The 40,403-nt window shown below is 62.9% G+C and carries 32 protein-coding genes and 1 tRNA gene; 18 read left to right on the top strand and 15 right to left on the bottom strand.

The features are described 5' to 3' along the window. The 3 genes from JSV08_08170 to JSV08_08160 all read right to left on the bottom strand — a co-directional run. Window positions 1-1,734, bottom strand: a 1,734-nt coding sequence (locus JSV08_08170) for a tetratricopeptide repeat protein (protein ID UCF80473.1), incomplete at its 3' end; no start/stop codon positions are given. A 117-nt stretch (window positions 1,735-1,851) separates the two neighbouring features. Then, the gene (locus JSV08_08165; protein ID UCF80472.1) at window positions 1,852-4,047 is read right to left on the bottom strand and encodes a tetratricopeptide repeat protein; all 2,196 of its coding nucleotides are present in this window, start codon (window positions 4,045-4,047) and stop codon (window positions 1,852-1,854) included. A 198-nt stretch (window positions 4,048-4,245) separates the two neighbouring features. Then, a complete protein-coding gene (locus JSV08_08160; GenBank protein ID UCF80471.1) occupies window positions 4,246-6,378 on the bottom strand; it encodes a tetratricopeptide repeat protein in 2,133 nt (710 codons plus the stop codon). A gap of 487 nt (window positions 6,379-6,865) precedes the next feature. On the opposite strand from JSV08_08160, the gene cysK reads away from it, so the two are divergent. Further along, complete coding sequence (cysK, locus tag JSV08_08155; GenBank protein UCF80470.1) at window positions 6,866-7,819, top strand: cysteine synthase A; 954 nt, start codon at window positions 6,866-6,868, stop codon at window positions 7,817-7,819. 27 nt (window positions 7,820-7,846) lie between these two features. After that, on the top strand, window positions 7,847-8,839 hold the full coding sequence (locus JSV08_08150) for a serine acetyltransferase (GenBank protein ID UCF80469.1): 993 nt from the start codon (window positions 7,847-7,849) through the stop codon (window positions 8,837-8,839). 265 nt (window positions 8,840-9,104) lie between these two features. Here JSV08_08150 and JSV08_08145 read toward each other — a convergent pair whose 3' ends face one another. After that, the gene (locus JSV08_08145; protein UCF80468.1) at window positions 9,105-10,631 is read right to left on the bottom strand and encodes an IPT/TIG domain-containing protein; all 1,527 of its coding nucleotides are present in this window, start codon (window positions 10,629-10,631) and stop codon (window positions 9,105-9,107) included. A gap of 192 nt (window positions 10,632-10,823) precedes the next feature. Next, a complete protein-coding gene (gene smc, locus JSV08_08140; GenBank protein UCF80467.1) occupies window positions 10,824-14,348 on the bottom strand; it encodes a chromosome segregation protein SMC in 3,525 nt (1,174 codons plus the stop codon). Window positions 14,349-14,489: 141 nt separating this feature from the next. Here smc and JSV08_08135 point away from each other — a divergent pair, with 141 nt between their 5' ends. From JSV08_08135 to JSV08_08090, 10 genes are all read left to right on the top strand, one after another. Then, entirely contained in the window at window positions 14,490-14,792 is a 303-nt protein-coding gene (locus JSV08_08135) for a hypothetical protein (protein ID UCF80466.1), read from the top strand. Continuing rightward, window positions 14,789-15,337, top strand: a complete 549-nt coding sequence (locus tag JSV08_08130; protein ID UCF80465.1) for an FHA domain-containing protein — start codon at window positions 14,789-14,791, stop codon at window positions 15,335-15,337. The genes JSV08_08135 and JSV08_08130 overlap by 4 nt, the downstream gene beginning before the upstream one ends. A 95-nt stretch (window positions 15,338-15,432) precedes the next feature. Further along, complete coding sequence (locus JSV08_08125) at window positions 15,433-15,840, top strand: FxsA family protein (GenBank protein UCF80464.1); 408 nt, start codon at window positions 15,433-15,435, stop codon at window positions 15,838-15,840. Then, window positions 15,830-16,588 carry an NUDIX hydrolase gene (locus JSV08_08120; protein UCF80463.1) on the top strand — a complete coding sequence of 253 codons (759 nt, stop codon included), beginning with the start codon at window positions 15,830-15,832 and terminating at the stop codon, window positions 16,586-16,588. Before JSV08_08125 ends, JSV08_08120 begins: the two co-directional genes overlap by 11 nt. 20 nt (window positions 16,589-16,608) lie before the next feature. Next, entirely contained in the window at window positions 16,609-17,595 is a 987-nt protein-coding gene (locus JSV08_08115) for a HEAT repeat domain-containing protein (GenBank protein ID UCF80462.1), read from the top strand. Window positions 17,596-17,682: 87 nt separating this feature from the next. Continuing rightward, window positions 17,683-18,354 carry an FHA domain-containing protein gene (locus JSV08_08110; GenBank protein UCF80461.1) on the top strand — a complete coding sequence of 224 codons (672 nt, stop codon included), beginning with the start codon at window positions 17,683-17,685 and terminating at the stop codon, window positions 18,352-18,354. A gap of 50 nt (window positions 18,355-18,404) precedes the next feature. Continuing rightward, window positions 18,405-20,354, top strand: a complete 1,950-nt coding sequence (gene selB / locus JSV08_08105) for a selenocysteine-specific translation elongation factor (GenBank protein UCF80460.1) — start codon at window positions 18,405-18,407, stop codon at window positions 20,352-20,354. 469 nt (window positions 20,355-20,823) lie between these two features. After that, entirely contained in the window at window positions 20,824-23,010 is a 2,187-nt protein-coding gene (katG, locus tag JSV08_08100; GenBank protein ID UCF80459.1) for a catalase/peroxidase HPI, read from the top strand. A gap of 88 nt (window positions 23,011-23,098) precedes the next feature. Then, complete coding sequence (locus tag JSV08_08095; protein ID UCF81866.1) at window positions 23,099-23,230, top strand: SelB C-terminal domain-containing protein; 132 nt, start codon at window positions 23,099-23,101, stop codon at window positions 23,228-23,230. A 170-nt stretch (window positions 23,231-23,400) separates the two neighbouring features. Then, entirely contained in the window at window positions 23,401-23,589 is a 189-nt protein-coding gene (locus JSV08_08090; GenBank protein UCF80458.1) for a hypothetical protein, read from the top strand. A gap of 661 nt (window positions 23,590-24,250) precedes the next feature. On the opposite strand, the gene JSV08_08085 is transcribed toward JSV08_08090, so the two are convergent. The 9 genes from JSV08_08085 to rpsA form a co-directional block, all read right to left on the bottom strand. Continuing rightward, window positions 24,251-24,326, bottom strand: a tRNA-Asn gene (locus JSV08_08085). Window positions 24,327-24,423: 97 nt separating this feature from the next. After that, window positions 24,424-25,536 carry a molecular chaperone DnaJ gene (gene dnaJ / locus JSV08_08080; GenBank protein ID UCF80457.1) on the bottom strand — a complete coding sequence of 371 codons (1,113 nt, stop codon included), beginning with the start codon at window positions 25,534-25,536 and terminating at the stop codon, window positions 24,424-24,426. Window positions 25,537-25,618: 82 nt separating this feature from the next. Beyond that, the gene (locus tag JSV08_08075) at window positions 25,619-26,440 is read right to left on the bottom strand and encodes an ABC transporter permease (protein UCF81865.1); all 822 of its coding nucleotides are present in this window, start codon (window positions 26,438-26,440) and stop codon (window positions 25,619-25,621) included. A gap of 22 nt (window positions 26,441-26,462) precedes the next feature. Continuing rightward, window positions 26,463-27,386, bottom strand: coding sequence for an ABC transporter permease (locus JSV08_08070; protein ID UCF80456.1), 924 nt, complete (start codon window positions 27,384-27,386; stop codon window positions 26,463-26,465). Continuing rightward, window positions 27,386-28,066, bottom strand: coding sequence for a septal ring lytic transglycosylase RlpA family protein (locus JSV08_08065; GenBank protein ID UCF80455.1), 681 nt, complete (start codon window positions 28,064-28,066; stop codon window positions 27,386-27,388). Before JSV08_08065 ends, JSV08_08070 begins: the two co-directional genes overlap by 1 nt. Then, window positions 28,066-28,305, bottom strand: a complete 240-nt coding sequence (locus JSV08_08060; GenBank protein UCF81864.1) for a sulfurtransferase TusA family protein — start codon at window positions 28,303-28,305, stop codon at window positions 28,066-28,068. Before JSV08_08060 ends, JSV08_08065 begins: the two co-directional genes overlap by 1 nt. Before the next feature lie 55 nt (window positions 28,306-28,360). Next, complete coding sequence (locus JSV08_08055) at window positions 28,361-29,248, bottom strand: purine-nucleoside phosphorylase (GenBank protein ID UCF80454.1); 888 nt, start codon at window positions 29,246-29,248, stop codon at window positions 28,361-28,363. Then, window positions 29,226-29,534, bottom strand: coding sequence for an integration host factor subunit beta (locus JSV08_08050; GenBank protein UCF80453.1), 309 nt, complete (start codon window positions 29,532-29,534; stop codon window positions 29,226-29,228). Before JSV08_08050 ends, JSV08_08055 begins: the two co-directional genes overlap by 23 nt. A gap of 12 nt (window positions 29,535-29,546) precedes the next feature. Beyond that, on the bottom strand, window positions 29,547-31,349 hold the full coding sequence (rpsA, locus tag JSV08_08045) for a 30S ribosomal protein S1 (protein ID UCF80452.1): 1,803 nt from the start codon (window positions 31,347-31,349) through the stop codon (window positions 29,547-29,549). Window positions 31,350-31,505: 156 nt separating this feature from the next. Here rpsA and JSV08_08040 point away from each other — a divergent pair, with 156 nt between their 5' ends. Further along, window positions 31,506-32,930: a DUF4388 domain-containing protein gene (locus JSV08_08040; protein ID UCF80451.1), complete on the top strand. Its 1,425-nt coding sequence runs from the start codon at window positions 31,506-31,508 to the stop codon at window positions 32,928-32,930. Window positions 32,931-32,995: 65 nt separating this feature from the next. Further along, window positions 32,996-34,042, top strand: coding sequence for a deoxyguanosinetriphosphate triphosphohydrolase (locus tag JSV08_08035; GenBank protein UCF80450.1), 1,047 nt, complete (start codon window positions 32,996-32,998; stop codon window positions 34,040-34,042). Between the two features lie 81 nt (window positions 34,043-34,123). On the opposite strand, the gene JSV08_08030 is transcribed toward JSV08_08035, so the two are convergent. Then, window positions 34,124-34,762, bottom strand: coding sequence for a DUF4013 domain-containing protein (locus tag JSV08_08030; GenBank protein ID UCF80449.1), 639 nt, complete (start codon window positions 34,760-34,762; stop codon window positions 34,124-34,126). A 125-nt stretch (window positions 34,763-34,887) separates the two neighbouring features. Here JSV08_08030 and dprA point away from each other — a divergent pair, with 125 nt between their 5' ends. The 4 genes from dprA to JSV08_08010 form a co-directional block, all read left to right on the top strand. Next, window positions 34,888-36,057 (top strand): DNA-processing protein DprA, encoded by a 1,170-nt coding sequence (dprA, locus tag JSV08_08025; GenBank protein UCF80448.1) that lies wholly within the window; start codon window positions 34,888-34,890, stop codon window positions 36,055-36,057. A 6-nt stretch (window positions 36,058-36,063) separates the two neighbouring features. Continuing rightward, a complete protein-coding gene (gene topA / locus JSV08_08020) occupies window positions 36,064-38,424 on the top strand; it encodes a type I DNA topoisomerase (GenBank protein UCF80447.1) in 2,361 nt (786 codons plus the stop codon). Between the two features lie 72 nt (window positions 38,425-38,496). Then, entirely contained in the window at window positions 38,497-39,765 is a 1,269-nt protein-coding gene (locus JSV08_08015) for a CinA family nicotinamide mononucleotide deamidase-related protein (protein ID UCF80446.1), read from the top strand. A gap of 72 nt (window positions 39,766-39,837) precedes the next feature. Further along, window positions 39,838-40,403 (top strand): hypothetical protein (locus tag JSV08_08010; protein ID UCF80445.1); only part of this gene is annotated, 566 nt, incomplete at its 3' end.

Below are 40,403 nucleotides of genomic sequence, written 5' to 3'. Positions count from 1 at the left end.
GAGGTGCGCCTTGGCCAAGTCCGGCTTCAGCAGTATCGCATGCTTGTAGGCTTCAATCGCTTCGGCATGGCGGTCTAACTTAGTGTAGGCAAAGCCCAGGTTGCTGTGCGCCTCGGCCATGTCCGGTTTTAACCGTATCGCTTGCTTGAAAGCTTCAATCGCTTCGGCGTTGCGGCCTAACTTACTGTAGGCGAAGCCCAGGTTGTAGTGCGTATCGGCATTATACGGATCGAACCGTATTGACTGCTTGTAGGCTTCGACCGCTTCGGCGTAGCGGCCTAACTTACCGTAGGCGTTGCCCAGGCCGTAGTGTGCGTGGTGGTTGTAGGGATACGTCTTCACGGCGTCCTCCCATATGGTGGTGGGCATCTTCCAGGTTTGATTCCGCATAAAGGCCGTGACGGAAAAGACTCCTATGACGACCGCAAAGAGCGGCACGACGAGCTTCGAAAGAGCCTGCCCGCCGCTTGCCCCCATGTGTCGTGGGCTGGCCGGAGCCGACCGGAGACGGGCGCTCGCCTCTTGCGACTTCGTCGTGATAAGCCCTAGCAAGAACCCGACGGCCACCACGAACCCCACCGCCGGAAGATAGGTCCGGTGCTCGTTCACTGGGATGTTCAAAGGAAGGACGCTGGAGGTCGGAAGCAGGGTGATGAAATACCACAGGATGGCGAAACTCAGAAGACCCCAGCGCTCGCGCAGCTTCCAGGCCAGGAACAGGATGCCGCCGATGACAGAGAGCGAAACCCAAAACGCCGCGCTCAGCGTCATCTCCATGTCAAAGCCGTGGGAGATGCTCAGGCCCCGCGGAAACACCAAGAGCCGCAAGTAAAATGCCATAGCCTTGGTCTGGATAAGAAGGTTGTAAAAGACGCCGCGCGGTTCGTACATGGGCTTGAGGCCAACCGCGAAAACCAGAAAAATATGAAGCGCCGCAACCATCCAGTACGCCGCGTGGCGGCGAAACAGAGCCTTATAAGCTAAGGGTCTCGCGCCGGGATTAAGAACCAAGATGTCCAAGAGCACCAAGATGGCGGGAAGGGTAATCACTATTTCTTTGGTCAAAAGCCCCAGCACAAAGCAGCCGAGCGAGCCCGCGTAGAGAGCCGTCCGCCGCCGCGCCGGGGCGCTCCCCGAGTACCACACAAACAGCCACACGCCGGCCAGGAAAAACGTCGCCGCCATCGCGTTCGAGCGGCAGCTGATGTAGTTGACGCTCTCGGTGTTCAGGGGATGAACGGCAAACAAAAGCGCCGCAAAGAACGCCGCTGCCGTGTTTCCGAAAAGGCGCCCGTCCTCCGTCCCGCTCGAAGCGGGACTACGGAGGATGGACCGGAACACGGCAAAGACCAACAGGCCGTTAAGGATGTGAAAGACAAGGTTGAACACCCGGAACATCCTGGGGTCGTAGTCGTAGCCGCCGAGGGCGTAGCTGAGCGCGTAGGTGGAAAAGAGCACCGGGCGGTAGTGGCCCTTTTCGGCGCGGAGGCTGGTGGTTCGGGTGCTGGCGAAGAAAGAGGGGATGTTCTTGAGCTCTCGGACGTGGGGATTGTCGACGAGGCTGTGGAAATCGTCGTAGTGGAAGGCGTTATTCAGGGAATTGGCGTAGATGAGGAGAGGCAGTAGCACAAGAACGAGGGGAGCCCACCGCCCGAGCTTGGGCGCTTTGGCCGGAGCGCCCGTCCCGGACGGACGGGCGGCCCGCGCAAGCTTTTTCCGTCTTTTCTTTCCCATAGAAACGTGCTGCCGGTCGCGAAAGCAGGATAATCGCAGCAGGGGCGCCGCGTCAACGAATCAAGCGCTTACCTGTGCGCTGTACGCGAGGTCGCCGCGCGTCCCCGGCGGACGCCCTCACGGACTCTTCATGGCGGCATCGAGGTGTTTCCGCAAATCTTCTGGAAGATTAAAGCCGCGCTTTTTCATTTCCTGAAAGACGCCGCTCGCTTTGTCGGCCTCACGAAGATCGAGATAGATTCGCACAAGATCGTGATAAGGTCGTTCCACATTCGGATTTAGCGCGATGGTTTTCTCATAATAGGGCAGCGCCTTTTCATGCTGGCCCAGTTCGGAGTAAAGCATGCCGAGATTGAGGTATGGCCCAATGGCATCCGCGTCTGCCTTGATGGACAAAGTAAAATGCTTGATGGCGTTTTCATACTCATTCCTCGTCGCGAAGATGATGCCCAGCCCGTTGTGGGACTCGGCAAACGTTTTGCTATCTCCATATCGCGCAGCGAGCCGAAGCTCTTCCTCGGCCCGCTGCAGGTTGCCGATTTTTCCGTATACGTTGCCCAGGGCCGCGTGCGCAATGGCATGGTGCGGGTTCAGCGCGATGACTTTCTCGTAATAGGGCAGCGCCTTTTCATGCTGGCCCTGTTGGGAGTAAAGCATGCCGAGATTGAGGTGCGGCTCAATGGCGCGCGGATCCAGCTCGGCGGAAAGCGTATAGTGCTCGATGGCGCTTTCGTACTCTTTCCTCTTCGCGTAAATTATGCCCAGTTCGTTGTAGGGTTTCGCCAGCGCCTTACTGACCCCGCCGCGCCGAACCGCGAGCAGAAACTCCCGCTCCGCTTTTTCCAAATCTCCGAGCTTGCTGTATTCCAGGCCCAGGGTCTCGTGCGCGTGGGGGTTGTCGGGATACTTCTTAGCGGCATCCTTCCAGAGGGTAATGGCCGTCTTCCAGGTTTGATTCCGCGCAAAGACCGCGACGGAAAAGATTCCTACAACGACCGCAAAGAGCGGCACGGCGAGCTTCGAAAGAGCCTGCCCGAGACGCCCGAGCGTCGGGGCCGGCCGGAGACGGGCGCGCGTCTCTTTCGACTTCGTCGTGATGAGCCCGAACAAGAACGCTACGGCCACCGCGAACCCCACCCCCGGAAGATAGGTCCGGTGCTCGTTCACGGGGATGTGCAAGGCAATGACGCTGGAGGTCGGAAGCAGCGCGATGAAATACCACAGGATGGCGAAGCTGAGGAGGCCGCAGCGCCTGCGCAGCCTCCAGGTCAGGAACAGGCTGCCGCCGATGATAAACAGCGAAATCCAAAATGCCGCGCTCAGCGTACTCTCCATGTCAAAGCCGTGGGCGACGCTCAAGCCCCGGGGAAACACCAAAAGCCGCAAGTAAAATGCCATCGCCTTGGTCTGGACAAGGAGGTTGTAAAGGACGCCGTGCCGTTCGTACATGGGCTTGAGGCCGACCGCAAAAATCAGAAAAAGGTAAAATCCCGCAACCATCCAGAACGCCAGGTGACGGCGAAATAGAGTCTTGACGTCGAAGCTTGCTCCCTGCCCCGACAAGCTTGTCTGGGGCGCAAGCGAGATTTTGGCACCGCCCCCGGCGCCGTCGGGTCGGGGACTGAGAATCAAGATATCCAAGAGCATCAAAATGGCGGGAAGGGTAATCACGATTTCCTTGGTCAAAAGCCCCAGCCCAAAGCAGCCAAGCGAACCCGCATAGAAAGCCGTCCGCCGCCGCGTCGGGGCGCTTCCCGAGTATCCCACAAACAGCCCCACGCCGGCCAAGTAAAACGTCGTGGCCAGAACGTTCGAGCGACAGCTGATGTAGTTGACGCTCTCGGTGTTCAGAGGATGAACGGCAAACAAAAGCGCCGCATAGAACGCCACCGCCGTGTTTCCGGACACCCGCCGAAACACCGCAAAGAGCAAAAGGCCGTTCAGGATGTGAAGGATGAGGTTCGCAAGGCGGAAGACCGTGGGATCGTAATCGTAGCCGCCGAGGGCATAGCTTAGCGCGTAGGTCGAAAAGAGGACGGGGCGGTAGTGGCCCCTCTCGGCGTGGATGCTGGTGGTTCGGGCGCTGGTGAAAAAAGAGGGGATGTTTTCGAGCTTCCGGATGTGGGGATTGTCCACAAGGCTGTGGAAATCGTCGTAGTGGAAAGCGTTATTCAGGGAATTGGCGTAGATGAGGAGAGGCAGGACCACAAGAACGAGGGGGGCCCACCGCCCGAGCTTGGGCGCCTTGGCCGGAGCGCCCGTTCCGGACGGACGGTCGGCCCGCGCAAGCTTTTTCCGTTTTTTCTTTCCCATAGAAACGTGCTGCCGGTCGCGAAAGCAGAATAATCGCAACGGGGGCGCCGCGTCAACGAATCAGGCGCTTCTTTGCGCGCTGCACGCGAGGTCCGCCGCGCCTCCCCGGCGGACGCCCTCACGGAATAGGGGAAGAGGGCGGGGCATGTCAAATGGGGGGTGGCTGCTGGTTCTTTTAGGGTGTTTTTAGTGAAATTATTAGTAAATCAAATCAAACAATTTGTCGGCTCTTTCCTCGTCCAGCTCCTTCAAAATCTTGTATTCTTCGAGGGCGTCATCGCGACGATTTAATTTCGAGTAAGCGATACCCAGGTTGTAGTGCGCTTCGGCATAACCTGGTCTGAGCCGTATCGCCTGCTTGTAGGCTTCAACCTCTTCGGCGTAACGGCCTAACTTGCCGTAGGCGAAGCCCAGGTTGAGGTGCGCCTCGGCGTAACCTGGTCTGAGCCGTAGCGCCTGTTTGCAGGCTTCGATCATTTCGGCCCAACGTCCAAGGTTGCCGTAGGCACTGCCCAGGTTGTAGTACGCCTCGGCCAGGTCTGGTTTCAACCGTACCGTCTGCTTGAAAGCCTCGATCGCTTCGGCGTGACGGCCTAACTTGACGTAAGCGTTACCCAGGTTGTAGTGCGCCTCGGCCAGGTCTGGTTTCAACCGTGTCGCCTGCTTGTAGGCTTCGACCTCTTCGGCGTAACGGTCTATCTTGCCGTAGGCGAAGCCCAGGTTGAGGTGCGCCTCGGCATAGCCAGGTCTGAGCCGTAGCGCCTGTTTGCAGGCTTCGATCACTTCGGCCCAACGTCCCAGGTTGCCGTAGGCACTGCCCAGGTTGTAGTGCGCCTCGGCCAAGTCTGGTTTCAAACGTATCGCCTGCTTGTAGGCTTCGACCTCTTCGGCGTAGCGGCCTAACTTACCGTAGGCGAAGCCCAGGTTGAGGTGCGCCTCGGCGTAACCTGGTCTGAGCCGTATCGCCTGTTTGCAGGCTTCAATCGATTCGGTCCAACGTCCCAGATTGCCGTATACAACGCCCAGGGCCTCGTACGCGTGGGCATTGGACGGATACTTCTTCACGGCGTCCTTCCATATGGTGATGGGCGTCTTCCAGGCTTGATTCCGCGCGAAGACCGCGACGGAAAAAATTCCCACGACGACCGCAAAGAACGGCACGACGAACTTCGAAAGAGCTTGCCAGCGGCGCCCAAGCGTTGGGGCCTGCCCGCTGCTTGCCCCGATGTGTCGTGGGCTGGCCGGAGCCGGCTGGAGACGGGTGTGCGCCTCTTCCGACTTCGTCGTGATGAGTCCGAGCAGGAACGCTACGGTCACCACGAACCCCACCGCCGGAAGATAGGTCCGGTGCTCGTTCACCGGGATGGTCAAAGGAAGGATGCTGGAGGTCGGAAGCAGCGTGACGAAGTACCACAGGATGGCGAAGCTCAGGAGGCCCCAGCGCCCGCGCAGCTTCCAGGCCAGGAACAGGATGCCGCCGATGACAAACAGCGAAGCCCAAAACGCCGCGCTCATCACCCCCTCCATATCAAAGCCGTGGGAGATGCTCAGCCCCCGTGGAAACACCAAAAGCCGCAGGTAAAACACCATCGCCTTGGTCTGGATGATGAGGTTGGAAAGGACGTCGCGTCTTTCGTACACGGGCTTGAGGTCGACCGCGAAAATCAGAAAAAGATGAAGCCCCGCAATCATCCAGTACGCCGCGTGACGGCGAAACAGAGCCTTATAAGCAAAGGGCTTCGCGTCGGGAACAAGAATCAACATATCCAAAAGCATCAGGATGGCGGGAAGGGCAATCACGATTTCTTTGGTCAAAAGCCCCAGCACAAAGCAGCCAAGCGAGCACGCGTAGAGAGCCGTCCGCCGCCGTTCCGTGCCGCTTCCCGAGTATCCCAGGAACAACCACACGCTCGCTAGGTAAAACGTCGTCGCCAGCACGTTCGAGCGGCAGCTGATGTAGTTGATGCTCTCGGTGTTCAGAGGATGAACGGCAAACAAAAGCGCCCCGAAAAACGCCGCCGCCGTGTTTCCGAAAAGACGCCGGAACACGGCAAAGACCAACAGGCCGTTCAGGACGTGAAAGACAAGGTTGAACAACCGGAACATCCTGGGGTCGTATTCTCCCAGGGCATAGCTTAACGCGTAGGTCGAAAAGAGGACGGGGCGGTAGTGGCCCTTGTCGGTGCGGAGGCTGGTGGTTTGGACGCTGGTGAAGAAAGAGGGGATGTCTTCGAGCTTCCGGATGTGGGGATTGTCCACAAGGCTGTGGATGTCGTCATAGTGGAAAGCGTTGGGTAAGGAATTGGCGTAGATGAGGAGAGGCAGTAACACAAGAACGAGGGGAGCCCACCGCCCGAGTCTCTCTTTCGGCGGTGCTTCTCCCGACGGTGTCCGGACCCGTCCGGGCTTGGGTGCCTTGGCCGGAGCGCCCGGGCGGGCGGCCCGCGCAAGCTTTTTCGTGCTTCTCTTTCCCATAGAAACGCGCTGCCAAATTGCAAAAGCAGGATGATAATCGCAACGGGGGCGCCGTGTCAAGAGATCAGGCGCTTCCCTGTGTGCTGCACGCGAGGTCGCCACGCCTCCCCGGCGGACGCCTTCACGGATTCTCCGTGGCGGCTTCGAGGCGTTTCCGCAAATCTTCAGGAACATTAAAGCCGAGTTTCTCTGTGTCCTCGCACACAATCGGGGAATCGCCGGAGCCGCCTCGCTTGACATGCCACTCTGGGGTAAAATATAGTGTCGGCTTAACAATGAGGCGCGGTTAATTTACAAGCTGCATGCATGCAGCCGCGAGCAACACTTGGGAGGTAAGCAAGCAATGGCCAAAATCGCCAAGAATATTACTGAACTCGTGGGGAACACCCCACTGGTCAGGCTCGACCGCCTGGCCAAAGGCCTAGGGGCGGACGTTGTCGCAAAGCTCGAGTCGTTCAATCCTTGCGCCAGCGTCAAGGACCGGATCGGCCTCAGCATGATCGAGGCCGCCGAGCGTGATGGGCGCATCAAGAAGAAGGACACCGTCATCCTGGAGCCGACGAGCGGCAACACGGGAGTCGCGCTCGCGTTCGTCTGCGCGGCGAAGGGATACAAGTGCAAGCTGGTCATGCCGGAGACGATGAGCATGGAGCGGCGGAAGCTGCTGAAAATTTTCGGCGCCGAGCTGGTGCTGACGCCGGGTCCGGAGGGAATGCCGGGGGCCGTGCGCAAGGCCGAGGAGCTCGCGGCCTCCGACTCGAAGTATTTAATGCCGCAGCAGTTCAAGAACCCGGCGAACCCCGAGGTCCACCGCAAGACGACCGCAGAGGAGATCTGGAACGACACCGACGGCAAGGTGGATGTGCTCGTCGCGGGCGTCGGGACGGGCGGCACCATCACCGGCGTGGCGGAGGTCGTCAAGCCGCGCAAGCCGTCGTTTCGGGCCGTCGCGGTCGAGCCTGTTGACTCCCCGGTGCTTTCCGGCGGCAAGCCGGGGCCGCACAAGATTCAGGGAATCGGGGCCGGCTTCGTTCCCGACGTTCTGCGCATGGACCTTGTGGACGAGGTCGTGAAAGTCAGCAACGAGGACGCGGGCACCGTGGCGCGGTCGCTCGCCCTCGAGGAAGGGATTCTCGCGGGCATCTCCGCGGGGGCGAACGTTTGGGCGGCCCTCGAGGTGGCCCAGCGGCCCGAGAGCAAGGGCAAGATGATTGTCGTCATCGTGCCGGACACGGGCGAGCGGTACCTGAGCACATGGTTGTTTGAGAGCGGGGCCGCTCAATCTTCCTCCATCTGACGTACGTTACCGCAGGGAAAGCCCTCGATGGCCAAGCGCGCTCCGTCAAAGACAAAAACCGCCCGTTCCTCGAAGAGCGCTTCCCCCTCGAGCGCGGCGGAGGAAAATGCGTTCGCCTCGGTCGTGGACGCCCTCTGCGGCACGGAAGGCGGTGCGGGATCGGCGGACGTGCTGCTTCCGTCGCGCGACGTCGTCATTCGAATCGTCGAAAACCTCCGCTCGGTTTTTTTCCCCGGCTACTTCCAGGCCGCGCCGGAGCGCCTCGACTCGGAGCTGAAAGAGGGCCTGCGCTTCCACGTGGGCGCCGTCCTGGACAGGGTTCGGCGCGACCTGAAAGAGCAAATCGGCCGCGCCTTGCGCTTCGTGGACAGCAGGAAGGGCGCGCCCGGGAAAAAGCGTGCGTCCGACTACGATGAGCGCGCCTCGTCCCTCAGCAAGGCTTTCCTTTCCAGGCTTCCGGAAGTGCGGCGGGTCCTGGCCACGGACGTGCAGGCGGCCTACGAGGGCGACCCGGCGGCGACCAGCCCGGACGAGGCCATCTTCTGCTACCCGGGCATCGTGGCGATTACCCACCACCGCATCGCGCACGAGCTCTACCTTCTCGAAGTGCCGCTTCTTTCCCGGATCATCGGCGAGCATGCCCACAGCATCACGGGCATCGACATCCATCCCGGGGCCGCGATCGGAGAGAGCTTCTTTATCGACCACGGCACCGGCGTGGTCATCGGAGAAACCAGCGTCATCGGAAACCGCGTGCGAATCTACCAGGGGGTAACCCTGGGGGCCAAGAGCTTTCCCAAGGACGAGAAGGGGAGACTCGTCAAGGGAATTCCGAGGCACCCGGTGGTCGAGGACGACGTTATCATTTACGCCGAGGCGACGATTCTGGGGCGGGTGGTCATCGGCCGCGGCTCGATCATCGGAGGAAACGTCTGGCTGACGCGCAGCGTTCCGCCCGGGAGCCGCGTGACCCAGGCCCAGGCGCAGGAGGAAAGCTTCAAGGGCGGGGCCGGAATATAGGCCGCCATGACGGCGGCGCAGCTTTCTCCGTTCGACGACTCGGAGGTGCAGCGTATCAGCCGTTTCCCGATATTCGCCTCCCTGTCGCGAGGCGAGCGGGTTTTTCGAGGGGAAGGGGAAGCGTCTGCGGATACCGCCCGAGTCGCTCGGTAGCGGCTCCGCCTAGGACGCGGCGGGGGGATGGGGCCCCGGCGGCTGCTTTAGAGGCGGTTTATCCCCTCGTCCTTGCAGTCGGTCGGTGAAAAATCCACGCCGCCCCGGACCGTCATGGACAATTCGATACGCCGAGAACTCGCGCCAGGACCTGATAATACCTTGAAACCCTGCCAGCTTCCGCGTCAGTGAACGTCGTCACCCCGGGGAGTACCGTTCCAATCTCCTGCGATTGCGCCAGACCCGGATTGGGCGACCGCAACACTGCATACTCGTCGGCGTTCACCACCGGATCCCAATCGAGCACTACTTCATTGGAAGCGTTCAGCGAGAGCATTAAGTTCGGGACCTCGGCCTCCGAACCAGTCAGCGTGTCGCAATAAACGTAGTCCGCCACAGCGAACTGCGAGTCCGGATTCGTGACCCGCACTTCAACGCTTTGCTGGACGTCCGGAGGAGCGATTACCCGGATGATGCTCGAGCTGTCATGGGTGAAGGGCTGCGGGGCGCCGCCAAACGTCACCGTGCAGGCCGGATCGAAGCTGTTTCCATAAATGCGGACTTCGTTTCCTCCCGAGGAGGGCCCCATCGGGGGGGTAAGGGCGAGAAGGGAAGGAGGGCACGCCGCCGGGTTGCATACAAGCGGCTCTGTCACCATAACATTGTCCACGGCCCACCACCAGGAGGTGTAGTAGGTTGCCACCTGGTGGAATTCAAACTGGCAATCCGCGGCACCCGCGCACTGGGCGGTGGCGTCGAGCACGAAGGTTCCCGTCCCCGCCGCTGCGCAATCGCCCTCTAAGGAGCAGCCCTCGGAGAAATCACGCAGCGTGACCCAGGCGCCGCCCGTGAGCGAGCTCCGCACGTTCACGTCCGAGGACGTGGGCTCCGCGTAGTTGTAGTAGTCGCTGTCGAATTGGAGCGTGACCGTCGTCGCAGCCGACGTATCGATCACCGGCGAGATGAGCTCCTCGTTGTGGGTCGTCGCCCCGCCCGGGCAGTCGCTGTCGCATATGTAGTAGTTCGTCGGGAAGAGCCCCCTCACGCAATCCGCCGGGCAGCCCGAGCCGGCGCGCGTCCAGCCGATCTTGCTGCCGCCGTTGATGACCAGCCAGTTCCCCAGATTCGACGTTGGCGGGTCCGCGCAGTCATCGAAGGTCGTCAGGAGGAACTGCGTGAACTGGCCGACCTGCACCGGAGAAGGCGGAGAGGTGGAATTGGAGAGGAGATTTCCGAGGCCGTCTGCGTAGGTAAAATCCAGAGTGAAATCGATCGCCGTTCCGCAGGGCACGCTCGAATCCACGAGAAATTGGAATGTCGTGAGCGACGTTCCCGTGAGCCCTACGGAAATGTCCGGGAACGCGACCGTGCTCGTCGTAACCGTGATGCCCGGGGTTGTGGTCGAAAGCACTCCCTGGATATTGAGGGCGTCCGCGTCACCCGTGTTCTGCGCCGTAACGTTCAGCTCAGTCGTCTCGCCTGGGTCCGAAACACCGTCCGCGTTTCCGCAGTCGATGATAACGTCGCTGTCGTAATCCAAGGAGGGCGCGCACAAGGCGGCCGTGCTTGACAAGCTCCATGCCGCCGCCACGATAAGGAACAAGCCGTAAAGAGAGAGCCTTTTCTTGTGACTTTTCATGATGTTGTTTCCTCCTGTCGGAATGTCTCTTAATTTTCCGAAAAGTCTAGTCCCGATGCGTCACGGCAATGCCTCCGGTAGACTACCAGTGTATTCCTTAATTTTCAGTAATGTCAAGAGTTTTGTGAGAATTTTCCGAAAAAGCAAACCCCCTTGGGCCGGATGGCCGGCGGCGGTTTTTCCCCTTTAGGCCTAGGACGCGGCGGCGGGGGCGGCGTAGCGGGGTGCCTCGTCGAGGCGCACGCTAAGCACGTTCGAGACGCCCGGCTCCTCCATCGTGACGCCGTAGAGGGTGTCGGCGACGGCCATCGTGCGCTTGTTGTGCGTGATGCAGACGAACTGGACCTGGCCGGCGTTGTCGCGCAGGAGTTTTCCGAAGCGCTCGATGTTCGCGTCGTCCAGCGCCGCGTCCACCTCGTCGAGGATGCAGAAGGGCGAGGGCTTGTACTCGAAGGCCGCGAAAAGAAACGCGATGGCCGAAAGCGCCTTCTCGCCGCCCGAGAGAAGCTCGATGCTCTGCAGCTTCTTGCCCGGCGGCTGGGCGATGATCTCGAGGCCGCCGTTAAGGAAATCGTCCTCGGGGACGAGGCGCAGGTCTCCCATGCCGCCCTCGAAGAGGCGCGCGAAGACGCGCTGGAAGTTTCCGCGAACGGCCTCGAAGGCTTCTTTGAAGCGCCGGCTCGAGGTGGCGTCCAGGTCGCGAATCGTCTCCTCCAGAGAGGCCACGGATTTGAGGATGTCGTCCCGCTGTGCGGTCAGGAACGTCCAGCGCTCCTCGACTTCCTTGAATTCCTCGATGGCGAGAAGATTGACGGCGCCCAGTCGCCGCAGCTTCCCCTCATCGGCTTCGAGCGTTTCCTCTACTTCCTCGAGCGGCCTGGCGCGCTCTTCGTCGCCGAGTGACGAGTCCAGGGCCTCTCTGCTCTCGTCGGGGAAATCCTCCGCCGCGCGCTCGCTAAGATGCTCCAGGCTGCGCCGGAGCTCCGCGCGGCGCACCTCGGCCTTCGTCAGGGTGTCCTTGAACGCTTCGTACGCATGGTGCTCGGAGTTGAGGTTTTTTTCGATGTCGGCAAGCGAGCCTTCTTCCCGGGTCCGCTTCTCCATGCGGCCGCGGTAGTCGCCCGCGGTCTTGTCCTTCTCGCGAAGCAGGCCCTCGAGGCGCCGCCGCATCTCTTCCGTTTCTTCTTCCGTCTGTGTTTTGCGCTCCGCGAGCGTTTGAAGCTCCTGTTCCAATTTCCGGCGCTGGCGTTCGAGCTCCTCGAGGGCGTCGTGCGCGGCTTTCGCGGACACCTCGAGCGTGTGAAGGCGCTCGCGCTCCCGTGCAAGCGCTTCGCGCGTCCGCGTGTGCTCCTCAAAAACGTCCTCCTGCCTCCCTTCGAGCTCGCGCTCGCGCTCGGACAGGCGCTCGCTTTCGAGGCGAAGCGCCTCTTCTTCCTTTTCGGCTTCCGAGAGCCCGCCGGCCACCTCCTCGCGTCGTCGGCCGCACGCGGCGGCCTCCTCTTCCAGGCGGCGCTTTTCCTGCTCGAGCGCCTCGCACTTGCGCTCCCATGCGGCCAGGCTCTCCCCCACGGCCCCGGCGCGCCCTTCGAGGGTTTTCACATCCTGCGCAAGGCGTTGCGCCTCGCCTTCGCACGCGGTACGCCGGCTCTGCGCTTCGTCGATGCGTTTCTCCAGCTCGGCCAGGGACCGCTCAAGCTGCTCCGCGTCCCCGCGCGCGCCCTCCTCGCGTCCCCGGAGTTCCTCGAGCTCTCTCTGGCGCGAGAGGATTCCTCTGCCGCCGCGCCCGACGCGGACGAATCCCCCGGCGTCGAGCACTTCGCCCGCGGCGGTCACGAACGGCACGCTCGGGTGCGAGGCGCGGAGCGCTCTGGCCTCCTCGAGCGTCTCGACGAGGGCCGCGTCTGGAAGCGCCTCGACGAGCGGCCTCCACCGCCTCTTCTTGGCCGACACTCGGCCGCGCAGGGAGGACAAGCCTTCGGGCACCGGGGGGAGCGGGGCGGAGGCCGCGGGGGTTACGAGGATGGCTGCGGCGCCGAGGGCGCGCGCCTGCTCGACGGACTCTTGAAATTTTTTCTCGTCCGCGAGGACGAGGCCTTCCAGACGCCCGCCCCAAAACGCCTCGGCCGCCCGCTCGAGGTCTTCGGGGATGGTTAAAACGTCGGCAAGCTTGCCCGCGGCGCGCTCCAACAGAGGCTTCAGGGGTTCGAGGACGCGGGCTTCCTCCTCTTCCACGTAGGCGCGGCGGATGGAAATCTCTTGAAGTGACTCGCGCAAAGCACGAAGGCGCTCGTGCATGTCCTCGCGCTCCCGGCGGAGCGAGTCAAGCGCCTCTTGAAATTTTTCCACCTCCTCCTTCCATTTTCGGTGCTCCTTCTCCGTCCGGTCCCGCTCGGCCGCGAGGGCGCCGTGGGATTCGCGCATGCGGTCGCGCTCCGCGAGTGCTTCCCCGGTCTCGCGGCTCAACCGCGCGAGCACATGCGCTACGCGGCGCTCGTCCTCGTCGAGGCGCGCCGTCTCGTTTCTGAGCGACGTGACGCGGTCGAGGAGCGCGAGGCGCTTGGCCTCCGCCTCTTCGATCGCGGCGGCGGTCTCCTGCGCTTCGCGGCGCGCGGCCTCCACCCGCGCGTGGGCCGAGTCGGCGGCGCTCTGGGCGCGGTCGAAAATTTCTCGAAACTCCCCGAGCTGCTTCGCTTCCGCCTCGGAGGCCGCCCGCGCCTCGGCGACCCGCTTTTCAAAAACCGCCTGCTCCGCCCCGGCTTCCTCGCGCCGCTTGGAAAACTCTTCGAGGCGTGCCTCGTTGTGGCGGATGCCCAGGTCCGTGCGCTCGATGTCGAGCGCGACGCGCTCCGCCGCATCGCGGAGCGCCCGCACCTCCTCTTGCTCCTTCGCAAGGGCCGCGCGCCGGGCCTCGAGGTCGGCCTCGAGCGCCGTAATGCGCCGCAGGGTTTCGGCGTCTTTCTGCTTCAGCGCCTCCCACGCGGCGTCGGCTTCCCCGTACTGGGTCTCGATCACGGCGCGCTTCCGGACGTAGAGAACGCGCTTGAGGGCGAGGACGCTCGCGCTCAGCTCCTGGTGGCGGCGGGCGCGACCGGCCTGAATCTTCAGGGTGGTCATGCGCTTTTCCATCTCCTGCCGAATGTCCTCCACGCGGGCGAGGTTGTCGCGGGCGGCCTGGAGCTTGAGCTCCGTTTGGTGGCGCTTGAGCTTGAACTGGCCGATGCGGGCGGCCTGCTCGAGCACGGCGCGCCGCTCCTCGGGCTTCGCGGAAAGAATCTCGTCAACGCGCCCCTGCTCGATGATGGAGTAGGCCTCCTCGCTCACGCCTTCCGAGGCGAGGAAATCGCGGATATCCTGAAGACGCGTGCGGCGGCCGCCCAGGGTATACTCGGCCTCGCCGTCGCGAAAGACCCGGCGTGCGATTCCCACCTCCTCGCGCGCGCCGCCGCTCGCCGACAGGCGCTCCAGCGTCAGGACCGCCTCGGCCATGCCAAGCGGCGGGCGGCGTTCCGTGCCTCCGAAAATAATGTCGCTCATGCGGGCGCTCCGCAGGCTCTTGGCGCTCTGCTTGCCCAGGACCCATGCGATGGCGTCCACGACGTTCGACTTTCCACACCCGTTCGGGCCGACGATCGCGGTCACGCCGGCGTCGAACCGGAACTGTATCACCTCGGGAAAGGACTTGAAGCCGCTGAGGCTGAGCTTGGTCAGTTTAAGCATTTTGCCCTGTGCTGCGAGGCGCTATTATTGCACAACATCTCCCATGCCGCAACCGCCGGGCGGGCCTTCGGAGCCCCTTCGGGTTGCTTGAGAGTTGGGATGGAGCTATACTTTATATCTTACAAACTCGGTAGAGGAAAGATGAAACCCGGATCCTTCGTTGTGGTGTATCTGGTGAATCCCAAGGAGCGTTATTGGGGTGCGCTGCAGGATATCACGCCTGCGGGGACAACCCTGCGCGGCCTGGACATTGCCTCGTTTGACGATTGGTGCCGGCAGGTCGCGGCGCGCGCCGAGGCGGCTATCGGTCTGACCACCGTGTTTTTTCCGATACTGAGAATCGAAAAGATTATTCTTGACGAAGCGAGCGGCGGCGGCCGTTCCATGCAGCAGACATTCGAGCAGATTGTGGGCTCGTCCGTGAAGGAGTTTCTCTCTCTGTGACTATGCTCGCCAAGTGTCCCCAGTGCGACGCGTCCTGGCGCGTGCGCGGCATCGACGACGGCAAGCGGATCGCGTGCCCGTTCTGCACGTTCTCGTTCTCGTTCCACCCGCTGCCGGGCTCCACCGTAAGCATTCCCCGCGAGGATCTTCCCCAGGGCGAAAGCACCCTGGCGGGGGAGGACACGGTCCCCGCCGAAACGGGAGAGGAAAACCTCCTGGGCGTTCTCGAGCTCCCCGCCCATCTGCGAATCACGCTTCATGTGCTGAACGGCACCCGGCAGGGCGAGACGCTGGAAGTTACGAAGAGCCGCATCACGCTCGGCCGCGGGGCGGGGGACATCGATCTTCGGGACCTCCAGATTTCGCGCAAGCACGCCGTGCTCGAAGTCTACGGCGACCGCTACCTCCTTCTGCGGGACCTGGCTTCCACGAACGGCACCTTTGTGAACGACATGCTTGTCTCCCAGGCCAAGGTCGAGCATGGAGACACGCTTCGACTCGGCTACACGGCGATACGCCTCGACATCGAGCGGCGCGGGTCGTAATTGTGAGGAGCCCATCCCCGACGCAAGGGCGTCGGGGCTCTGCGACGAAGCAATCCCGTTTTGCATAGCGCTGAATTCGCACTGCTAAATCCGCGATGCTGTTCCGCCTCTTTCTGCTCTTTACGCTCGTTCCCTTGGCCGAGCTTGCGCTTCTTCTGGAGATCGGCCAACGGCTGGGAGCCTGGCCGACGCTCGGTCTTGTGGTGCTTACGGGAGCCCTAGGGGCTTATCTGGCGCGGCTCACTGGACTGCATACGCTCCAAAAGCTCCGCGACGATTTGGTGCGCGGCGTTCCGCCCGTCGCCCGTCTGTTCGACGCGGCGCTCATCTTCGCCGCAGGACTTCTCCTCATCACGCCGGGCGTCCTGACCGACGGCGCGGGCTTGGCGCTTCTTCTTCCGTCCGTGCGCGACGCGATTCGAAAATACCTCAAGCGCCGCTTTCTGTCCCGCATGGTCGTTCATCCGACCGCCTGGACATGGGAGGTGGACGATGAGGGATAGGCGGGCGAAATCCCGACCCCGCCGCAGAGTCGGGCGCCTTCGTTCCGGCGCATGCACCGGGGCGGGGCGCGTTTCGGACGTTGAAATTCTCCGGCGCCGCGCTCTTTCGGGCACGCGCTTCCTGAGCCTTGAGCGAATCACGGCGCGCAACCGCTACCGCGAGGGTTTTTCCTCGAAGCCCTACACCGTCGAGGTCGTGCACCGCCCGGGCACCGACAGCGTGGCCTGCGTTCTTTACTTCCGCAAGCCCGAGTTGCCCGCACGAGCGGGGGCGAAGAGCATCTTCGTCGGGGTGCGCCGGGCGTTTCGCGCAAGCCTCGTTTCGAGGCGCTTTCGCCCGCTTGCCGCAGCCGAGCGGCCGCGCGCCGGGGTGTATGAAGCCGTGGCCGGGAGCGTCGAGCCGGGCGACCGCGGCTGGCAGGGCCTCAGGCGGCGGATGAGCCGGGAAATTCGAGAAGAAACCGGGCTCACGGTTTCTCCCTCCGCCCTCAAGCGTCTGGGCGCCGGGTTCTTTCCCTCCCACGGCCAGAGCACGGAAAAAATTCACCTCTTCTGTGCGGAAATTCCGCCGCAGCCGCGCATCGTCCGGGCGCCGGCCGCCGAGCGGGGCGAGGAGGGGGCCTCGCTTCACTTCTTCGAGCTTGATCGGGCCATCGCCCTGTGCGCCCGCGGCACCTTCGAAGATCCAAAACTCGAAATAGGGTTTCGGCGGCTTAAGGAAAGACTGTTGCGCTCCAGTTCCAAGTAAGGCAACATGAATACATAACCATGGCAAGCCGAAAGTTGTTTTGTCTTGTTTGTGTCGCAGCGCTGCTCTGGCCCGCGCTTTCCGCGTTTTCGCAGGAGGACAAGCCCAAGAGCGAGCCGAGCTCCGGCGAGACGGGTTCCCAGGTGCAAAGGTATCTTGGCATGCTCAAGAGTGAAGATGCGGAAACGCGCAGGAAGGCGGCACGCGGCCTCGGACAAATGAGGGAAATTTCGGCCATTCCCGCCCTGAGCAAACTCACCGAGGATAAGTCACGCGCTGTGCAAGGAGAGGTGCTTCAGGCGTTGGAAAATATAGCCCACCCTGACTGTGTGCCGGTGTTCATCGAGGTTCTTGAGGACAGCAAAGGGAGAGGCAAGCGCTTGATGGCGGTGAGGGCCTTGGGGAAAATGAAAGCTTCCTCGGCTGTGCCCCTTCTGGTTGAAATCCTGAGGGATGAGGGTGAGCGCGGAGACACGCGCGTAATGGCGGCGAGGTCGCTCGGAGAAATTGGAGATTCCAAAGCGGTGGTTCCTCTCATGGAGGCCCTTGATCATGAGCAGCCGAGGCTGCAGCTTGTGGCGGCCGGGGCGCTTGGGCAGCTTGGGGAGCCGGTGGGACTTAAGCTTGCGCTCGAGAGCATTAAGGATGAGGAGGATAACGTTCGCCGGTTCGCCGCGGAAGCCCTGGGGAAAATTGGAGACACCTCGACTGTTCCATCCTTGATAGAAGCCCTTCGGGACGAGAGAGAGGGTGTTCGAGAAAAAGCCGCGGAGGCCCTGGGAAGAATTGGAGACGCTTCTGTCGTTCCATCCTTAGCGAAGGCCCTCGGTGACAAGAAAGTGATTGTTCGAAAAAGTGCGGTGACGGCCCTGGGAGAAATCGGGGGAGACAAGGCGATGGATGCGCTGTGGAAGGCCCTTGAGGAAGAGGAAAATCCCAGGATGTACAAGTTCATCGAAAGGGTGGTCGGCAGCCTGAAGAACAAGGGCCGCAGCGGAAATTCCTGAACTTCGCCGCGCTTTTCGCGCCGGTCAAATCATGAAAGTGGCGTAGAACGTGAAAGCGTTCTATAATTCTTGCGGAACGTGAGAGCCATGGCTCGAAAACCATCTTGGCGGCGGTTTTTACTTGCTTCGCTCCTGGGGGCGGCGTGCGCGGCCCTCGCCCAGGAACACGAGGAAGGGGCAGCGGCTGCTCCGAGCTTGCCGGGTTCATGGATTCTCTACTGCGCGCTGACCCTCCTGGTCTTCGCCGCTCTCTTCGCCGGAGGGTACTACGCCACGTGGAGGTTGACGACGCGCCGATGCCGCAGCTGCCACCGGCGGTTCAGGGCGTGGTTTGCCGCCTGTCCCTACTGCGGATTCCAGTCCACGGAGCACATAGGCCGCCGCAGCATCCAACGGGCCCTCGAGGCAAGCGCCTCGCCGTCCGACACGACGACCCCGATCCGCCACGCCTTTCTCGTTCTCGACCAGGGCGGCAAAAGCATCCATTACCCCCTGAAGCTTCTGGACAACACCAACATCGGCCGCTCCGAGCGGAACGACATCGTCATCGCCGACGCCGGGATCTCGGGCACGCACTGCCGCGTGGAGCACCGCCAGAGCGGGTTCCGCGCCTTCGACCTCGGCAGCACGAACGGTACGTTCATTAATGGAACGCGCATCGACAAGGCTACCATGGAACACGGCGACCGCATCCGGTTGGGCCACACGACCTTAGTCTTTATGGTGGAGAAGTCCGGCACGCCGTTCGGAAGAATGTGACGGGAAACCCGAAGCAACAGCCTCTCGCTCCGCGCTTCCTTATGTAGCCCATGCGCTACGTCCTCTGGGCCACGTCCGGCCACATCGACCATGGAAAGACGGCGCTCCTCAAGGCGCTCACGGGAATCGACGCCGACCGTCTGCCCGAGGAGAAAGCGCGCGGCATTACCATCGACCTGGGCTTCGCCCACCTCGAGGCGGACGAAACGTCGCTTTCCTTCGTGGACGTGCCGGGCCACGAGGATTTCATAAAAAACATGCTCGCCGGCGTGGGCGGCGTGGACGCGGTCCTTCTGGTCGTGGCCGCCGACGAGTCCGTCAAGCCGCAGACGCGCGAGCATTTCCACATCGCGTCGCTCGCGGGCGTTCGCCACGGCGCCGTCGCGATCACGAAGGCCGGCCTCGTCGACGAGGACATCCTGGCCCTCGCGCGGGAGGAAGTCCGGGACCTCGTGCGCGGAACGTTTCTGGAAAAATCGCCCGTCGTCCCGGTGGACTCGCTCTCCGGGCAGGGCGTGGAGAACTTGCGCCGCGCGCTCCTGGACGTGTCGCAAAAAATTCCCGAGCGCGCGCCGGAGGGATTCTTCCGCCTTCCCGCGGACCGTGTCTTCAGCATCAAGGGCTTCGGTACCGTGGTCACGGGCACGGTCATGGCCGGCGAGGTGCGCGAGGGCGCGACGCTCCGGGTCCTGCCGCAGGGTGTCGAGACGCGCGTGCGTAGCGTCGAGGTGCACGGCCGAAAAGTCCCGTGCGCCCGGGCCGGCCAGCGCGCGGCCCTAAACCTTCACGGCGTCGCCGCGGACGCTCTCGCCCGCGGCGATATGCTCGTGGAAGGGGCGCAGGCCGCGCCCTCGCGCAGCCTGGACGCGCGCGTGGTCTTTCTCGCCGGGACGGAACAGAAAAAAATTCCCCGCCGGGGAATGACCGTTCGCTTCCATCACGCGTCGAGCGAGACGATAGGGCGCCTCTGGTCTTTGACGGAGGAAGAGCCGGAGGAGGAAGTCGTTTCGGGGCGCCCTTTCCTCGCCCGCATCCGCCTCGAGCGCGAGCGGGTTTTTTTCGCGGGCGAGCGCTTCGTCCTTCGCCGCCATTCGCCCATGCTCACCGTGGGGGGCGGCGTGATCCTGGACAACCGCCCCCCCGCGCGCGAGCGCCGCGTGGAGACGAAAAATTATTTACGCGCGCTCCCGGAGGGAAAAACGGAATCACCCTCCTCTGGAGCGGCGCCCGCTCCGCCGCGCGAGTCGCTCGCCTCGTTGTTCGTCCGCCGGGCGAAGGCGCGCGGCCTCGCGCTCGGGGAGCTTGCCTCCCGCCTGGGGCTGAAAGAGGAGGAAGTGCAGGGCTTGCTCCGACGCGCGACGCGCTCGGAGACGGCGCTCGTCGGAAGGCGCGCGTTCGCCGCGGAAGTCTTGGAAGAACTCCGCGGGGCCGCCGAGAAAATTCTTCGCTCGTTCCACGAGGGTAACCCCCTGCGGGGCGGGATGCCGCGGGAGGCGCTCCGCCGCCGGGTCGCCCGCGCCGTGTCTCAGGAAGCCTTCGAGGCGCTTTTGGGGCAATGGGAAAAGGAAGGCCTGCTCGCCCTTTCCCCCGAGGGGGTGCGGCTTTCGTCGTTCTCCGCGGGTTTCTCGAAGGAGCAGCAGGGCACGGCCGCCAAGCTCGAAGCGGCTTTCCTGAAAGCCGGCCTCGCCCCGCCCGCTCCCGAGGCGCTCTACGAGCCTTACGGCAAGGAGGGCAGGGAAATTTTTCATTACCTTCTGCGGAGCGGCGTGCTCGTGCGCATCCAGGAAGGCTACGCCGCGCACCGCGACTCGCTCGAAGACCTAAGCAAGAAGCTGCGCGACCTCGCGGGGCGAAAGCCGCTCTTCAGCGTGGCGGACTTCAAGACGCTGACCGGCCTGAGCCGCAAGCATGCCATCCCCCTTCTGGAGCACCTCGACCGCTCGGGTGTCACCGAGCGCCGCGGCGACTCGCGCCGCCTGGCGGAGAGGAAAAAAGGGTAGGGGAGCGCGGTTTACGGTTCTTACTGGGCCGGGTATTATCCCGCAACTCGAAAAAGAGGATAAGTTGGCTCGACTAATGTCCCCGGTTACTGAACGGGCGTTCAGGCATATCACCATAATCGAAAATCATAAGGAACAACTGACAGCATTCCAGCAGCTTACTGATAACCAATAGGCACTTGACCAAACAATCTGGGATAAATTAGGCCCACATTTCAAATCTCACAATTCTAATGTTACTGCTGTCCCGCCGATCCGCCTCGGTCGTGGGTCAATTTAAAGCGTAGTCTTGCAGGGAAGGTAGGGAGATCAATAGATTGAGCAAGTGGAAAACTAACTAAATGAGGGCAGGTTGCCGCATAATTTCAGTCTAATGTTGACAGGAGTTCAATTTTTAATGTACTTTTTTATTTAGGATAACATTCCAATTTGGGATTTGATATTGAAAGTGTCAAAAAAGGGTTTCGAAATGAATGACAACAGCAAAAAGGGCCCGAGGAACAATCCCATTGCCGGCGGCGGCACGTCTAACCGGGACTGGTGGCCGAATCGGTTGAATCTTAACATTCTGCACCAGCACTCTTCCAAATCCAACCCGATGGGCGAAGATTTCAACTACGCTGAAGAGTTCAAAAAACTCGATCTGGCGGCCGTGAAAAAGGATCTCTATGCGCTGATGACCGACTCGCAAGACTGGTGGCCGGCCGACTACGGTCACTATGGTGGGCTCTTCATTCGTATGGCCTGGCACAGCGCGGGCACTTACCGCATGGGCGACGGCCGTGGCGGAGCCGGGTCTGGCAATCAGCGCTTGGCGCCCTTGAACAGCTGGCCGGACAACGTGAACCTCGACAAGGCGCGTAGGCTTCTCTGGCCAATCAAGCGGAAATACGGCAATAAGATCTCCTGGGCCGACCTCATGATCCTTGCCGGTAATTGCGCGCTTGAGTCGATGGGATTTAAGACCTTCGGCTTCGGCGGTGGCCGGGAGGACATCTACGAGCCAGAAGAGGACATCTACTGGGGCACCGAGACAGAGTGGCTTGGCGACAACCGCTACTCCGGCGACCGGGACCTCGAAAATCCCCTCGCAGCCGTGCAGATGGGCCTGATCTACGTGAACCCGGAAGGGCCGAACGGCAACCCGGATCCGGTCGCTTCGGGTCGCGATGTGCGCGAAACCTTCGCGCGCATGGCCATGAACGACGAAGAGACCGTCGCGCTCGTGGCGGGCGGTCACACTTTCGGCAAGGCTCACGGCTCCGGCCCGGCGTCGCATGTGGGTCCAGAACCTGAAGGTGCACCCATAGAAGAGCAGGGTTTCGGCTGGAAGAGCAATTTCAAGAGCGGCAAAGGCGGTGATACGATCAGCAGCGGCATCGAGGGCGCCTGGAAGCCGAACCCTACTGAATGGGACATGGGCTATTTGAAGGTGCTGTTCAAATACGAGTGGGAACTCACCAAGAGCCCGGCTGGCGCGCATCAGTGGCTGGCCAAGGACGTGGAAGAAGAGGACATGGTGGTTGATGCGCACGACCCGTCAAAGAAACACAGGCCGATGATGACCACGGCGGATCTTTCCCTCCGCTTCGACCCGATCTACGAACCGATCGCGAAGCGCTACCTGAATAACCCCGAAGAATTCGCGGACGCCTTTGCCAGGGCGTGGTTCAAGCTGACCCATCGCGACATGGGACCCCGCTCGCGCTATCTCGGTCCGGAAGTGCCGGAAGAAGAACTCATTTGGCAGGATCCGGTGTCCGCGGTAGATCACGAGCTGATCGACGAGAAGGATATTGTGGACCTCAAAGGCAAGATCCTTGCCTCGGGACTGTCCGTCTCGGAACTTGTATCGACCGCCTGGGCGTCGGCATCCACCTTCCGCGGCTCTGACAAGCGCGGCGGCGCCAACGGGTCTCGCATTCGTCTCGCTCCGCAGAAAGACTGGGAGGTTAACCAGCCCGAACAACTCGCGAAAGTGCTGGGTGTCCTCGAAGGCATCAAGAAGGAGTTCAACGAAGCTCAGTCAGGCGACAAGAAGGTCTCACTCGCAGACCTGATCGTGCTGGGCGGAAGCGCAGGCGTTGAGCAAGCTGCCAAGAACGCGGGTCACGATGTGACCGTACCCTTCACGCCCGGGCGTACAGATGCGTCGCAGGAGCAAACCCACGTGGATTCATTCCAGGTACTCGAACCGTACGCGGACGGGTTCCGCAACTACCAGAAGAAGAAATACGCCGTCTCGGCAGAGGAGATGCTGGTTGACCGGGCGCAACTCTTGGCCCTGACTGCTCCCGAGATGACGGTCCTGATTGGCGGAATGCGCGTCTTGAATGCCAACTTCGGACAGTCAAAGCACGGCGTCTTCACCACACGGCCGGAGATGCTGACCAATGACTTCTTCGTGAATTTGCTCGACATGAGCACCGAGTGGAAAGCGACATCGGAAAGCGAAGACCTGTTCGAAGGCCGCGACCGCTCGACGGGCGAAGTAAAGTGGACCGGCACCCGTGTCGATCTCATCTTCGGCTCGAACTCCCAGCTCAGGGCATTGGCGGAAGTCTATGGATGTGAGGACTCAGAGGAGAAGTTCCTGCACGACTTTATAGCGGCCTGGAACAAGGTAATGAACCTTGACCGCTTCGACCTCGGCTGATTGTGGCAGTAAAGTCCTATCGACCTTTTAAGGGAAACGGTGGCCCTATTTTCGACCACCTTTAAATTCGTTCCCGCCCTTATCGGACATTCAAGCTGGCAACCGGAAGACCGGCCTGAGCCGCAAGCATGCCATCCCCCTTCTGGAGCACCTCGACCGCTCGAGCATCACCGAGCGCCGCGGCGACTCGCGCCGCCTGGCGGAGAGGAAAAAAGGGTAGGGAGCGCGGTTTACGGCTCTTGCCGAGTTGGTATTCCGCGGCTCGAAGAAATTTGGCTTCCGGTAGCGAAGTGGATATGGAGCCGGCTGCCGTGAGGATGGTACAATACATGGAGGCAGGTCAGTCGTATGACGCATTAAGTTGTTGAAAGTATAGAAGAGGCAAACGCCATGATTGATGCATTTACAGGGAATGCAAATGATTTCAAACTCAAGGTGTCTGATAAATTACAAGATCCAGCAGGAATTAATATGGCGATGATTACAGATACGATCCTGAGCAAAGGATGGGAGCCCAATGGCTTCGTACAAGAGGAAGGCTTTAGAATTTATTTTTATAAGGAATTAAAGCGTAAATAGGAAAAACGCGGGCAGAAGGCCCGCTTGGAAATTTCGTTCGTTGGGGGCTTTTTATTGTTGCGCACGGAGAAACAAGTTGGGCATGGCTAACTAAAAGCAAAAAATGTACGGAGGACTTGTGAAGAAGTTATCGGTGTTGTTCTTGGTTTTTATTGCAGGTTGCACGACTACGTTCAAGGATATGAGGTCGTGGGAAGGACGCACAGTCAGTGAATTGTATTGGGAAATGGGATCCCCCGACACAATCGAAACGCTCGGCAATGGATCCAGGGTTTTAACTTGGATAGATACATGGACCAAAGATGGTGAGGTTCACACTTGCCGAAAATCATTCACTGTAGTGCCGACTGGAGGGGATGAAGAGATTACAGACACGTCATATTCGGACTGTCCATTTATTAAGTTTAAATCTATTACGTTTGGACCTGATTAGAAGTGTTTCACCGCCCCTGTCAACCACTTCCGGGTGTAGTGGATAGTATGCTGGCTCCGCGGGAGGGACTCGAATCCCGACTTTGTCGGAACAAGCCCCTTGGAGCGTAGCTTTACCCCGACCATAAAAGTGGCTCCGCGGGAGGGACTCGAATCCCGACTTTCTCGGGACAAGCCCCTTGGAGCGTAGCTTTACCCCGACCTTTGGGCGGGGCCCCGACCATAAAAGTGGCTCCGCGGGAGGGACTCGAACCCCCGACCCGGTGGTTAACAGCCACCTGCTCTACCAGCTGAGCTACCGCGGAATTCCTCCAAGTAAGTATAGCACAAGAATTCGTGCGGTCGAAGAACGCCTTTAGTACGGCTTTGTGAAAGCCGATTCCCTCCTCCAACCCGCCGCCTCTAGAAATACTTCTTCAGCCCCTCCCTCGGGTCCTCGGGGTTGAGCTCTTCCAGCTCCTTGAGAATCTCTTTCGAGCGCTCGTCGCGGAGGCGCGGCACCACAATGCTGGCCTTTACCAGGAGGTCGCCGCGCCGGGAGCCGCCGAGCGCGGGAAGGCCCTTCTCGCGCAGGCGGAACACCTGGCCGCTCTGCGTGCCGGGAGGCACTTTCATTCGCGTAACGCCGTGGGGGGTGGGCACCTCGATCTTCGCCCCGAGCGCCGCCTCCGTCACGGTGAGGGGAACCTCGCACTCGAGGTGATGGCCGACGCGTTTAAAGAAAGGATGCTCCTCGACGGAGACGACGACGTAGAGGTCGCCCGCGCGCCCGCCGCGCAGGCCGCCGTTTCCCTTGCCGGCCACGCGAACGCGCGCGCCCGTGCCCACGCCCGCGGGAATCTTGACGCGCAGCGTCTCAGTGCGGGGCACGCGCCCCACGGCGCCGCACTCGCCGCACGCCTCGCCCGCGACGCGCCCCGTGCCGCTGCAGTCGACGCACGTTTGCGAGAAGCTCAGGTGGCCGTGGCTTACGACCGCGCGCCCCGAGCCGCCGCACGATGGGCAGGTGGACTCGCGCGAGCGGCCCACGCGCCCGTGGCCGCCGCACCGCCCGCACGACGCCAGGCTATCGACGCGCACCTCGCGCTCCGCGCCGCGGACCGCCTCCTCGAAGCTGAGCCGCACGGTCGCCGTCAGGTCCTCCCCGTCCCGCGGGCCAGCCTCGCGGCGAGGGCGTGGGCCTCCCATGCGCCCGAACATGTCGCCGAAGAGGTCGCCCAGACCGCCGCCGCGCCCGAACCCGCCGAACGGGTCGAAGTCGAACCCCTCGAAGTGCACGTCAGGGCCGGCCTGGCCCTGTGCGACGCGGCCGAAGCGGTCGTACTCGCGGCGCTTCTTCGAATCGCCGAGCACGGCGTAGGCCTCGGAAATTTCCTTGAAGCGCGCCTCGGCGGCCTTGTCGCCGGGGTTGAGGTCGGGATGAAACTTGCGCGCGAGCTTCTTGTAGGCGCGCCGGATGTCCTGCAGCGACGCGCTCCGGGAGATGCCTAGGGTTTCGTAGTAGTCACGTGGCATAGGATTGTTCGCTTCTCAAGAAAAAGCATAGCACGCGGGGAGGGGATTGCAAAGCGGCGAGGCGGGCGCCCTCAGCGTGGGGCTACGCCCGGTAGGCAAGCTCGTCCTTGGGGTCGAGCGCCTCGCGCAGGCCCTCGCCGAGGGCGTAGAAGGCGGCGACGCTCAGCATGATGGCGAGCGTGGGGAAGACCATCAGATGCGGCGCTCCCGCCATGTGGTCGCGGGCCGAGGCGAGCATCTCTCCCCAGGAAGGCTCGGGCGGCGCGACGCCCAGGCCCAGGAAGGAAAGCGACGACTCGGCCATGATGACGGCCGCCATGGCGAGCGACGCCTGCACCAGGATGGGCGCGAGGGCGCCGGGGAAGATGTGAAGGAAAAGGATTCTTTTCCGCGAGGCGCCGAGCGCCCGCGCCGCCTCGCAAAACTCAAGCGTCTTGAGCCGCAGCACCTGGGCCCGCATGAGGCGCGCAAACCCCACCCAGCCCGTCGCGGCGAGCGCGAACACGGTGTGGTGGACGCCCGGGCCCAGCACCGAGGCGAGCGCGATGACCAGCAGGATCCCGGGAAACGCCATCAGCATGTCCACGAGGCGCTGGAGCGCCTCGTCCGCGGCGCCCCCGAGGAAGGCCGCCAGGCCTCCGGCCACCGCCCCCCCGATGGAGGCAAGGAGCACCACGGCCACGCCCACCGTGAGCGACGTGCGCGCGCCGAAGAGCACCCGGGCAAGTACGTCGCGACCCGACTCGTCGGTGCCGAAGGGATGCTCCATGCTCGGCCCCGCAAGGCGCTCCTCGATGCGAACCTCGTAGGGAGAATGGGCCGCAATCCAGGGCGCGAGAATCGCCCCCGCCACCACGACCGCGCCGAGCAGCGCGCCCGCGGCGGCGAAAGGACGTTTGAAGATTCTTCGAAGCACGCCGCCTCCCTCAAGAGACCTTGCGCAGCCGCGGGTCGAGCACGGCGTACGTCAGGTCCGTCGCCAGGTTTACGCAGATATAGACCAGGGCCATGAAGAGCACGATGCCCTGCACGGCCGGATAGTCGCGGAACTGGATGCTCTGGAAGAGGAGCCTTCCGACGCCCGGCCACGAGAAGATGGTTTCCGTTATGATGGCGCCCGTGAAGAGGTGCCCGAGCTGAAGGCCCATCAGGGTCACGGCCGGAAGGAGCGCGTTCCGGAGCGCGTGGCGGAGGAACACCGCCGCATGGGGAAGGCCCTTCGCGCGCGCCGTGCGGATGTAGTCGTCGGACAGCGCTTCGAGGAGCGAGGCGCGAAGCAGACGGCCGAGCACCGCCGCGAACGCGAGCCCAAGCGTCACGGCGGGAAGCACGAGATGAAGGAGCGTCCCCCGGCCCGAGACCGGGAAGAGGTCGAGGCGGAGGGAGAACGCGTAGAGGAGGAGCGGGCCCAGCCCGAACGTGGGGAAGGAAATGCATGCGAGAGAAAAGCCGAGCGTCGTGTAGTCGGCCGGGCCGCCGCGCCGGGCCGCCGAGAAGACTCCCATCGCGAACGCGAGCGCCACGGCGAAAAGAAAGCTCGCGCCCGCGAGCTCCGCCGTCGCCGGAAATTTCTCCCAGATGAGCGCCGCGACCGGCGCCTCGTACCGGAACGAGACCCCGAAGTCGCCGCGGAGCGTGCGCAGGAGGAATTTCCCGTACTGCGCCGCAAGCGGCTCGTCGAGGCCCAGCCGGGCCTCGAGCGCGGCGACGTCCTCGCCGCGCGCGCCCTCGCCGAGCATCAGGGCGGCGGGATTGCCCGGAATGAGATGGAGCAGAAAAAAGACGGCCGTCGCCGCGCCCCAGGCCGTGGGGACTGCGAGAAGCAGACGGCGCGCGACGTAGGCGGCCATCAGTCTTCCACGGTCACGAACGCATCGTGTCCCATGGCGAGGAGGCGCGCCTGGGCGCGGTAAGCCTCGTCCTCGCTTGAGTAGGGGCCCACGCGCACGCGCCACACGTCCTCGAACGCCGTGACGTAAACATTTCGAAAATGCGCCTCCAGCTCCCGGCGAAAACGCTCGGCGTTCTCGCGCAGCGAGAAAGCCCCCGCCTGCACGGTGTATCCGCTCCGGGCGCTCGGGGAAGAAGGAGACGGCGCGGGCGTTCGGCCCGAAATGACCTGCACGACGACGGGCGCCGTGCCCGAGACGATCATGTCGAGCTCCTTCGCCGCTGCGCGCGAAAGATCGATGATGCGCCCCTTTATGAACGGGCCGCGGTCGGTGATTCGCACCGTGGTCGAGCGCCCGTTCGTGCGGTTCGTCACGCGCACCATGGTCTGGAAAGGAAGCGTCCGATGGGCAGCGGTCATCTTGTGCATGTCGTAAATTTCCCCGCTCGCGGTCCTGCGCCCGTGGAACGGCTTGCCGTACCACGAGGCGATGCCTTCTTCCCGCCAGCCCTCGGAGACGGGAGCGGGAGAGGGAGGAGCCTTCCTAGGCGGCGGCTGGCTGACGCGCCAGACGCACCCCGCGCCGCCCACGACCGGCAGGAGGAGCGCGAAAAGGAAAGAAAAGGCGCTCGTCTTCATCACTTCAGCTTTTTCACGAGGACGCGGTACATGGTTTCCTCCTTCTCAAGCCCCAGGTAGCCCTGCCCGTGGGAGCGGCACCAGGCGGGCATGTCCTCCTCGATTCCGGCGTCGTCCGAAAGAATTTCCAGTATCTGTCCCACCTGCATCGCTTTCATCCGCTTGGCCGCCTTGATGATGGGCACGGGGCACAGAAACCCCAGCGTGTCGAGCGTGGCGTCCGGCTTCTCCGACGTCATACGCATAAGAATAGAGGAGGTTTTTCGCGGAATCAAAACCGGGCATCCGGCCGGGCTACTGAAAAAGCGGCAATAGCGCCTCGAGCAGCCGCGAGAGCCTGCCCTGTGCGGCCTCGGCCCGCCGGAGCACGTCCTCGTGCGCGAGCTTCTTTCTTGAGAGCCCTGCTGCGCGGTTCGTGATGACGAGGAAAAAGAGCGTCGGAAGTCCCAGGGCGCGGGCGAAGACGCTCTCGCACAGCCCCGACATGCACACGGCGTGGGCGCCCGCGCGCCCGAGGCGCCGGACCTCGGCGGGCGTCTCGTACGTGGGGCCGTGAGTGACGGCGAGCACGCCTTCCTTGAGGGGAATCTTCACGCTTCGCGCCGCCTCCTTCGCGCGGGCGCGGAGCGCGGGGGCGTAAGCCTCGCTCATGTCGAGAAAAGGCGGCCGGCGCTTTTCCATAGGAACGCTTGCGAGCGGGTCGCTCCCCGTGAAGTTGATATGGTCGCGCACCAGCGCAAGCGAGCCCGGTAGGAAACCCTTTCCGATGCCTCCCGCGGCGCTCGCCTGGATGAAGACGCTCGCGCCCAGAGCCTTGGCCAGCCGGACGGGCGCGGCCACCTCCGCCGGCGTGCGGCCCTCGTAGAGGTGGAAGCGGCCGCGGAAAACGACGACCGGCACGCCGTTGGCGTCGCCGCAGTCAAGGCGGCCCGCGTGTCCCTCGACACGGGCTGCGGGAAATCCCGCAAGCTTTTCGTATGGAACGGAGAACGCCCCATCGAGGCGGGAAAGCGCGCCGCTCATTCCCGAGCCCAGGAGAACGGCCGCGCGAGGCGCGGTCGCTCCCCGGCGGCGGGCGAGTTTTTTGCGCAGGAGCGTGACGGCGGAACCGAACGTGCGCCCCCGTGGCGCGAAGGCCGGGCGGGCGCTGCCGGGGGCGCTAGTCCTTTTTCTTTTCGCCACTCCCCTGGGTGGGAGAATTGAGGCGCGCCTTCAGGATGCGCCCCGGCTTGAAATAGGGAATTCGCTTCGCGGGAACGGAAACGCGCATCCCGGTGCGGGGGTTGCGTCCCAGGCGGGGACGGCGCCGTCGGGTGCCGAACGTGCCGAAGCCGCGGAGCTCGACGTGCTTCTCCTGGGAGAGGGCCTTCGCCAGCGTTTCCAGGAACGTGTCCACGATAATCTTGGCATGGCGCACCGAGAGCGTGGAGTTGCCCACAATCGCTTCGATTAAGTCGGACTTGGTCATTGGAGTCCTTCCTCAGCTTCCGCGCTTGGTGAAACGCCCCAGCGCCTTGCCAAACAGGTCGCCCAGCCGAAAGCGGCCTTCCGCGGCCGCTTCGGCCTCCTCCGGCGTCTCTTTTTTCTTCCGCCCTTCCTTTTCCGCTTCCGGAGGCGCCGCTTCAAGCTTCTTGTAGCTTAAGCCGATCTTCCGCTCCTCGCGGCTCATGCGGAGGATTCGCACATCGATCTCGTCTCCCACCCGCACGACTTCGGACGGCTTGTTGATGTGGTAATCGGCAAGCTCCGAGATGTGCGCCAAACCTTCCACCCCTTCCGCAAGCTCCACGAACGCGCCGAACTCGGCGAGGCGCGTGACCCGGCCCGTGACCATGTCGCCCACCTTGTGGGATTCAAAGAATTTGTCCCACGCGTTGGGCTCAAGCTGCTTGATGCCCAGGGAGATGCGTCCGTTGGCCGCGTCCATGCCCAGAACCACGGCCTCGACCTCCTGGCCCTTTTTGAGCGCCTGCGACGGGTGGCGAACGTTCTCGGTCCAGGAAATGTCCGAGACGTGGACCAACCCGTCGACCCCTTCCTCGAGCTCGACGAAAGCCCCGAACTCGACCAGGCTTTTAACCCGGCCCTTCACGCGCTCCCCGGGCTGGTGCTTGCGCTCAAATTCCTGCCAGGGATTGGGCTCGAGCTGGCGCAGGCCCAGAGAGAGGCGCCGCTTCTCGGGATCGTAGTCCAGAATCTGAACCTCCACCTTTTCGTTCTGCTTGAGAAGCTGGTTCGGATGGCGGATGCGCTTCGTCCACGACATCTCGGAAATGTGGATGAGTCCCTCGATACCGTTTTCGAGCTCCACGAACGCGCCGAAGTCCTTGAGGCTTACGACCTTGCCGGAAACGCGGCTCCCTTTGGGGTATTTTTCCTCGACGGTCTCCCAGGGATCGCGCGTCTTCTGCTTGTATCCCAAGGAGATTTTTCCCGTATTCTCGTCCAAATTCAACACCATGACCTCCACCTCCTGTCCCTGGGTGAAAAACTCGCTCGGGTGCACGACGTGCTTCCAGGCCATGTCGCTGATGTGGAGGAGGCCGTCCACGCCTCCGAGGTCCACGAAGGCGCCGTAATCGACGAGGTTCTTGATCGTGCCCTTGACGATTTTTCCGATCTCGAGCCGCTCGAAGAGCTCGCGGTGTATGCGCTCCTCCTCCGCCTCCAGGACGGCGCGGCGGGACACGACGACGTTGTCGCGGCGGCGACTCACTTTAATGACCTTGAGCTCCACCTCCTGGTCGATGTACTCGTTCATGTCCGCCGCCTTTTTGATGTCCACCAGCGAGCCGGGCAAGAATCCGCGCACCCCCAGGTCGACCAAAAAACCTCCACGGATGTTCTCCACGATGCGTCCCCGCACCGTCTTGCCCTCCTTCCATGCTTCCTCGATCTCCTCCCATACCTTGGCCTGGTAGGCTTTGCGATGGGAAAGTCGGATCGAGGCCCCCGTTTCCGCATCGGCCAGAACCTCGATGATGACGTCGACTTCGTCGCCCTCCTTGATGGTTACCTGTCCGCTTAGATCTTGGAACTCCTCAAGAGGCACCACGCCTTCGGATTTGTAGCCGATATCAACGAGCGCATCCTGACTTCGAATCGCCACCACGCGCCCCTTGCAAAGTGCTCCTATGTTAAAGTGGCTGGCGTCACTCGCGTAGCGTTCGAGCATCTCCGCGAAGTCCAGAGAGGTCTCGCTCGCTCGCCCCGCCGAAGCGGGGTCGGGTTTTTCCTTGGTTTGTGTTTCTTTGTCTTGTTCCTTGTTCTCCGTTAAATCCATTCAGCAATTCCTTTGGATGTCGATATTTTCCCTAGGAGGGAAGATATCTATCTTACACGGCTCTCCGGGTCATGTCAAACGCGGGCGCGTCGTTTTCCGTGCTCTTGACACGCCCTGCGCCTTCCGTTACCATCGACTGCATAAGAGGCACCCAACATGGCCGAACTTCGTCTGGAGGGCAATCTCGAGGAATCGAACCTCGCCAAACTCATGTACTCCATCTGCCGCACGGGCGAGACGGGCACGCTTTACCTTACGCGCGGCAAGGTCACCGCCTCCATCTACATCTCGAAGGGCCAGGTGACGTTCGCTTCGTCGAACGACGTCGACGACCGCTTGGGCGAGCTTCTTCTCCAACACGGCAAGCTCACCTACGCGCAGTCCGAAAAGGCCGCCAGCCACATTCGCCCCGGCAAGCGCCTTGGCACCGTCATCGTGGAGCTCGGCTACCTCAACGCCCAGGACCTCTACCACTACGTCATCGAGCAGGTCAAGGAAATTATTTTCAAGCTCTTCACCTGGACGGAGGGAAAGTACCGTTTCGAGATCGGGACGCTGCCCTCGAAGGAGGTCATCACGCTCAACATCGGCACCCCCGACTTGATTCTCGAAGGCATCAAGCGCATCACCCGATGGAGCCGCATAACAGAGGCCGTCGGCAAGCTGGACTCGGTCTACGAGCTCGCCCCCGGCTGTGAGGAGCGCCTCAAGGGCGTCGCGCTCACGAAGGGCGAGCTCCAGCTCCTCGAGTCGGTCAAGTCGTGCCGTATGCTGGGGAAAATCCTGGAAAACACGAAATTCTCCGATTTCGAAGCTTGCAGACTCCTCTGGTCCTACCAAATTATGGGCCTCGTCAACCACCGCGACGCCATGGAGGCGGAGGTGAGCGAGCTCCTGGGCGAGGCCCTCGCGGAGCCCAAAGAGACGGAGGACCTGACGGTAGCTATCCCCACCAAGCTGGATGACGAGGAGGAAACGGCCCCTGAAGAAGCAGTCTCTGAAGAGGCAGCCTCTGAAGAAGAAGTAGAAGTAGAAGTAGCGATGGAGGAGGACGAGGAAGTCCCGGACAAAATTGAACTTGTGGACGATCCCAAAAAGATTCGGGACGAGCTCCTGAAGAGCGTGGGAGAGCCCGCGGAGCCTGACCAGGATTCCGATGCGGTGGACCTCGACGCCATAGAGGCAAGCATTGACGCCAAGCCTGCGGCCGAGCCCGATTTTCCCACGGGCGCCCTCGAGAAGGCCGTCGAGCGCTTCAACGAAAAACACGCGTTTCTTCACTCCGTCCTGAAGTCCGAGCTGGGAGACGGCGTCGCCCAATTCTTGGACGATTCGCTCGGGCAGCTCGGCCGGGAGCACCATCCCCTTTTCGAGAGCGCCCGCCCGGACGACTCCGGCGCTTTTCCCAAAGACGTTCTGGTCCAGAACATCAAGAGCCACTCCCTCCGGGGCTACAAGGATGGGCTCGAGGCCCTGGTCGCGGCCGAGCTGGAGGCGGCCAAAAAAGTCTTTAAAAACCCGGCACGCATGATGGTCGTCCAGCGGGGGCTGAAGCGCATCGAAGAGAAGGAAGAAGGATAAAAAGGTCGATAGTCGATGGTCCTTTTTTGACCCTCGACCGTTGACCGTCGACTGTCGACCGTTCCATGACCATCCGCAGAACGCTTGAGGCCGTCGAGGAGCGGACGCTCCATCCGCGCGCGGCGCGCAGCGCCTCGGCCCGCCGCGCCCGCCGCGAAGCCTCCTGCTCCATTCGGACGGCCTTCCAGCGCGACCGCGACCGGATCCTCCACACGAAGGCCTTCCGCCGCCTCATGCACAAAACGCAGGTGTTCCTCTCCCCCGAGGGCGACCATTACCGCACGCGCATGACCCACACGCTCGAAGTGGCCCAGATCGCCCGCACCATCGCGCGCGCCCTGCGCCTCAACGAGGACTTGGCCGAAGCCGTCGCCCTTGCCCATGACCTCGGGCACCCGCCCTTCGGCCACGCCGGCGAAAAGGTGCTCAACCGCCTTGTCAAAACGTACTCCCCCGACACCGCGGATATGCGGAAGGGCTTCCGCCATGATGTCCAAAGCCTGCGCGTGGTCGAACGCCTGGAAAACGAGGGGCGTGGCCTGAACCTGACGCTCGAGGTCAAGAACGGCATCGTCAAGCACTCGAAGGGCAAGAGCGGGAAGATCCTGAAGGAGCGCGCCATGACGCTCGAGGCCGAGATCGTGCGCGCCGCCGACATCATCGCCTACGTCAACCACGACACCGACGACGCCGTCCGCGCGGGCTTTCTGCGCCCCGGCGACATCCCCAAAAAATACCGCAAGCTCCTCGGCGACACGGTCTCCGCGCGCCTGCGGAACGTCGTCACCGACATCGTTCGCGAATCGCACGCCGCCGATCTTGCGAGCATCCGGATGCGCGACGAAACGCTGGAGGCCGTCACGGGAATGCGGGCCTTTCTCTTCGAGCGCGTCTACGAGCACCCCCGCCTGGCGCGGGATTTCGAGAAGACGGAGCACATCCTGGAGGCGCTTTACGAGCATGCCCTCAAGAATCCCAAAAAGTACACGGCGCCCTACCCCCGAGGTGATTCCGCGGCGCGCCGCACGCTCGATTTCGTGGCCGGCATGACCGACCGCTACGCCCTACACCTTTACGAAGAGCTCTTCATGCCGCGCGGCTGGAAGCTGTGAGCGGAAAATAAAGGCAGCCCTGGCTGGTTCGCCCCGCGAGGACAGAGCCCCTGTGCGGCGTCCCGCAGGACAAGTTTCGAGCTACGTCGCCGTGGGCTGAGGCTCCATGCCCCGCCGGGGCTGGCTGGCCTTGTGAATCCGCCAGACCTGCCCCAGTGCCTGGCACATGACCAACATGGACCAAAACGACGTGAAGATGATGCCGACGACGAGCAGGAGGAAGCCCAGGTTGCTCGCCAGGCTGGCCACGATCGCGATAACGTAGTAGAGAATGTAGTTGCCCAGGTTTTCGCGGATGAAGGGGAGAATTTTTTTGAAATCGAAGGCGTCGCCGAACTGCTCGCTATCGAAGTAATGCGCGAGCCCCGCCGGCAGGAGAAAAACGGTCAGGAAAAGGAGCATCGGGGCCAGGCAGCATCCAATCCCGGGAACGGCCAGCACGAGCGCCCACGGCAGGTTGTAAAGGAAGATTATGATGAACACGATGATCCCGTCGATGAAGTTTTCCCCGGGCTCCCAGTCGGGCAGGCCGGCTTTCTCGTTCTCGGCATGGAGCTGGAAGACTTTCTTGCAGTAGCCCAGAATGACGAACAACCCGAGGACGATGAGCGCGAGCAGAGAGAAGGCGCCCCCGATGAGAATTTTCTTGACCCACTCCTTGTCCTCGAAGGCGAAGGAGAACGCTCTGCCGAAGTCTACGGACTGCGTGGTGTCTGCCATAAGAAAGCCCTGCCGGAACAGGGGGAAAGTGTAGCCCATGAGAAGCGCCGGAATCAAGGAATCCGGCTCCGGCCCCGGGGAGGCATGGCGCGGCGTTTGTTGACTCGCCGCCCATGCTTTGTATCATGGCGTTTCAAACCCCCGCCCTGTCAAACGGGGCGGAGCGGAACGGAAAACGCATGGACGATCTTGCTTCCCTAATGGCGCTTCACTCGGTCGAGGGCGTGGGCGACACGTTCCTTCGGCGGCTTCTCGACGAGTTCGAGACCCCGAAGGCCGTGTTCCGCGCCTCGGTAAAGGAACTTCTTCGCGTGGAGCGCCTGCCGGAGAAGACCGCCCGGGCCGTCCGAAGCGGGCGCGGCGAAGCCGAGCGCGAGGCCGAGCGCCGCGTGGCCGCGGCCAAGAAAGCCGGGGCGCGGATCCTCGCGTGGCATGAAGAGAGCTATCCCCGCCTCTTGAAGGAAATGGACGATTTTCCCAGTTTCCTCTACGTGCGCGGAGACGCCGATGTGCTCGCGCAGGAGCGCGCCATGGCCGTCGTGGGAACGCGCCGGGCGACGAGCTACGGCAAGAAGATGGCGCACGACGTCGCATTCGAGCTCGCGCGGCGCGGCGTCTCTATCGTGAGCGGCCTCGCGCGCGGCGTCGACTCGGCGGCGCACCGGGCGGCGCTGGAGGCGGAGGGCGGCACGACCGTCGCCGTCCTGGGCTGCGGCATCGACCGGGCGTACCCTCCCGAGAACCGGGACCTGATGACGGAGATTACGAAGCGCGGCGCCGTGGTTACGGAATTTCCCCCGGGCGCGCCCCCGGAGTCGACACATTTTCCCAAGCGCAACCGCATCATCGCGGGCCTCGGGCAGGGCGTGCTCGTCGTCGAGGCGCCCAGGCGCAGCGGCGCCCTGATTACGGCCAAGTGGGCCGAGGAGTACAACCGCTCCGTTTTCGCCGTTCCGGGCCCCGCCACGTCCCCGGCGAGCCAGGGCTGCAACCTCCTTCTTAAAAAGGGAGCCGTCCTGGTAGAGACGTGGGAGGACATCGCCGCCGATCTGCCGGTGCTCGGACTCGAGGCGGGCGAGGAAAGAAAAGACGGGGCGGCGCCCAAGGTCGAGTTCACGGTCTCCGAGGAAGAAGCCATCTACGAATACCTTTCTCCCGCCGACCCCGTGCACATCGACAGCCTCGCCCTCAAGACCGGCTTCAGCATCAGCACCCTCCTGACGCACCTTCTCTCGATGGAGATACGCGACGTCGTGGAGCAGCTTCCGGGGAAGCTGTTTCTGAGGAAGGCCTAAAAGAAGATGGCCCCGAAAAAATCCCTCGTCGTGGTCGAATCGCCCGCCAAGGCGCGCACGATCAACCGCTACCTCGGCAAGGGCTTCGTGGTAAAAGCCTCGATGGGCCACGTGCGCGACCTGCCCAAGCGCGAGCTCGGGGTGGACGTCGAGAAGGGGTTCAAGCCCAGTTACGTTCTCATCAAGGACCGCAAGGACGTCATCGCCCAGCTGAAGAAGGCCGCCGCGAACGCCGACGCCGTCTACCTCGCGACCGACCCCGACCGCGAGGGCGAGGCCATCGGCTGGCACGTGGCCGAGGTGCTCAAAAACGGAAAAAAATTCTACCGCGTGTCGTTTCAGGAAATCACGCGAAACGCCGTAACTCATGCCTTCAAACACCCCCAGAAGCTCGACCACCACAAGATCGAAGCGCAGCAGGCGCGCCGCATTCTCGACCGCCTCGTCGGGTACAAGATAAGCCCGCTTCTTTGGAGAAAAGTGCGGCGCGGCCTGAGCGCCGGCCGCGTCCAGAGCGTCGCGCTCCGGATGATAGTGGAGCGCGAGCGCGAGATAGAGGCCTTCAAGGTCGAGGAGTACTGGACCATCCACGCCGCGCTCGAAGCCAAGCCCGGCGAGACGTTCGAGGCGCAGGCGCACCGCTTCCGCGGCGAAAAACTCAAGATTGCAAATGAGGCGCAGGCTCGGGACGCGGCGGCGGCGATTCGCAGGGAAACCATACGGGTCGAGGAGGTCAAATCGCGCGAGCGCCGCACCGTCCCGTCGCCGCCGTTCATCACGAGCACGCTGCAGCAGGAAGCCGCGAAGCGCCTCCGCCTTCCCGTGCGAAGGACGATGAGCGTCGCCCAGCGCCTCTACGAGGGCGTCGAGCTTCCGGACGAGGGCGGCGTCGGCCTCATCACCTACATGCGCACCGACTCGCCGCGGGTCTCGGAAGGGGCGCTCCAGGGCGTGCGCTCCTTCATCGAGGAGCGGTACGGAAAGCAGTACGTCTCCCGGGCGCCGCGCCGTTACAAGGCGCGCCGCGCGGCGCAGGAAGGGCACGAGGCCATTCGCCCGACCGACGTCCGCCGCACGCCGCAGAGCCTCAAGGCGCACCTCAAGGCGGATGACTACCGCCTCTACCGCCTCGTCTGGGAACGGTTCGTCGCCTCGCAGATGGCCGCGGCGCGCTACGACGCGACGAAGGCGTCCATCTCCGCGGGCGACTACCTGCTGCGCGCCGAGGGCTCCGTCCTCCGCTTCGACGGTTTCATGAAGGTCCATCCGCCCGTGAAGGAAAAGGACGACTTCGTCCTGCCGCCGCTCGAGCGGGGGCAGACGCTTGCGCTCAAGGATATTACGCCGAAGCAGCACTTCACCCAGCCTCCGCCGCGCTACACCGAGGCGACCCTCGTCAAGGCGCTCGAAGCAAACGGCATCGGCCGCCCCTCGACGTACGCCGCCATTATCACGACGATTCAGGGCCGCGACTACGTCGGGCGCGAGGAGGGCAAGTTCAAGCCGACGGAGCTCGGCTGCCTCGTCACGGACAAGCTCCTCGGGCAGTTCACCGACCTCATGGACGTCGGCTACACGGCCCGCATGGAGGAGGAGCTGGACAAGATCGAGGACGGGGACCTCGACTGGGTGGAGCTGCTCGAGGGGTTTTACAAGAAATTCTCCCGCGACCTCGCCAAGGCCGAGAAGGGCATGACGAAGGCGGTCGAGGAGACCGACGAGGTGTGCGAGACGTGCGGCGCGAAGATGCTCATCCGCTTCGGGCGCTTCGGGAAGTTCCTCTCCTGCTCCGCCTATCCCGAGTGCAAGAACACGAAGGAGCTGCCCGGCGCCGAGGGGGAGGACGAAGCCCCCGCCTCCGAGGAAACGCCCACCTGCCAGAACTGCGGCAAGGCGATGAAGCTCCGGAGCGGGCGCTATGGGAAATTCTACGCCTGCACGGGCTATCCGGAATGCAAGACGACCGTGCCGCTCGCCGGGGCGGGCCGCCCGGCCGCGCCTCCGAAGGAGCTCGACGAGGCGTGCCCGAAGTGCGGCAAGAAGCTCGTCGAGCGCATGGGGCGCTTCGGCGGGTTCGTCTCGTGCAGCGGCTACCCCAAGTGCAAGTACATAAAGCCCAAGACGGTGGGCGTCCCCTGTCCGGAGGAGGGCTGCGGCGGGGAGCTCGCCGAGCGCACCTCGAAGCGCGGCCCCTTCTACAGCTGCACGAACTACCCGAAGTGCAGGTTCATCGTGAACTACCGCCCCGTCCCCGAGGTTTGTCCCAAGTGCTCCGCGCCGTTTCTCCTGACCAAGGAGACCAAGAAGGAGGGCAAGGTGAAGTTCTGCGGGGAGAAGAAGTGCAAGTATAAGAAGAAATTGAAGTGAGCCGCTCCGCGAGAGGGCGGGGCAGGGGCCGCTTCGCACGTTTTCCGCTTCCCGTAGTAACATGGTCAGGCAATGAACGCGGAGTTTCTCGCCACCGGGTCCGAGCTTCTCGGGCCCCGCAAGACGGAGAGCAATTCGCTTTTCCTGGCCGGGCGCCTACGCAGGCTGGGTATCTCGCTCACGCGCAAGGCCGTGGTGGGCGACGACCGCAAGGCAATCGCGCGGGCCGTCGCGGAGAGCGTGCGCCGCATGAACGCCGCCTCTTCCTCAAGCGGCGGGCGCCTTCTCGTCGTGTGCGGGGGGCTGGGGCCGACGCGGGACGACGTGACGGTGGAGGCCGCGGCGCGCGCTTTGAGGAAAAAACTCGTGCTCAGCCGCAAGGCGCTCGCGTGGATCGAGAAGAAGGTGGTGAAGACCCGGAGGGGGGCGCCGAACCTGAGAAAGCAGGCGTTCGCGCCACGGGGGTTCGAGGTACTGCGAAACCCCTACGGCACGGCGCCCGGGCTCTGGGGCCGCGCGGGCAGGGTCGTGGTGGTGCTGCTCCCCGGAGTCCCCTGCGAGTTCCGCGCCCTCTGCACCCGCGAGGTCGAGCCGCGCCTGCGCCGCCTCTTTCCAAAGGGAAAACGCGCGCCCGAGAAGACGCTCCACGTGGCCGGGATGCTCGAGGCGGACATGGACGCGATGCTGGAAAAGATTCCGGTCGAGCCGGAGGTGAGGGTGGGGGACACGGCACACAGCGGAACCATCTCCGTTCACCTTGAGGCGGAGGCCGCGACGGAGCGCGAGGCCAGGGCGGCCCTGCGCCGCCAGGCGCGGCGCTACCGCGGGGCGCTCGGGAGCGCCGTCTTCGGCGAGGACGGCGACACGCTAGAGGGAATCGTCGGAAAACTCTGCAAGAAGCGGAAGGTGACGCTCGCCGTGGCCGAGTCCTGCACCGGGGGCCTTCTTTCCGAGCGCATAACGTCCGTCGCGGGCAGCTCCGCGTACTTCCTCGGGGGCGTCGTGGCCTACACGGGGAGGGAGAAGGAACGCCTCCTTGGCGTGGCGAAAAAAACTCTGCGCGACCACGGCTCCGTGAGCGAGCCCACGGCGCGCGCCATGGCGCGGGGGGCGCGGCGGCGCTTCGGCGCCGACTACGCGCTCTCGGCGACGGGCATAGCCGGGCCGGGGGGCGGCACTCGAAAAAAACCTCGCGGGACGGTCTGCATGGCGATAGCCTGGAAGGGAGGCGTCCGCTCGTGGACGTCGCGCTTTCCGGGCGACCGCGCCGCCGTCAGGAGCCGCACCGCGGCCTTGTGCCTGAACGCCCTCCGCCTCGCCCTGGAGCGCCGCCGAGGGTAGTGTTTTCACAACGGTCTTGAGCAAGAGGGAATGCTTGTCCGGGGCGGAGGCGAGGGATAGAATGAGGAAGTTATGACCTCCCGCAGAAAAAAGAAAAGAACCCGCCCGCCCGGCGGAAGCACGCAATGCGGAAGACGCAAGAGAAGAAAAGATGGGTGTGGAGGAAATGGTGATCCAGGTGAATTGAATAGTCTCTCGCGTATTGTCAACCATTATATTCGCCGCTGGCAAAAGCCTGCGGAAGAAGAGCTCCGCCATTTTTCCAGCCAACCCACGCTGGAAAAAGCAATTGAATTAGCCGCCCTTGCCAGGGGGCCGAATGGTGAGAAGCTGTTTCACCAATGGAGAATTCCGGTTTCGGTACTCAAGAAAAGCCATCAATGCCTTAGTGCGGCGATTCAGGAAATAAGAAGCGCTCGACCTTTTGAAGAATTGCATGAACTGATTTTAAAAAAGATCGGCTCTATAGACGGAATAGGGGAGCTTGCGGTCTACGATACGGCGCTTCGCATCGGGGCGAAACTCAGACTGGAGCCTTCGGAGGTTTTCCTGCATGCAGGAGTCCGCGACGGCGCGAGAAACCTTGGTCTGGACGTATCGAAAGAGACAATCAGAATGTGCGAGCTTCCACCCCCTTT

The organism is Acidobacteriota bacterium (assembly GCA_020349885.1).
Taxonomy (GTDB): Bacteria; Acidobacteriota.
The sequence above is the reverse complement of the archived record's forward strand: the minus strand, read 5'-3'. Positions and strand labels throughout refer to the sequence as shown.

Excerpts from the sequence above, each read along its gene's own strand:
- cysK (UCF80470.1), top strand. The coding sequence starts at position 6,866 with ATGGCCAAAATCGCCAAGAATATTACTGAACTCGTGGGGAACACCCCA.
- JSV08_08090 (UCF80458.1), top strand. The coding sequence starts at position 23,401 with ATGATTGATGCATTTACAGGGAATGCAAATGATTTCAAACTCAAGGTG.
- katG (UCF80459.1), top strand. The coding sequence starts at position 20,824 with ATGAATGACAACAGCAAAAAGGGCCCGAGGAACAATCCCATTGCCGGC.
- JSV08_08060 (UCF81864.1), bottom strand. The coding sequence starts at position 28,305 with ATGACGTCGGAGAAGCCGGACGCCACGCTCGACACGCTGGGGTTTCTG.
- JSV08_08035 (UCF80450.1), top strand. The coding sequence starts at position 32,996 with ATGACCATCCGCAGAACGCTTGAGGCCGTCGAGGAGCGGACGCTCCAT.
- topA (UCF80447.1), top strand. The coding sequence starts at position 36,064 with ATGGCCCCGAAAAAATCCCTCGTCGTGGTCGAATCGCCCGCCAAGGCG.
- JSV08_08125 (UCF80464.1), top strand. The coding sequence starts at position 15,433 with ATGCTGTTCCGCCTCTTTCTGCTCTTTACGCTCGTTCCCTTGGCCGAG.
- JSV08_08065 (UCF80455.1), bottom strand. The coding sequence starts at position 28,066 with ATGAAGACGAGCGCCTTTTCTTTCCTTTTCGCGCTCCTCCTGCCGGTC.
- selB (UCF80460.1), top strand. The coding sequence starts at position 18,405 with ATGCGCTACGTCCTCTGGGCCACGTCCGGCCACATCGACCATGGAAAG.
- JSV08_08050 (UCF80453.1), bottom strand. The coding sequence starts at position 29,534 with ATGACCAAGTCCGACTTAATCGAAGCGATTGTGGGCAACTCCACGCTC.
- JSV08_08145 (UCF80468.1), bottom strand. The coding sequence starts at position 10,631 with ATGAAAAGTCACAAGAAAAGGCTCTCTCTTTACGGCTTGTTCCTTATC.
- JSV08_08135 (UCF80466.1), top strand. The coding sequence starts at position 14,490 with ATGAAACCCGGATCCTTCGTTGTGGTGTATCTGGTGAATCCCAAGGAG.
- JSV08_08030 (UCF80449.1), bottom strand. The coding sequence starts at position 34,762 with ATGGCAGACACCACGCAGTCCGTAGACTTCGGCAGAGCGTTCTCCTTC.
- JSV08_08120 (UCF80463.1), top strand. The coding sequence starts at position 15,830 with ATGAGGGATAGGCGGGCGAAATCCCGACCCCGCCGCAGAGTCGGGCGC.
- JSV08_08070 (UCF80456.1), bottom strand. The coding sequence starts at position 27,386 with ATGGCCGCCTACGTCGCGCGCCGTCTGCTTCTCGCAGTCCCCACGGCC.
- smc (UCF80467.1), bottom strand. The coding sequence starts at position 14,348 with ATGCTTAAACTGACCAAGCTCAGCCTCAGCGGCTTCAAGTCCTTTCCC.
- dnaJ (UCF80457.1), bottom strand. The coding sequence starts at position 25,536 with ATGCCACGTGACTACTACGAAACCCTAGGCATCTCCCGGAGCGCGTCG.
- JSV08_08165 (UCF80472.1), bottom strand. The coding sequence starts at position 4,047 with ATGGGAAAGAAAAAACGGAAAAAGCTTGCGCGGGCCGACCGTCCGTCC.
- JSV08_08115 (UCF80462.1), top strand. The coding sequence starts at position 16,609 with ATGGCAAGCCGAAAGTTGTTTTGTCTTGTTTGTGTCGCAGCGCTGCTC.
- JSV08_08040 (UCF80451.1), top strand. The coding sequence starts at position 31,506 with ATGGCCGAACTTCGTCTGGAGGGCAATCTCGAGGAATCGAACCTCGCC.
- JSV08_08015 (UCF80446.1), top strand. The coding sequence starts at position 38,497 with ATGAACGCGGAGTTTCTCGCCACCGGGTCCGAGCTTCTCGGGCCCCGC.
- dprA (UCF80448.1), top strand. The coding sequence starts at position 34,888 with ATGGCGTTTCAAACCCCCGCCCTGTCAAACGGGGCGGAGCGGAACGGA.
- rpsA (UCF80452.1), bottom strand. The coding sequence starts at position 31,349 with ATGGATTTAACGGAGAACAAGGAACAAGACAAAGAAACACAAACCAAG.
- JSV08_08150 (UCF80469.1), top strand. The coding sequence starts at position 7,847 with ATGGCCAAGCGCGCTCCGTCAAAGACAAAAACCGCCCGTTCCTCGAAG.
- JSV08_08110 (UCF80461.1), top strand. The coding sequence starts at position 17,683 with ATGGCTCGAAAACCATCTTGGCGGCGGTTTTTACTTGCTTCGCTCCTG.